The organism is Streptomyces sp. 8N616 (assembly GCF_052246385.1).
GTDB lineage: Bacteria > Actinomycetota > Actinomycetes > Streptomycetales > Streptomycetaceae > Streptomyces.
This window is the reverse complement of the sequence record NZ_JBQQBY010000014.1, coordinates 1-55,804: the sequence shown is the minus strand read 5'-3', so window position 1 is coordinate 55,804 and position 55,804 is coordinate 1. Positions and strand designations below refer to the sequence as shown.

Here is a 55,804-nt window from a genome sequence, read left to right as displayed (position 1 = left end):
CGACGGATGCCCGGCCCGAGGACGTACTGAAGATCGTGCGGCCGTGGGCTGACAGTGTGTGGGAGGTCGGCATCGCCTTCGGGACCGTCGGCTGCATGCGGCGGACCCGGAGTGGTGGCGAGGTGCGGGAGTACCAGATCGAGGTGACGACCTACCGGTCCGAGGCGTACGACCGGTCGTCGCGGAAGCCCGAGGTGTCCTACGGCGACTCGATCGAGGAGGACCTTGTCCGCCGGGACTTCACGGTCAACGCGATGGCGGTCGCGCTGCCGGAGAAGGAGTTCATCGACCCGCACGGCGGCCTGGAGGACCTCGCGTCCCGCGTACTGCGGACCCCGGGTGCCCCGGAGGACTCGTTCTCGGACGACCCGCTGCGGATGATGCGTGCCGCGCGGTTCGCCGCGCAGCTGGATTTCGAGGTCGCGCCCGAGGTCGTCAGGGCGATGACGGCGATGGCGGACCGTATCCAGATCGTCTCCGCGGAGCGGGTGCGTGATGAGTTCAACAAGCTCATCGTTTCCCCTCACCCCCGCAAGGGCCTGAAGCTGTTGGTCGGCACGGGGCTGGCGGACTACTTCCTGCCGGAGCTCCCGGCTCTGCGGCTGGAGCGTGACGAGCACCACCGCCACAAGGACGTCTATGAGCACTCGCTGACGGTGCTGGATCAGGCCATCGGGCTCGAGGAGGGCGAGCCGGACCTGGTGCTGCGGCTGGCCGCGCTGCTCCATGACATCGGCAAGCCGAAGACGCGGCGCTTCGAGAGCGACGGCCGGGTCTCCTTCCACCACCACGAGGTGGTCGGGGCGAAGATGACCAAGTCGCGGATGGCCAAGCTGAAGTACCCCAACGATGTCGTGAAGGACGTCTCGCGGCTTGTGGAGCTGCATCTGCGCTTCCATGGCTACGGGACGGGCGAGTGGACGGACGCCGCAGTGCGCCGGTACGTACGGGATGCGGGGCCGCTGCTGGACCGGCTGCACAAGCTGACCCGCTCGGACTGCACCACGCGGAACAAGCGGAAGGCGGCGGCGCTCTCGCGGGCGTACGACGGTCTCGAGGAGCGGATCGCGCGGCTGAAGGAGCAGGAGGAGCTGGACGCGATCCGGCCGGACCTCGACGGCAACGAGATCATGGAGATCCTCGGCGTGAAGCCCGGACCGGTGGTCGGCAAGGCGTACAAGCATCTGCTGGAGCTGCGGCTGGAGCACGGACCGATGCAGCGGGATGACGCTGTAGCGGCGCTCAAGGAATGGTGGGCCGCGCAGGTCTGACGCCGGGCGCCGCCTTGGGGGCCCATGTTTCACGTGAAACAAAGGTCCGCTTCACATGTCCCGCGGTGCCGGTCCGCGAGGAGCGCACTCCCGTTTCACGTGAAACATCGAGTCGCAGTGCGTGATGCGGAGGCCGCCCAGAGAGCGCTGTATCCGCTCAGGGGCTGTGTTTCACGTGAAACACAGCCCCTTCGTTAGGCCGAATGGGTTTGCCCGCCGCGACGACGGCTGCGTAGAGCAGAGCGATGAGCACGATCAGCGCCGTCGAGCGGCCGTCCGGCGGCAGCATGAGCGCTGCCACGCCGGCGGCGGCCACGAAGGTGACATTGAAGAGCATGTCGTAGAGCGAGAAGATCCGACCGCGGTAGGCGTCGTCGACGAATTCCTGGATGATGGTGTCGGTGGCGATCTTCGCGCCCTGGGTCGCCAGGCCCAGGAGGAAGGCGGCGACCAGTATCGGTGCGGGCTCGAAGGGCAGGCCCAGGCCGGGCTCGAGGACCGCGGACGCGGCCGAACAGGTGACGATCCATCGCAGCTGGACATCCGGAACCAGCCAGCTGACCCTGCCGAGCCGGTCGATCGCCCACGGCGTGACTACGGCCGCCGCGAAGAATCCCGCACCCGAGACGGCGACGGCGAGTCCGAGCAGGGCGAGACCCTCGGATTCGGTCTCGGACCAGGCGTACCGGCAGAGCATCAGGACCATCACGGTCAGCGCGCCGTAGCAGAAGCGCATCAGACTCATCGCGGCCAGGGCGCGTGCGGCCAGGTGCCGCTCTCTCAGGTGGATCAGGCCGAGGGCCAGCCCTTCGGCGGTGCCGGCCAGGGCGGCCCGCAGACGGGGCTGGACCAGTTCCGGATCCGGTCCGAGCAACTCGCGTCCCATCCGCAGCGCGGCGAGTCCCGCGCAGAGGTAGATCCCGGCGCCGAGCAGTACGGTCACGGCGTCGGAGTCCGAGCCGGCGAGGCGTAGGGCGAAGGCCAACCCGCCACCGGCCGTGGCGGCCAGCGTCCCGGCCGTCGGGGAGACGGAGTTGGCCATGACCAACCGGTCCCGGTCGACGACACGCGGCAGGGCGGCCGAGAGCCCCGCCAGGACGAAGCGGTTGACGGCGGTCACCGACAGGGCGGAGCCGTAGAAGAGCCAGTCCGGCACCTCTGCCACGATCAGCAGCGCGGTCCCGGAGGCGAGGACGGCCCGGAGCAGGTTGCCGTACAGCAGCACCTGGCGGCGCCGCCAGCGGTCGAGGAGGACGCCTGCGAAGGGTCCGATGAGGGAGTACGGGAGCAGCAGCACGGCCATGGCCGAGGCAATGGCGGCGGGCGTGGTCTGCCTCTCCGGCGAGAAGACGACGTACGTGGCGAGCGCGACCTGGTACACGCCGTCGGCAAGCTGAGAAAGGAGGCGGACGGCCAGCAGCCGCCGGAAGTCACGCAGCCCCAGTAGCACGCGCAGATCACGCACAACAGCCATGTCGCACAGCCTCACACAGCACACGGACCCCCGGGCGTATTGCCCGAGGGTCCGCGATCACGAGCCAGAAGCGGCGCGCCGGATTGCTCCTAGCGCTCGACCTCGCCCCGGATGAACTTCTCGACGTTCTCGCGCGCCTCGTCGTCGAAGTACTGCACCGGCGGCGACTTCATGAAGTACGAGGACGCCGAGAGGATCGGGCCGCCGATTCCGCGGTCCTTGGCGATCTTCGCGGCGCGCAGTGCGTCGATGATGACGCCGGCCGAGTTGGGGGAGTCCCAGACCTCGAGCTTGTACTCCAGGTTCAGCGGAACATCGCCGAACGCACGGCCCTCGAGACGGACGTACGCCCACTTCCGGTCGTCCAGCCAGGCCACGTAGTCGGACGGTCCGATGTGGACGTTCTTCTCGCCCAGCTCTCGGTCGGGGATCTGCGAGGTGACGGCCTGCGTTTTGGAGATCTTCTTGGACTCCAGGCGCTCGCGCTCGAGCATGTTCTTGAAGTCCATGTTGCCGCCGACGTTCAGCTGCATCGTGCGGTCCAGGATGACGCCCCGGTCCTCGAACAGCTTGGCCAGCACGCGGTGCGTGATCGTGGCGCCGACCTGCGACTTGATGTCGTCGCCGACGATCGGCACGCCCGCCTCGGTGAACTTGTCCGCCCACTCCTTGGTGCCGGCGATGAAGACCGGGAGGGCGTTGACGAACGCCACCTTGGCGTCGATCGCACACTGCGCGTAGAACTTGGCGGCTTCCTCGGAGCCGACCGGCAGGTAGCAGACCAGAACGTCGACCCGCTTGTCCTTGAGGACCTGGACGACGTCGACCGGGGCCTCATCGGACTCCTCGATGGTCTCGAGGTAGTACTTGCCCAGGCCGTCGAGCGTGTGGCCGCGCTGCACCGCGACGCCGGTGGACGGCACGTCGCAGATCTTGATCGTGTTGTTCTCGCTGGCGCCGATGGCGTCCGCGAGGTCGAGGCCGACCTTCTTCGCGTCGACATCGAAGGCGGCCACGAACTCGACGTCACGCACGTGGTAGTCGCCGAACTGCACGTGCATCAGACCGGGCACGCGGCTGTCCGGGTCGGCGTCCTTGTAGTACTCGACGCCCTGCACCAGCGAGGCGGCGCAGTTGCCCACGCCGACGATGGCTACGCGAACCGAACCCATTCCGGTTGCTCCCTGTGTGTACTCGACGAAGCCCTGCCGGATGCAGGACCTCACTTGGCGGTGTCGTCGGACGGATCCGGCCGGGAGCGACCCCGGTCCCGGGGCAGGCCGCCCGTGCTCCCTGACTGGTCCTGAGAATCGGAGGCGGATCGCCGCTGATCCCGCCCCGCCCGCTCGCTCTCGATCAGCTCGTTGAGCCAGCGAACCTCGCGCTCCACCGACTCCATGCCGTGTCGCTGGAGCTCGAGGGTGTAGTCGTCCAGCCGCTCGCGGGTACGGGCCAGGGACGCGCGCATCTTCTCAAGGCGCTCCTCCAGCCTGCTGCGGCGCCCTTCCAGCACCCGCACCCGTACGTCTCGCGACGTCTGGCCGAAGAAGGCGAAGCGGACGCCGAAGTGCTCGTCCTCCCACGCGTCGGGACCGGAATGGGCGAGCAGCTCCTCGAAGTGCTCTTTCCCCTCCGCCGTCAGCCGGTAGACGATCTTCGCCCTTCGGCCGGCCAGCGAGGCGGCGAGCGCGTCCTCCGGCGCGCTGCCCGGTTCCTCGATCAACCACCCCTGGCTGACCAGCGTCTTCAGGCAGGGGTAGAGGCTGCCGTAGCTGAACGCGCGGAAGACGCCCAGCGAGGTGTTGAGCCGCTTGCGCAGCTCATAGCCGTGCATGGGGGACTCGCGGAGCAGGCCGAGGACGGCGAACTCGAGGATGCCGGAGCGTCTGCTCATGCCCCGCCTCCCCTCGCTCGGCGGCCTCCTATGCCGCGCTGATGTATCGACTCGATACATCAAGACGATAGAACGGCCCTCCGGCTGCGACAAGAGGGGAAACCGTGAGCGGCGTCACATCACTGATTCGTAGGAATCAACTTGCCTGATTTGGGGTGAAGATGCGTGCTCAGTGAGTTTTGACCGTGCGTAGTCTGTGCGCCATGAAGGCCACCGGGAACCACGGAACACCGCGGAGCGTCCTCGTCCCTGGTGCAGTGCGGCCGCCCACCGGAACGTGTGGGTCCGTATGCCGGGGGGACCGGAAGTCATCTGTCGCTTTCAGGCGATAGCGCCTGCCCGAGGAGTAGCTGTTCCATGAGCGAGCACCGTCGCAAGCCACCACAGTCCCAGGGTGGTGGACGCGCCGCGGCCCGGCGCGGAGCGCAACCGCCGCCGTACGGTCGCCGAGCCGCGCCCCAGCGCACCGCCAACCGGTCCTCCGCGGGACCGATGGGCGAAGAGTCCTACGGCGGCCGCGCAGAGGCCCGTCGCGCCGCTCAGCGGGCGGCCGGTGGCGGCGGGCGCCGCCGTGCGGTCCCCAGTCACGAAGGTGGCTCCCGTGCGGCCGCGCGCCGTGCGGCCGCACGGGAGCCCCAGCAGAAGCGCTTCATCGACTACCCGCGTGCGGGGAAGGTGGGGCTGGGGCGCTGGGTGCCGTCGTGGAAGCTCATCGCCGGCTCGTGTTTCTTCTTCTTCGCGCTGATCCTGGGTGCCGCCGGCATAGCGCTGGCGTTTGTGGAGGTGCCGGACCAGAACAAGACCGCCGAGGCGGAGAGCAACGTTTTCTACTGGTCCGACGGCACGCAGATGGCCGCGACCGGTGGGGACGTGAACCGTCAGATCGTGCCGATCACTTCGATCCCCAAGTCGATGCAGAATGCGGTGATCTCCGCCGAGAACGCCACCTTCTATGACGACTCCGGCATTTCGCCCGTCGGCATCGCACGTGCGGTCTTCAATATGGCGAGGGGTGCCGAGACTCAGAGTGGTTCGACCATCACGCAGCAATACGTGAAGAACGCCATGCTGAGCCAGGAGCAGACGCTGACGCGCAAGGCCAAAGAGCTCTTCATTTCGATCAAGGTCGATTCGAAGCTCAGCAAGCAGGAGATTCTGGAGGGCTACCTCAATACGGCCTATTACGGCCGGGGCGCGTACGGCATCCAGGCAGCGGCCCAGGCGTACTACAACACGGACAGCGACAAGCTGACCGCAAGCCAGAGCGCCTTCCTCTCGTCTGTTCTGAAAGGTCCGAACTTCTACGACCCGGCCGGCGGCATCGGTGACAATGCCTCCAAGGAGCTCAACACCCAGCGAGCCAAGGAGCGTTGGGCCTGGACGCTCGGCCGCGAGGTTCAGACCGGCGCGATGAGCGCGGCCGAGCGCAGCAGGATTCTCGCAGACGGCTTCCCGACGCCGAAGGACCCGAAGCTGGCCAAGGGCCTGTCCGGCCAGACCGGCTACCTCGTCGAGACGGCACAGAAGTACGTACTCAAGCAGACCGATCTCAAGCCGGACGACCTGTCCAAGGGCGGCTACCAGATCCGCACGACCTTCGACAGGAAGAAGACCGAGGCGCTCGAGAAATCCGTCAACGCGTCTCGTAAGGTGTATCTCGACTCGAAGAAGCGTGAGAAGGACAAGTTCGTCCAGTTCGGTGGAGCGTCCGTCGATCCGAAGAGCGGCAAGATCGTCGCGCTCTACGGCGGCGAGGGATACGACCAGAACCACTTCAACAACAACGCGGACACCTCCGGCGTCCCGGTCGGCTCGACCTGGAAGCCGTACGTCCTGGCCGCGGCGATGGAGTACGGCACGTACAAGAGCGACGGTGAGGGAATCTCGCCGCAGAGCAAGTACAACGGCAATGACAAGGTGGTCATCAAGGACCGCAACGGGCAGCCCATCCCCGGGCCTGGCGGAGAGCCCTTCCGCCAGAAGAACGAGGGTGAGAAGCGCTGGGGCTACATCACTCTCGAAAAGGCGATGGAGCAGTCCATCAACTCGCCCTTCGCGCAGCTGGGCGTCGATGTCGGTCTGGGCAATGTGAAAGAGATCGCCATGGACACCGGCATCCTCGAGGAGACCATGGACCGGCTGAACGTGTCCTACTCCCTCGGCACCTCGACGCCGAGCGCCATCCGCATGGCCGACTCGTACGGCACCTTCGCCACCTCCGGCGTTCACGTCGAGCCGTACTCGGTCACCAAGGTGGAGAAGGAAGGGCAGGAGCTGGAGGGCTTCGAGCCGCCCAAGCCCAAGCAGGCCTTGGAGAACAATGTCGCGAACAATGTGACCAAGGTCCTGCAGAACGTCATCAAGAACGGCACTGCGCAAAAGGCGAGGGCGCTGAACCGCTTCGCTGCCGGCAAGACCGGTACCACCGACGAGAACAAGTCGGCGTGGTTCGTGGGTTACACCAAGCAGCTGTCGACCTCGATCGCCATGTTCCGTACCGATCCCGAGAGCAAGAAGCTGCTCTCCATGAACGGCACCGGTGGCTTCGACTCCATTCACGGTGGTGCCATTCCCACCGAGATCTGGACCGACTACATGAGGGCAGCGCTCAAGGACCAGCCGAACAAGCCCTTCCCCGCGGCGGAGCCCATCGGTGACAAGGTCGACCAGGACGGTGCCCCGTCGCCGACGCCGACCGCCCCGTCCCAGAGCCCTTCGGCGACCCCCTCCGTGACGCCGTCCAGGACGCCGGGGGGCGGCAAGCCGTCCACCTCGCCGAGCCCCTCGGACACCTGTGGTGTCTTCGACCCGCAGTGCCAGACCGGCGGGGGTACCAGCGACGGCGGCACGACTACCGGCTCCGATGGCGGTAGTACGGCGTCGAGCTCCCCGTCAGAGCCCGGCGGCGGGAACGGCAACGGAGGCAATGGGAACGGCGGGCTCTTCGGCGGCCCGACCAGCCGCGAGGAGTGACCGTCCACCTCCTGTGACGCCCGTCGTACGACACAGCCCCCGCCCGGTCCGACCGGGCGGGGGCTGAAGTCGTCCGGGCACGTGCGGCAGTATGTGGCCCATGACGAGCGTGCACGAGGACCGGCGCCTGGAACCCGTACGGCCCACTGCCGAAGATGACGTGGCCGCGGCCGGGAGTGAGCTGATCGGCGGGCCGGCCGGCCGTCGCGCGCTGCTCGGCGCCGGCTGGTGGACGCCGGTGCGGATCATCGCGCTCGTGGCGATCGTGATGTTCGCGCTGGGCATGGTGCAGAAGCTGCCCTGCTACAACGGCGGCTGGTTCTTCGGCGCCGGCAGCCAGTACACGCACGCGTGCTACTCGGACATCCCGCACCTCTACAGCGCGCGGGGCTTCGCCGACGGCCGGGTCCCTTACTTCGACCGGCTCCCCGGGGACATGGAGTACCTGGAGTACCCCGTCCTCACCGGCCTCTTCATGGAAGCCGCGTCCTGGCTCACCCCGCACGGCGGCGCCATCCAGGATCGCGAGCAGATCTACTGGCTGGTCAACGCGGGCATGCTCATGGTGTGCACCGCCGCGATCGCCGTCTTCGTGGCCCGTACGCACCGCAGGCGCCCGTGGGACGCGCTGCTCGTCGCCCTCGCCCCCGCCTTCGCGCTCACCGCCACCATCAACTGGGACTTGCTCGCAGTCGCCCTCACCGCCGCCGCGATGCTGATGTGGTCGCGCAGCCGGCCGCTCGTCGCGGGCGTCCTGATCGGCCTGGCGACGGCCGCCAAGCTCTATCCGGTGCTGCTGCTGGGACCGCTGCTCGTGCTGTGCCTGCGGGCCGGGCGCTGGCGTGCGTGGGGCGCGGCCGCGGGCGGGGCGGTCGCCGCGTGGCTGGTCGTGAACGTGCCGGTGATGGCGCTGGCGCCGGAGGGGTGGAAGAAGTTCTACACCTTCAGCCAGGAGCGACCGGTCGACTTCGGCTCGTTCTGGCTCATCATCTCGCAGCGCACCGGGAACCCGCTCGACAGCGCGAACGCGTGGGCCACGGCGCTCACCCTGCTGCTGTGCGCCGGTATCGGAGCTCTCGCGCTCTACGCCCCGCGCCGCCCGCGCTTCGCCCAGCTGGCCTTCCTGGTCGTCGCGGCCTTCATCCTCGTCAACAAGGTCTACTCGCCGCAGTACGTGCTGTGGCTGATCCCGCTCGCGGCGCTGGCGCGGCCGCGGTGGCGCGACTTCCTGATCTGGCAGGCCTGCGAGGTCGCGTACTTCACCGGTATCTGGATGTACCTCGCGTACACCTCGAGCGGTGACAAACACCATGGCTTGCCCCCCGAGGGCTACCAGCTCGCGATCCTGGCGCACCTGCTGGGGACGCTGTACCTCTGCGCCGTGGTGGTGCGGGACGCCCTGCTGCCGGAGCGGGACCCCGTACGGCGCGACGGCTCGGACGACCCGTCGGGCGGCGTGCTGGACGGGTCGCCCGATGTCTTCGTCCTCGGCCACCACCGGCAGGCCCGGCATGCGGCGCACTACGAGGGCACGTACGTGGAGTGGGGCGTCGCGCAGCGGGGCGGCTCGGCGTAGGGGGTTCCCTCAGGTCTCTCAGGTTCCTGACGTCAGCTGACGTCAGCTGACGTCAGCGGTCGACCACCCGGTCGACCTGCGTCGTGGTGTGCCTCAGGTGAGCCACCAGCTCCTCGCCCACCTTCGGTTCCGCGGCGTCGACCGGCACGAACAGGAGGGAGACCTGCATGTGCGGGGGCTCCGCGAACCAGCGCTGCTTGCCCGCCCAGACGAAGGGCGAGAGGTTGCGGTTGACCGTCGCGAGGCCGGCGCGGGCCACGCCCTTGGCGCGGGGCATCACGCCGTGCAGGGCCTTCGGGGCCTCCAGGCCGACGCCGTGGGACGTGCCGCCGGCCACGACGACCAGGTAGCCGTCGGCGGCCGCCTTCTGCTGGCGGTAGCCGAACCGGTCCCCCTTCACGACACGGGTGACGTCCAGGACGGCACCGCGGTACTCGGTGGCTTCGTGGTCGCCGAGCCATAGGCGGGTGCCGATCCGGGCCCGGAAGCGGGTCTGCGGGAACTGCTGCTGGAGGCGGGCGAGTTCCTCGGCCCTGAGGTGGCTGACGAACATGGTGTGCAGCGGCAGGCGGGCGGCGCGGAGGCGGTCCATCCAGGCGATGACCTCTTCGACCGCGTCGGAGCCGTCGGTGCGGTCCAGCGGCAGGTGGATGGCGAACCCTTCGAGCCGTACGTCCTCGATGGCCGCGTGCAGCATCGGCAGGTCCTGCTCGCTCACGCCGTGCCGCTTCATGCTGCTCATGACCTCGATGACGACGCGCGCCCCGACCAGGCCGTGGACGCCTTCGACGGAGGACACCGAGCGGATGACGCGGTCCGGCAGCGGGACGGGCTCCTCGCCGCGCCGGAAGGGTGTGAGGACGAGCACGTCGCCGCTGAAGTAGTCCTTCATTCGGGCGGCTTCGTACGTGGTCCCGACCGCGATGATGTCGGAGCCGAACCCGCTGACCTCCTCGGCCAGGCGCTCGTGGCCGAAGCCGTAGCCGTTGCCCTTGCAGACCGGGACGAGCCCGGGGAACTGCTGGATCACCTTCTGCTGATGCGCCCGCCAGCGTGCGGTGTCGACGTAGAGGGTGAGCGCCATGGCCGGTTCGGAACCTCTCTCGTGTCTGCGGTGTATAGGAGGTATGAAGCAGAGAACGTGGGGGACGGGGACGCCGGCGGCGGAGGTGCCGGGGGTGCCGGCAGTGGGGTCAGCGGCGGGACATGTAGATGTCGAGCGCCTTGTGCAGCAGCTTGTTGAGCGGGAAATCCCACTCACCAAGGTATTCGGCCGCCTGTCCGCCGGTGCCGACCTTGAACTGAATCAGACCGAAGAGATGATCCGTCTCGTCGAGGGAGTCGCTGATTCCGCGCAGGTCGTAGACGGTGGCGCCGAGCGCGTAGGCGTCGCGCAGCATGCGCCACTGCATCGCGTTCGAGGGCCGGACCTCGCGCTTGTGGTTGGCGGAGGCGCCGTAGGAGTACCAGACGTGGCCGCCCACGATCAGCATGGTGGCGGCGGCGACGGCCTCGCCCTCGTGCGTGGCGAAGTAGAGCCGCATCCGGTTGGGGTCCTCGGCGTTGAGGGCCTTCCACATGCGCTGGAAGTAGCCGAGGGGGCGTGGCCGGAAATGGTCGCGCTCTGCGGTGATCTCGTACAGCCGCTGCCATTCGGGGAGGTCGTCGTAGCCGCCCTGAACGACCTCGACGCCCGCCTTCTCCGCCTTCTTGATGTTGCGGCGCCACAGCTGGTTGAAGCTCTTGTGGACATCCTCGAGGGAGCGATTCTCCAGAGGCACCTGGAAGACGTACCGGGGCTGTACGTCGCCGAAGCCGGCGCCGCCGTCCTCGCCCTGCTGCCAGCCCATCCGGCGCAGCCGGTCGGCGACCTCGAAGGCGCGCGGCTCGATGAAAGTGGCCTCCACATCGCGCAGTCGCTTCACATCCGGGCTCTGGATACCCGACTTGACCGCCGCGGCGTCCCACCGCCGGATGACCACCGGCGGGCCCATCTTCACGGAGAAGGCACCCTGCTGCTTGAGGTGCGTCAGCATCGGCTGGAGCCAGTCCTCGAGGTTCGGCGAGAACCAGTTGATGACCGGGCCTTCGGGGAGATACGCCAGGTACCGCTTGATCTTGGGCAGCTGACGGTAGAGGACCAGGCCGGCACCGACGAGCTTGTCGGAGTTGTCGAACCAGCCGAGGCTTTCCGAGCGCCACTCCGCCTTGACGTCCGCCCATGCCGGAACCTGCATGTGGCTCGCCGTGGGCAGGCTCTGGATGTACGCCAGATGCTGCTCTCGGCTGATGGTCCTCAGGGTCAGGCTCATGCGGGGCGCTCCTCGGCAGGTGTGTCCCCAGGGTCGGGGCTCCGGCTCTCGCCGGGAAGCCTACTGCGCCAAGGACTGCGGCCTCCGGGGGACGGCTGCTCCGGTGGACGTCGCCCAGCACGGGCGTTGTCCCGTCCCCCGGGGCGACCCGGCCCGGGTCCTGCCTGGGGCCCGCTTGGCCCGGCTGGCCTGCCTTGCCCGCCGGGCCTGGTCGACCCGGCCGGCGCGGTCGGCCCGCTATCCGAGCACGCTGCCGAAGAGACCGCCGTGGGCCATGCCCAGGTAGAAGCCGACCGCGGCCGCGCCGAGGCCGATGATCAGGAGGAAGCGCTCACCCGTGGTTGCCGAGATCATCTGGCCCCATGCGCCGGAGACGACCCCGACCAGACCGGTCCAGGAACTGATCAGGTGGAGGTTGTCGAACTGGGCGGTGATGAACGCGACCGCCCCGAGCACCAGCGTCGCCACGACGATGCTGTTCTCGACGGGGTGGGGCTTGCCATCACTGTTCAGAACGGACGTCAGGGCGGAGAGTGGGCCGTGGTGTTGACGAACTGGCTGCGCCATAGGGCACCTCCTGGCGAAGGGCGGCGCACTGTAGCGCCGCACACACCCGATGTGTACAGATTGCGGCCATCGGAGGCCGGATTTCAACCGGAAGGCTCGGTGCAGGTACTCTGTACGGTCTGCACCGGTGTCTGCCCAGGTCGGCGACGGTCCCCCACGCGGGAAGGACCGCGCTGTCAGTGGCAGCCGATACCGTTGCTACGCATCACGACCCTCCTGCCACGGAAAGACCGTGGCCGCTGAGTCCAGAGGAGGTGGGTTCCACATGCGTCACTACGAGGTGATGGTCATCCTCGACCCCGATCTCGAGGAGCGCGCTGTCTCCCCGCTGATCGAGAACTTCCTGTCCGTCGTCCGCGAGGGCAACGGCAAGGTGGAGAAGGTCGACACCTGGGGCCGTCGTCGTCTCTCGTACGAGATCAACAAGAAGCCCGAGGGCATCTACTCGGTCATCGACCTGCAGGCCGAGCCTGCGGTCGTCAAGGAGCTCGACCGTCAGATGAACCTGAACGAGTCGGTCCTCCGGACCAAGGTCCTCCGCCCCGACACCCGCTGAGCCCGAGCGCTCAGCACTAGTCGGGTTCGAGTAGCAAGCAGCCAGCAGCACACCCGCCGAGAGGTTCACCCATGGCAGGCGAGACCGTCATCACGGTCGTCGGCAATCTCGTCGACGACCCCGAGCTGCGCTTCACCCCGTCCGGTGCGGCGGTCGCGAAGTTCCGCGTCGCGTCCACTCCCCGCACCTTCGACCGCCAGACCAACGAGTGGAAGGACGGCGAGAGCCTCTTCCTCACGTGCTCGGTGTGGCGCCAGGCGGCGGAGAACGTCGCCGAGTCCCTTACACGGGGCACCCGTGTGATCGTGCAGGGCCGCCTCAAGCAGCGGTCGTACGAGGACCGCGAGGGCGTCAAGCGCACGGTCTACGAGCTCGATGTCGACGAGGTCGGCGCCAGCCTGCGCAACGCCACGGCCAAGGTCACCAAGACCACCGGCCGGGGCGGGCAGGGCGGATTCGGCGGCGGTGGCGGTGGCGGCCAGGGTGGCGGCGGCTGGGGCGGTGGCCCCGGCGGCGGTCAGCAGGGCGGCGGGGCTCCCGCCGACGACCCCTGGGCGACCAGTGCACCGGCCGGCGGCCAGCAGGGCGGCGGCGGTGGCTGGGGCGGCGGCTCCGGCGGCTCCGGCGGCGGCTACTCGGACGAGCCGCCCTTCTAGACCGCGCCCGCGGTCCAGTGAGGGCGACCAGCACAAACTTCTTGATCACACTGGAGAGAGACAATGGCGAAGCCGCCTGCTCGCAAGCCCAAGAAGAAGGTTTGCGTGTTCTGCAAGGAGAAGATCTCCTACGTCGACTACAAGGACACGAACCTGCTGCGGAAGTTCATTTCCGACCGCGGCAAGATCCGTGCCCGCCGGGTCACCGGCAACTGCACCCAGCACCAGCGTGACGTCGCCACGGCCGTGAAGAACAGCCGTGAGATGGCGCTGCTGCCCTACACCTCGACGGTCCGCTAAGGGAGGATGACCGAAGCATGAAGATCATCCTCACCAACGAGGTCTCCGGCCTCGGCACCGCGGGCGACGTCGTGGACGTCAAGGACGGCTACGCTCGCAACTACCTGATCCCGCGCGGTTTCGCGATCCGCTGGACCAGGGGTGGCGAGAAGGACGTCGAGCAGATCCGCCGCGGTCGCAAGATCCGCGAGATCGCCACCATCGAGCAGGCCAACGAGGTCAAGGCCCGGCTCGAGGCCGTGAAGGTCCGCCTGGCCACCCGCTCGGGTGACGCCGGCCGCCTCTTCGGCTCCGTCACGCCGGCCGACATCGCCTCGGCGATCAAGGCCGCGGGCGGTCCCGAGGTGGACAAGCGCCGCATCGAGGTCGGCACGCCGATCAAGACCCTGGGCTCGCACCAGGTGTCCGTGCGCCTGCACGCCGACGTCGCCGCCAAGGTCGGCGTCGAGGTCGTCGCGGCGTAATCCGCTGCGCTCGGCAGAGCGGTAGAGCGAGCCGGAGGGCCGCACCCCACGGGGGTGCGGCCCTCCGGGCGTGAGGAGCTGGTCGCGCCCGAGGCGGGAGAGAGCTGGGCGCCCCTCCGGACGTGCGGAGTGGGCCTCAGACACCCCGGCCCGTCGTCTCCGCCTCAGGCGCGGACCGCGCCGGGGACGAGCCAGCGGCCCGAGCGGGTGCGGGCGGTGAGGGTGAGGAGGCGGATGACCATCATCAGGCCCATCACCCACCACAGGACCGTGAGGCCTCCGCCCAAGCTCGGTACGGCGAGCGCCAGCGGGGCGAACCCCGCCAGTGTCACGAGCATCGCCCACGCGAGGTACGGGCCGTCGCCTGCGCCCATGAGCACGCCGTCGAGGACGAACACCACGCCGGACACGGGCTGGGTGACCGCGACGACCAGCAGCGCGGGGAGCAGCAGATCGTGCACTGCGGGGTCGCTGGTGAAGATGGGCAGGATCAGCGGCCGGGAGACCGCTACCAGCAGGCCCAGGACGACGCCCGCCCAGATGCCCCATTGCACCATGCGGCGGCAGGCGGCCTTGGCGCCCGCCACGTCCTCGGCGCCCAGGTAGCGTCCGATGATGGCCTGTCCTGCGATGGCGATGGCGTCCAGCGCGAAGGCCAGCAGCGACCAGAGGGTGAGGATGACCTGGTGGGCGGCCACATCGGCGTCGCCGAGTCGGGCCGCGACCGCGGTGGCGATCATCAGGATGGCGCGCAGCGAGAGCGTACGGATCAGGAGCGGAGCTCCGGCCTGGGCGCAGGCCCGTATGCCGGCGGCGTCGGGGCGCAGTGAGGCGCCGTGGCGCCTGGCGCCGCGTACGACGACGGTGAGGTAGGCCGCGGCCATGGCGCACTGGGCGATGACCGTGCCCCAGGCGGAACCGGCGATGCCGAGCCCGGCGCCGTAGACGAGACCGGCGTTGAGGGCGGCGTTCGCGGTGAATCCGCCGATGGCGACGTACAGCGGGGTGCGGGTGTCCTGTAGTCCGCGCAGCACACCGGTGGCGGCGAGGACCACGAGCATCGCCGGTATGCCGAGGGCGCTGATGCGCAGATACGTCACGGCGTACGGCGCCGCGGTGCCGGAGGCGCCGAAGAGGTCGACGAGCGCCGGGGCGGTGGGCAGGGCCGCGGCGACGAGGGCGGCGCCGAGCAGGAGGGCGAGCCAGATCCCGTCCATGCCCTGCCGGATCGCGGCCCGGAGGTCGCCCGCGCCGACGCGGCGCGCGACTGCCGCCGTGGTGGCGTAGGCGAGGAAGACGAAGACGTTGACGGCGGTCAGCAGCAGGGCGGCGGCGATGCCGAGGCCGGCCAGCTGTGGGGTGCCGAGGTGGCCGACGATGGCGCTGTCGACCATGACGAAGAGCGGCTCCGCGACGAGGGCCCCGAAGGCGGGCAGGGCGAGGGAGATGATCTCGCGATCGTGGCGGCGGGCGCTGCGCTTCTCGGTCGCGGGAGCCTGGGTCATGGGCTCCAATGTAATCTTCCACAGGTAAGCGACACAACCGCACTCTGCTCCTTACTTCGCACAGCTTGTGATGATCTTGTGTGTGTCGTTTGTCGCGATCTTGAATCGCTTGGGGAAGTTTTTCTTCTGCACAGCCGGTGGACGGGAAAACCGCAGATCAGAGCCGTCGGCACGAGGTGATTGTGTGTTTGTCCACAGCGTCGTCCCCCGAGCTGTGCACAGGTTCGGTGAGCTTCTCCACAGGATGTGCTGCCTCGTCCACATGGCCTGTGGATAACCATCTTGGCTGACGGTGCGGACCGCCCTACCGTGGTGCGGCGCCCGCCTCCCGTTCTGGCCTCATCGTGCCTTCCGGGGCCTGCCCGGACCTCTTGAGTTGACGTGCCGTAACCGGAGCCGGGCTGCCTTGTTTGTCAGAGGCGTGCCGTAAGAAAGAGGGCACGGCGAGCCGGGTGTGCGCCGGGTCCGGAAGGGCCCGCGTCGCGGACGGGAGGAGGTGCAGGGGTGAGCCAGCAGGAGACGGAGGACCCCTGGGCGGCGGACGCCGGTCCGAGCGACCGCCTCCCCGCGTCCCGGTCCCGCCGCGGCGGCGACGAGCGGGGCCGGTTCGGCGACCGCCACGACCGCGGCCCGGACGGCTGGTCGGGGGGCGGCGCAGGCGGCGCGTCCGGCTTCGAGCGGGTGCCGCCGCAGGACCTCGACGCCGAGCAGTCGGTGCTCGGCGGCATGCTGCTCTCCAAGGACGCCATCGCCGATGTGGTGGAGGTCCTCAAGGGCCATGACTTCTACCGCCCGGCGCACGAGACCATCTATCAGGCGATCCTCGACCTCTATGCCAAGGGCGAGCCCGCCGACCCGATCACCGTCGCCGCCGAGCTGACCAAGCAGGGCGAGATCGGGCGCGTCGGCGGCGCTTCGTATCTGCACACGCTGGTCCAGTCGGTCCCGACGGCCGCCAACGCCGAGTACTACGCGGAGATCGTCCACGAGCGGGCGGTGCTGCGCCGGCTCGTCGAGGCGGGCACCCGCATCACGCAGATGGGGTACGCGGCGGACGGCGACGTCGACGAGATCGTCAACAGCGCGCAGGCCGAGATCTACGCGGTCACCGAGCAGCGGACCAGCGAGGACTACCTCCCGCTCGGCGAGATCATGGAGGGCGCGCTCGACGAGATCGAGGCCATCGGTTCGCGCAGTGGCCAGATGTCGGGCGTACCGACCGGCTTCACCGACCTCGATTCGCTGACGAACGGGCTGCATCCGGGCCAGATGATCGTCATCGCGGCCCGCCCCGCGATGGGCAAGTCGACTCTGGCCCTGGACTTCGCCCGGTCCTGCTCGATCAAGAGCAATCTGCCCAGCGTGATCTTTTCGCTCGAAATGGGGCGCAACGAGATCGCGATGCGGCTGCTGTCCGCCGAGGCGCGCGTGGCGCTGCACCACATGCGGTCCGGCAGCATGACCGACGAGGACTGGACGCGGCTCGCCCGCCGTATGCCGGACGTGTCCGCGGCGCCGCTCTACATCGACGATTCGCCGAACCTGTCGATGATGGAGATCCGCGCCAAGTGCCGCCGCCTGAAGCAGCGCAACGATCTGCAGCTGGTGGTCATCGACTACCTCCAGCTCATGCAGTCCGGCAACTCCCGGCGGCCCGAGAGCCGTCAGCAGGAGGTCTCGGACATGTCCCGTAACCTCAAGCTGCTCGCCAAGGAGCTCGAGGTCCCGGTCATCGCGCTGTCGCAGCTGAACCGTGGCCCTGAGCAGCGGACGGACAAGAAGCCGATGGTGTCGGACCTGCGCGAGTCGGGTTCCATCGAGCAGGACGCCGACATGGTGATCCTGCTGCACCGGGAGGACGCGTACGAGAAGGAGTCCCCGCGCGCGGGCGAGGCGGACCTGATCGTGGCGAAGCATCGCAACGGCCCGACCGCGACGATCACCGTGGCCTTCCAGGGCCACTACTCCCGCTTCGTGGACATGGCCCAGACCTGAGGCCGCGGCTGTAGGGTCTCAAATTTCGCGGCACAGTCTCAGCTGCGATGGCATAACGGTGGCACTTATGCCGCCGCCGTGAGACTCCCTGGTCGGAGCTTTCATTCCTTTCAGGTGACGGGATTTCTGGTCCGGCCTGTCGAGGGATGTGGCGCTGACACCGTGGCTTCGCGGGCGATTGCCTGTGGGCTGGGGGTGCGTGATGGACGACGCGGCTGTGACCGTGAGTTTTCGTCGTCGAAGCGGTGAGTGCGTCGAAGACCGGGCTTGGCGTACGGTTCCCGCCGAGCTCTGGGAGTCGGCTGCTCCGTGGCGGACATTCCGCTGGTAAAAGGGCCAGAGGCACTACTCCGGCATCTACTGGTCTGCGACGGTGTGCGACCACGTGATCTACGAGTCGCGCCTGGAATTGGCGAGGCTACTCTTCGCCGATTTCGATCCCGCCATGCGGTCCATCGTGGCTCAGCCCTTCCTGCTGAAAGCTGAAGTGGATGGGAAGCTCCGCAAGCACATCCCGGACTACCTGTTGATCACCGAGCATGGGCCGATGGTCGTGGGTTCAGCCGCTGCACAGATTGTCCAAGCCTGAGGTGGCCTTCACCTTCGACTGGACTCGGCGGGTGGTGGAGTCGCAGGGATGGCGCTACGAGGTGTGGTGCGAGCCGTTGGCGGCACAGCTGGAGAACATCCGTTTCCTGGCTGGCTATTGCAGGGACTGGCTGTTCAGCCTCGACCTTCTGACGAGCTCCTCGGCGCTGACCTCGATGGGGTCCTGTTGGGGCAGGTCCCGCGCCGTTTGCCTGGTCGTTCGGAGCCACATGTGCGGTCCGCGGTCCATCACCTGCTCTGGACAGGCCGCTTCGTCACCGATCTCGACCAACCGCTCAGCCCTTCAAGGGTGTTACGGACGGCGCCATGAGCAGGGCCGGGGCCCGGGTAGGAGTCGGTACGCGTCTCCGCTACGACGGGGAGACCATCGAGGTGGTGGAGATGGTCCCGACCACGGCGGGCAACGAAGTGGCCCTGAAGGATGGCGGTGCCGCAGCCGAGCCGGGCGACGGCCTTCCGGCTGTTGGCAGAACTGGAGAACCGCCACCCGCTGTTCCGGCTGAGCGAAGCGGAACCGGGACATCGCTGATCGTCCGGAGGGACCTTACGGGAAGCTGAGGCCGACGCGGCCAGGCGAGTACTTGCTCATGGACACCACGCGGCTGGACGTATTCGCGTTCGATCCGCTGACGCTTGAGTGGGTGCAGGCCGAGCTGACGGTCGCGATGGACTGGTACACCCGCTGCATCACCGGGATCCGCCTCACACCGGTGTCCGCCAAGGCGTTGATGTGAGCGCGGCGCTCTACCAGTCGTTTCGACCTCGGTCGGCGGGGCGGGACTGGCCGCGGCACGCGGACTGGCCAGAGCACGGCATCCCGCGCACAGTCCTGGTCGATGCCGAGGGGGCAACAGGGCCGGGGTTGGCCTCACCGCCGCTGGTCCCCGAGACCCTGGTGGTCGATCACGGCAAGGTCTATGTCTCTGAGCATCTGACCAGCGTCTGATCTGGGACTCGGCCCGCCGACAGATCGCAGCCCGGCCCCACTGACCTCTCGGCCCTGCGGCGGCTTCTTGGCATCATCACGACGAGGAAGCTGGCCCGTCGTCGGCCGGTCGCGGCCACCGTGATCATGGTCATCGCCATGCGCTTCTTCGCGGGTCCGGCCGTTCCTGTGCCCCGCCGGGACGTTCCTCAAGGGCTTGCAGTGGCAGCACTGCCGGTGTGGGCGGACGCCACGTGGAGCTCCGCCCATCGGGTCATCCTGTGGAGGTGGCGGGAAATGCCCTGTCGCATGGAAAGGGCCGTGATGATGCCGGTCCCGCGGCCGTGTTCCTCATGTTCCGCAGGGGGCGGGCTCTCGAGTGATCGGCGCGGTCGGGGCACCGGCCCAGCATCCGCGACCTCGATACGGAGGGCGTGACGGCCGCCGACCTCGGGCATCGACAACCGCAGTACTGCTGGGGGCAGTGCGTGGGCAATCGCGTTGGTGATCAGTTCCGAGATCACCAGGATGGCGTCGTCTGCTGTCTCCGTGGGCAGGGCCCAGTGGGACAGGACCGAGCGTGCGCGGTGGCGCACGGCGGAGACGGTCTCAGGGATGTGCGGCAGCGGGAGGATGTACTCGGTCCGCGGGTGCGGTGCCACGCTGGTGTCGGACGTGGTCATGGCCGGAGTGGTCATCCTCGACCACCTCCACTTGTCTCGGCTTCTCATATCGGAAGCGGCGGCTCGTTCGGTGCGGTGGCGCGTGGCCGGGTTATTCGGCGGTGGCGAGGATCTCGGCCAACGCCGTGACGGCCTGGTCTGCGTCGGGGCCTTCGGCGCGGACGGTCACGGTGCTTCCGGCGGTTGCGCCCAGGCCCATCACGGAGAGGACGCCGGTGGGGTTGACGGTGCGGCCGTCGTGTTCCAGCTGTATTGCGCTGGTGTACTCGGCTGCGGCGCGGGCGAGTTGGCCTGCGGGGCGGGCGTGCAGGTTGGCGGGCAGGATGACGGCGATTTCGTGGTTCACCGTGACTTCGTGGTTCACCGTGGTCGTGGTCGTGGCGCTGGACTCAGAGCTTGAGGACATTGCGGGCCTCCTTGGCGGCTTTGGCGACGGTGTTCAGGTCGGCGCCGGATGCGGCGGTGACGACGGCTGCGACGGCTCCTTCGACGAAGGGCGCATCGACGATCGTGACGTCGGTGCAGGGATGGTCTTCCAGGACGGTGCGGGCGGTCAGCACGGAGCTGCCGAGGTCGGGAAGGACGACGACGCCGGCTCCGCGGTCGGCGTGCCCGATCGCGGCGAGGACAAGGTCATAGCTGGTGCCGATCCGGCCGTCGTCGGTTCCTCCGGCGGTGGCGAGGGGGACTGTGTCGGAGCCGATCTGCTCCACCAGCAGGCGAAGGCCTGCGGCGAGCTCGGCGCTGTGGGACACGAGTACGATGCCGACAAGGTTGCTCATGAACAACCACGCTATATCTCAAAACACTGTTCATCAATACTGAACAAGGAGAATTCTCCGATGGTGCAGGCGGTGCATCGGGCGGTGCAGATCTTGCGGGAGCTCGCGTCCACTGGGCCCCGGCTGGGTGTGACCGAGCTGGCCGACCGCTTGGGCGTGGCCAAGCCCACCGTCCATGCGCTGCTGCGCACGCTGGAGCGCGAGGGTCTTGTGGTGCAGGACCGGGACAGCTCGAAGTACCAGCTCGGGCCGGACCTGGTGCAGTTGGGCAACGCCTACCTGGACACCCAGGAGCTGCGGACCCGCTCGCTGACCTGGGCGGACCAGCTCGCCACCCGGGCGAATGAGGCGGTGTGGGTGGCCGTGCCCACCGGCGATCACGTCCTGGTGGTGCACCACGCCTTCCGGCCGGAGGGGGCGGTGCAGATCCTCGAGGTGGGAGCCAGCATCCCGTGGAGCACCTGCGCCCTGGGCAAGGCCATCGTGGCGTCGCTTCCGGCCGCTGAGCGCGAGCGGCTGCTCGCGGGCGACCGGGCAGTGCTCACCGGCGCCAGCATCACCGACCCGGAGGAGCTGGCCGGCCAGCTGAAGGAGATTCTCCGTACGGGTTACGCGATCGAGGACCAGGAGTCCGCCATCGGGGACGCGGGCATCGCATCCCCGGTCTTCGACCGCTCAGGCGACGCGGTCGGCGCCATCGGCATCGTCGGCCCTGTTGAGCGCCTGCTCACCGAATCAGCACGTCAGGAGCTCGCGGTCGCGGTCCGGGAGACCGCCCGCAACCTCTCCCGGGACCTGGGTGCCCCTCGGGGGACCGCCCGCATCGCTGGCCCCTGACCTGCCCGCCCCGGACCCCACCAGCCTCGCGGGCACCTGACCTGCACACTCTGCATCCACTTGCAGCTCGGCGGCGGCGGCCGCCGTCCCCGCCACCTGCCCCTCCGCCCAGGCCCCTCGGCGCATCGCCGTGGGGCCTTCTCCGTGTCCGCGGTGCCCGATAGTCGCCGAACCTCTTGACAGGCGTGAAATGCGGGCTTAACTTCCCGGAACAACGTTCATCAATAGTGAACGACTTCCCGGATTTCGCTGGTTATCCGGTTCCCCTGAGCCGGCCGCCAGGTGCCCGACCCCTGACCACCTGGCGGCCACCTCCCTTCATAGCCCGCTCCACGCGGAGGAGGTGAGACGCCCAAGCTGCCGCTCGGCACTGGGCGCCATCATGGAAGAAAACACCTATCCACAGAAGCTTCTCGCCGAGATGTTGGGCACCGCGGTGCTGGTGTTCATCGGTGTCGGTTCGGTCCCCGCGACGCTCATCGTCGGAGGCGACGCCCCGTTCACCATGGCGCAGCTGGGAATGATCTCGCTGGCCTTCGCCACCGCCGTCATCGCCATGGTCTATGCGATCGGCCATATCTCCGGCTGCCAGATCAACCCGGCCATCACCCTGGCGCTGGCCGCCACGAAGCAGATGCCCTGGCGGGATGTCCCTGGTTACATCGCGGCGCAGGTGGCCGGGGCGGTGCTGGGAGCGCTTGCGATCGTCGGAGTGCTGGGGAAGAAGGCGGTCGACGTCGGCCTCGGTATCGCCGCCTACGGCACCGGTGTCGGCGCCGGGCAGGCCTTCTTCGCCGAGGCGGTGGGCACGTTCATCCTCGCGTTCGTCGTCTTCGGGGCCATCGACCGGCGCGCGGCCGGTGGATTTGCGGGCCTGGCCATCGGTCTGGGTGTGTTCGCGATCATCGTTCCGGTGGCGCCCGCCACTGGGGCGTCGATCAATCCGGCCAGGACGCTCGGCCCGATGCTCACCGGCGAGCTTTTCGGCGGCACGGTCCACTGGGACCAGCTGCCGGTCTACCTGGCCGCCGAGGTGATCGGCGCGGTCGCCGCCGGCGTCCTCTACACCGCTCTCAACGCCCACCGCAAAGCAGCCGCCGCAACCGCGGCCGGGAACCGGGGCGTTGAACCCGCCGCTGCCGAAGGAGTCCTGTCGTGAAGAAGCTCATCAACGCTCCCGAGGCGGTGCTGGACGAGGCCCTGGCCGGTATCGCCGCCGCCCACCGGGATCTGAAGGTCGACGCGGAGAACAAGGTGATCGCCCGCGCGGGCGGTACCCGCCCGGGCAAGGTGGCCCTCATATCCGGCGGCGGCTCCGGACACGAGCCCCTGCACGGCGGGTTCGTGGGACGCGGCATGCTGGACGCCGCCTGTCCCGGGGAGGTGTTCACCTCTCCCGTCCCCGGCCAGATGCTGGCCGCCGCACAGGCCGTCGACGGCGGCGCAGGCGTGCTGTTCATCGTGAAGAACTACACCGGCGACGTCCTCAACTTCCGGATGGCCGCAGAACTGGCCGCCGAGGAGGACATCGCGGTGGAGACCGTGCTGGTCGACGACGATGTCGCCGTCCAGGACTCCACCTGGACCGCGGGCCGCCGGGGCACCGGCGCCACCGTCTTCGTCGAGAAGATCGCCGGAGCCCTCGCCGAGCAGGGCGCCGACCTCACCGCGGTGGCGGAGATGGGCAAGCGGGTCAACGCCGCCTCCCGGTCCTTCGCCGTGGCGCTGACCGCCTGCACCACCCCCGCCTCCGGCAAGCCCGGCTTCGACCTGCCCGAGGACGAGATCGAGGTCGGCGTCGGCATCCACGGCGAACCCGGCCGCCGCAGGGAGAAGCTCCGCCCGGCCAAAGAGATCGTGGCCACCGCCCTGGACGCGATCCTGGCCGACCAGCCCCTCACCGCAGGGGACGAGACCATCGTCATGGTCAACGGCCTGGGCGGCACGCCGCTCATCGAGCTGTATGTGGTCTTCAACGAGGTCGCCGCCGCACTCGCGGACAAGGGCGTGGTCATCGCCCGCAATCTCGTGGGGAACTACGTGACCAGCCTGGACATGGCCGGTGTTTCCATCACCGTGTGCAAAGCCGATGCGGACATGCTCTCCCTGTGGGACGCACCCGTGAACACCCCGGCCCTGCGCTGGGGTACCTGAAACCGAGCCGGGGGCGGGGCCGCGCGATACGCGAGGGCCGGCCGGGCGGGAGCCTTCCCGCGCCAGCTCTCCCGGACCGCACCCCCGGATCCGCCCCCGCCCCCGGCTCACCCAACCGTGAACCCGCCACGCCCCGACCATGAACGGAGACTCCGTGGACATCGACCTCGCCCGCACGTGGGTGCAGGCCATTGCCGCCGCCGTGGACAAGCACAAGGACCACCTCACCCAGCTCGACTCGGCCATCGGCGACGCCGACCACGGCACCAACATGCACCGCGGCTTCTCCGCCGCCACCACGGCCCTTACCGGCGCGGAGTGGGACACCGTCGGAGCGGTGCTGGTCAAGACGGGCACCACTCTCATCTCCAGCGTCGGGGGCGCCTCCGGCCCGCTCTACGGCGGCGCCTTCCGCGCGATGGGCAAGGCCCTGGACACCCCCACCGCCGACACGCAGCAGTTCGCCACCGCACTCGCCGCCGGCCTGGAGAGCATCCAGAAGCTCGGCGCGGCCGCACCCGGCGACAAGACCATGATCGACGCCTACGCCCCCGCGCTGGCCGCCTTCCAGCAGCACGCCGGCGCCGGAGGCGACTTGGCCGCCGCGGCTTTGGCCGCCGCCGACGCTGCCGAGGAAGGTATGCGCGCGACCACCCCCCTACAGGCGCGCAAGGGCCGGGCTTCCTATCTCGGTGCCCGCAGCATCGGCCACCAGGACCCTGGCGCCACCTCCACCGCCCTGATCTTCCGCGAACTCGCCGAGGTGGTGGCTTCCCGATGATCCGCCGCACCTACGCCGGGCATACCGCCGCACCTGGCATAGCCCTGGGGTTCCTCCATCGCACCGACCGCCCGCCCACCAGAACCGCGCTCCCCCACCGCGCCAGTGGCGACCCCGCACAGCAGATCACCGACGCCTTCGACGCCGTCGCCGCCCGCCTGCTCGACCTGTCCACCTCGCTGCGTGAACAGGGCAAGGACGAAGAGGCCGACATCATGGAGGTCAACGGCTACATCGCGCAGGACCACGATCTGCGCGACCAGGCCATCAAACGAGCGAACGACGGTCAGCCGCTACCCGTCGCCGTCCGGCAGGCCATCGACACCTACGCCCGGACCATCGCCGCCCTGGACGATCCAACCCTGGCCGAACGCGCGGCAGACGTACGGCAAGTCGGCCGCCGCGTCCTGGCTCACCTGCACGGCGACACCGGCCCCGCACCCGACCAGCCCCTCATACTGGTCGCCCACGAGATCGGCGCGGCAGACCTGCTGGAACCCGGCCAGACGGTCACCGCCGCCGTCTCCGTCACCGGCGGCCCGAACTCCCACGCCGCGATCGTCGCCCGCTCACAGGGCATCCCCCTCCTCCTGGCCGTCGACCCGCAGCTGCTCGAGCTGCCGGACGGTCAGGAGATCCTGCTCGACACCGACCGGGCCACCGCGGTCGCCCACCCCGACGACGACGAACGCGCAACCGCGCTCCACGCCATGGACGCAGCCCGCACCCGCAGGCTCGCGCTCGCCGAAGAGCGCCACCTGCCCGCCCACACCCTCGACCACCACCCCATGGTGCTGCGGGCCAACGTGGCCACCCCGACCGACGCCCGCGCAGCCCTCGCGGCCAATGCCGAGGGTGTCGGCCTGCTCCGCACCGAACTGCCCTTCCTCAACCACCCTGCCTGGCCCACCCGCAACCAGCACGCGGCCACCCTCGTCCCCGTCTTGCGCGCGCTCACCGGGCAGGTCGTCACGGCTCGTACTCTCGACTTCGCCGACGACAAACTGCCGCCGTTCCTGTCCCGCCTCCAGGGCGCGCGGTTCGGCCGCGGCCTGCCCCTCATGCTGGCCCAACCCGACGCCTTCGCCGATCAGTTCCGCAGCCTGCTCAGCGCGGGAGCCGACACTGACCTGCGCATCATGATCCCCATGGTCGCGAGCATCGACGAATGGCGTGCCTGCCATCGCCTTCTCCAGGCCGCAGCCGACGAACTCGGGGTGGCGACACCGCCCCTGGGCATCATGGTGGAACTCCCCGAAGCCGTCGCCGCCGCCGACGACCTCGCCCGCGAAGCCGCCTTCCTCTCCATCGGCAGCAACGACCTCACCTGCCAGATCCTCGGCCTGGACCGGCGCGACCCCACCGCCACCCCCGCCATGGCGGCCCACCCCGCCGTCCTCAACGCAATCGCCCAAGTCGTCACCGCCGCCCACCGCCACCACCGCCACGTCTCCGTCTGCGGCGACGCCGCCGCACACCCCCTCGTCATCCCCCTGCTCATCGGCCTCGGCTGCGACACCCTCTCCGTAGCACCCGCCGCCCTCGACGAAGTACGCGCCCGCATCCGCCGCCTGCGCTATGACACCTGCGCCTCCCTGGCGGCCATCGCCCTCACCCGCGAAACCCCCGAAGAGGTCTGGCGACTCGTCGAGCAGTGCTGCCTGCCGTCACTGCCCTGACCTGAGCCGCGCACATGGCGCGATCAGTCGAGCGTGGGAATGTCCGACCGGACCGGCCCATCAAAGGACCTCTGTGACGCGCAAGGTGACGCCCTGACAAATCCCACTGGTCCACACCATTTGATGGATTTCTGCTGACGATCTTATCCAGTCGAGAAGGGGCCTGAACTGTGAAGAAGCTCATCAACTCGCCCGATGAGGTGCTTGCCGATGCTCTCGTCGGCGTGGCCGCCGCGCACCCCTCACTGACGGTCAACAGGTCCGACCGCTACATCGTCCGCGCGGGCGGGCCGACCGCTGGGAAGGTCGGCCTGGTGTCAGGTGGCGGGTCCGGACACGAGCCGCTGCACGGCGGGTTCGTCGGGTTCGGGATGCTGGATGCGGCCTGTCCTGGTGAGGTGTTCACATCTCCCGTGCCGGACCAGATCCTCGCCGCCACGCGGGCCGTTGACGGCGGGGCAGGGGTGCTGCACATCGTGAAGAACTACACCGGCGATGTGCTGAACTTCCAGATGGCCGCCGACTTGGCCGCCGACGACGGCGTGCGGGTGGAGGGCGTCGTGGTCAATGACGACGTCGCCGTGGAGAACAGTACGTGGACGGCGGGCCGACGGGGCACCGGGGCGACCGTGTTCCTGGAGAAGATCGTCGGTGCGGCTGCCGAGCTTGGCGCGGACCTGGCCTCGGCCGCGGCTTTGGGCCGGGAGGTCAACGACCGGTCCCGTTCGTTCGGGGTGGCGCTCACGCCGTGCACGGTGCCCGCGTCGGGCAAACCCGGTTTCGAGCTGGGCGAGGACGAGGTCGAGCTGGGCGTCGGCATCCACGGCGAGCCCGGTCGCGCCCGCGGCAGACTCGTCTCCGCCAAGGAGATCGTCGGTGTCGCGTTGGACGCCATTCACGCCGACATGCCGCTCTCAGGCGAAGTGCTCGTGATGGTCAACGGCCTGGGTGGCACCCCGCTGATTGAGCTGTACGTCGTGTATGCCGCGGTTGCCGAGTGGCTCGCCGGCCACGGCGTGTGGATCACCCGCAACCTGGTCGGCAATTACATCACCAGCCTGGAGATGGCCGGTTGCACGATCACGGTGTGCCGGCTCACGTCGCAGCTCACCTATCTGTGGGATGCCCCGGTCGAGACCCCCGCGCTGCGCTGGGGACGCTGAGCGGCCTCACACCGACGACAGACCCCATAAGAGAGAAGGACGACGATGGACGCGAGCATGTTCCGGGCGTGGATCCATGAGGCCGCCCGACTGGTGGCCGAGAACGCCGATCATCTGACCCGCCTCGACTCCGCTATCGGCGACGCCGACCACGGCATCAACATGCGCCGTGGTCTGCAGGCGGCGGTGGCAATGCTGGACGAAACCGACCCGTCCACCCCCGGTGCGGTGCTCGCCACCGTCGGCCGGGCATTGATCAGCAAGACCGGCGGGGCCTCGGGACCGCTGTACGGCACCGGGTTCCGGCGGGCCGCGGGGACGCTGGGCGAGGATCCCGACGTGTCTGCGGCACAACTCGGGGTGGCGTTGGCGGCTGCCCTCGCCGGCATCAAGCGGATCGGCGGCGCGCTCGAGGGCGACAAGACGATGATCGACGCCCTCAGCCCGGCCGTGACCGCCTACCAGGCCGTCATCGACACCGGCGGCGACCTGACCAACGCCACCCGCGCGGCGTCCGACGCCGCCGTGCGGGGCCTGAAGCACACCGTCGGCATGCAGGCCCGGAAGGGCCGCGCGAGCTATCTCGGCGCCCGCACTATCGGTCACAAGGACCCCGGCGCGGCGTCGACCGTGCTCATTCTGTCTGCCCTCGCGACCGTCAACGCGGCGAGCGGACGGAGGAGTGAGTGGCCGGGCGCAGGGGCGGCGTCATGAGGGTGGTATCCAGCCGGTGGGCCGGCACCGAGGTGGCTCCCGGCACGGCCGTCGTGACGGGTCGAGCGACCGCTACCTGCTGGTACCTGATCCTCGGCCGCGTACCCCCCGCTCGTACATGGCGATGAGGACGCGCCGCAGCGACTCGGGATCGGTCATGGTCTTGTCGGTCAGGCGCTGGGCCGGTGCGGACAGCAGCCTCTCCTGCACGTCCGGCTGGCCTACGGCACCGAGGGCGGCCTCGCCGCTGGCACGGCCGAACTCGCCGACGATGCCAGGCCGACGGGCACAGACGACGGACGGCTGGGCACCGGTACCGAGCGGATCGCCACAGCGACCGCCGCCGACGAAGTGGTTGCGATCTTGGACAGCTCCGAGACCGACGCGTAGTTGGCTGCCCCAGGCACCTGCCAGGGGACGCACGAGGCCATGGCCTCGTTCAGCGACGTCACAACAAGCGCACTCGCGCGATGAGAGCAGCGTTCGCGATGCGTGCACGCGCCCCTGAATCGCGCACGTTCAATGGCGGGAAGAAGGTGCGAGGGCAAGTGCAAACACAACCCGCGGTGCATCGCCACGGCACGGAACCGGTGCAGACGCCCCAGGCTAGAGGCAACGGTTCCGACAACGGCAGTACCGAGCCGGGCGATACCGAGCCGGGCCCCGCGCGTGCAGGTGCAGGGCGTCGCCCCAGCCGGGGCAGCAATCAGGCGGCATTCGCCCCGAGTAATTGGAGTGTGCGCACCCAGCTGCTGGCTGTGGTGCTCATCCCGATCATCACCGCGCTCGTACTCGGCGGTTTGCGGATCGGCTCGGCCGTGCAGAACGCACAGGACATCAACAACGTCCGTCAGCTCGTTCGTACCGTCGACAAGGGCACGGGGCTGTTGGAGGAGCTTGAGGACGAACGCGATCTCACCGCGCTCTACGCTGCGGCCGGGCGTACGGGCGACACGAGCCGGCTGGACACTCAGCGCTCCCAGGTCGACGCGGCGCTCGCCCGAGTCCGTGCCGAGGCCGCTCATGTCCACCGCGGGACGAATCCCGTCCTGGCCACCCGGCTCGCGGTGCTCGACGCCTTTGGCGGGAAGGTGGCGTCACTGCGCCATACAGCAGCCCACTCGAAAATGCGCTTGCTGTCCGTGGTCAACGCATACACGGCGTTGATCGCCGAGCTCACCGACGCCCTTGACCTTCTCACGCCGGACATCGCCCCCCAGACCCTTGCCGTGAGGGTCGGTGCGCTCGCGGCCTTCGCACAGGCCACGGAGGCAGCCTCCCGGCAACGCGCGCTGCTCGGCGGGGTGCTGACCCAGGGACACTTCGATTCGAACGAAGCCCAGGGCCTGACCCTCGCCAGCCGGCAGCAACAGGCGTTGATCGGCGAGTTCCGGTCCGGTGCGCCGCCGGCCCAGCGTCAGTTCTACGAGCGCACCGTCACCGGAAGGGACGTCAACAAGGTTGAGATGCTCCAGAAGAAGGTGCTGGCCCGGCAGGGCACCAGCCGCCTCCGCCTTGACGCCGGCGAGTGGTTCGACACCATGACGAGCAAGCTCGAGCTGATGCGTCTGGTCGAGAAGCGGCTCGTCGGATCGGTCGAAGACGAGAGCTCGCGCGAGCGGCGCCAGGCCGAGCGCTCAGTGTTCATCACCTCGCTCGTCGTGCTGTTGATCCTCCTGCTCACGTTCGGTGTGACGCACGTCGTCGTGCGGTCGATTGTGGGCCCGCTGCACACCCTGCGCGACTCCGCGCTCGATATCACCGAACGCCGCCTGCCTGAAGTGGTCCGGCTGCTGCGGGGCTCCAGCGACGCGCAACTGGAGGCCATCAAGTTCGAGCCCACGGGCATCAACTCGACCGACGAGATCGGCGGTGTCGCCCACGCTTTCGACGACGTCCATCGCGACTCGGTACGGCTGGCGTTCGAGCAAGCGCAGCTGCGAGGCCGCATCAACGCGATGTTCGTCAACCTCTCGCAGCGCAGCCAGAGCCTTGTGGAACGGCAGCTGGAGCTGATCGACCATCTGGAGAACGGCGAGCAGGACCCAGACCTGCTCGCCAGCCTCTTCAAGCTCGACCACCTGGCCACCCGCATGCGCCGCAATGGGGAGAACCTACTCGTCCTCGCGGGCGAGGAGGCGGGCCGCCGCTGGAGCGCCCCAGTCCGGCTCGTGGATGTCCTCCGGGCCGCCACCAGTGAGGTCGAGCAGTACCAGCGTGTGCAGCTACGCGGACTGGTAACCGCGGACGTCGACGGCCGGGCAGTGAACGACATCGTTCACCTCATCGCGGAGCTGCTGGAGAACGCGGCCACGTTCTCCTCGCCGGACACCGAGGTGCTCGTCACGAGCCAGCTGCTGTCCGGCGGCGGCGCGAGGGTCGAAATCCGGGACAGCGGCATCGGCATGACCGCAAAGGACGTTGAGGAGGCCAACGAGAGGCTCCTGAACCCGCCAGTCGTCGACGTGTCGGTGGCGCGGCGCATGGGCATGTTCGTCGTCGGCCAGCTCTCCGGCCGCCACGGCATCCGCGTCCAGCTCCGCAGGTCATCCCCCCGCGGCATCACAGCAGTGGTCATGCTGCCCCAGAAGTTGGTCCGGGAACACGGAGATCACATGGATCCTCCCGGACTGTCAGCCAGGTACAACTCGGAAGGGCGCCTCACGGGCTGGCGCAACTACGACGCGACCGAGCAACTCAACGACAGCGCGCTGGCCAAACGCGCGTACCGGACACGCCGTCACGGCGCCCGCTCCCATGTTCAGTGACAGTGCCGAGAAGTCCGGTGTGTGCCACCAGTTCCGCAGTCTGTTCAGCGCCGGAGCCGAGACCGACCTGCGCATCATGATCCCCATGGTCGCGAGCGTCGACGAACTGCGCTCCTGCCGACGGCTTCTCCCGGCCGCCGCCGGCGAAGCCGCCTTCCTCTCCATCGGCCTCGGCTGCGACATCCTCTCCATGGCCCCAGCCGCCCTGTCGCTGCCATGAAGCGCACGACATCAACGGATCCCGGAGGACACCCCGTATGCACCTTGAACGCCCCATCGCCTCGCCGATCTCGCCCTTCGGTCTGGGCCTGGCCGCCGTCGGCCGTCCCGGTTATATCAATCTGGGTCGTGACGTGGACCTGCCCGCAGACCGCTCGGCCACCGCTCTGCGCGCCCATGCCCACCGCCTGCTTGACGCGGCCTACGCCCGGGGCGTGCGGTACTTCGACACCGCCCGCTCCTACGGCCGGGCCGAGGAGTTCCTCGCCACTTGGCTGGAGGCCCGTCCCGATGCGCGGGATGTGGTGATCGGCAGCAAGTGGGGCTACACCTACACCGCCGACTGGTGCACGGACGTCGAGGTGCACGAGGTCAAGGACCACAGCACCGCGACGTACGACCGGCAGCTCGCGGAGACACGTGCGCTGCTGGGCACCCGGCTGGACCTCTACCAGATCCACTCGGTCACCCCGGACAGCCCGGCGCTGACCGACTCCGCACTGCACGACCGGCTGGGCCGGCTCGCCGCAGAGGGGGTGACCATCGGACTGTCCACCAGCGGCCCGGCCCAGGCAGAAGCCATCCGGGCCGCGCTGGAGATCACGGTGGACGGCGAACCGCTCTTCGGCAGCGTGCAGGCCACCTACAACCTCATGGAGCCGTCAGCCGGGCCGGCAATGGCCGAGGCGCACGCCACCGGGCGCACGGTGATCGTCAAGGAGGCCATGGCCAACGGCCGCCTGGCCGATCGGCACGCCACGGGGCCGGACACCGTCGTGCTGCGCGAGATCGCACAGGAGGCCGGCGTGCCGTGCGACGCCGTGGCTCTGGGCGTGGTCGCCGCGCGGCCCTGGGCGGACATCGTCCTCTCCGGCGCAGTCACGATCGAGCAACTCACCAGCAACCTCTTGGCGGCGGACCTGCGTCTCAATCCCGATCAGTTGGAACGGCTGGCCGGGCTGGCCGAGTCCGCCGAAGCCTACTGGGCGCACAGATCGCGGCTGGCCTGGGCGTGAGAGGTCCGGGCCGGGAACCCGCCCCCAGCCGTACGCTCACATCCCGAGAACTGCGCATCCGCACCGTGTGTGTCCAACCCGACCGTCCGGAGCGGCCCCCCGGGTCCAGCTGCCGAGGAACCGCGAGACGAAGTGAGACACACAGCTGCCGACAGCGGTGAGATACGCACAGAATTGCAGGTCATGCTGTCCGACGTGGAAACGAGACCCTGCACCAACTGTGAGATCTCACGAACCATGGCCCACTCTCACGATCTTGGCATCGGACGCGGCATCGGAACAGAGAAGGGAAGTCGTAGTTCAACGGAATGACGGCCGCCCGGTCATGGGCGACGACCATGAGGAAATGCCACGTTCCTGAGGCTGAGCCGTTGTGCCATCGCTGTGAGACACCGGAACAACCGCTGGTCAACGGGCACGGTCTGTCCCACGCGCGGCGAGACCCTACAACGCCTTCTCCGGTGGTTCTTCGGTGGTTCTCCGGCGCTCGCTGCCGCCGGCCGGTCCGGTCGGGCTCAGGCGAAGTCGGTGCCGCGGCTGACCGGTTCCCACGTGAGGAGCTCGTCGCGTACGCGGTCGGCGTGGGCCTTGAGCGCGTCGACGGCGTCGTTGCCGAGGGGGAGCCGCAGGGGTGGCTGCTCCGCGTTCAGGGCGGTGAGGATGGCCGCCGCGGCTTTGGCGGGGTTACCGGGCTGTGTGCCGTGCGAGGCGGAGAGGGTCGTACGGACCCGGCCGACGGTGTCGTCGTACGCCGCCAGGGCCGCGGATTCGGTCAGCGCGCTGCCGGCGAAACTGGTCCGGAAGGAGCCCGGTTCGACGATCAGCACCCTGATCCCGAAGGGCTCGACCTCCTGGGCCAGGGCCTCGGACAGCCCCTCCAGGGCGAACTTGGTCGCCGAGTAGGCGCCGACGCCGGCGAAGGAGTACTGACCGCCCATGCTGCTCATCTGGACGATTGCTCCCGAGCGCTGCTGCCGCATGTGCGGGAGGACCGCCCGGGTCAGTGCGGCGGGGCCGAAGAGGTGCACGTCCATGAGTGAGCGCAGTTCGCTGTCGGTGGTTTCCTCGACCGCGCCGACGTGTCCGCGCCCGGCGTTGTTGACCAGCACATCCACCCGCCCGTACCGGCGGACGACCTCCTCGACGACGGCGGAGATGCGCGCCGCATCCGTGACGTCCAGGGCGAGGGCCTCCACCCGCCCGGGGTGTGCGGTGGCCAGGTCGACGAGGGGCTCGGCCCTGCGGGCCGTCACGACGACCGTGTCGCCCGCCGCCAGCGCCGCTTCGGCCAGGGCGCGGCCGAAACCGGACGACGCACCCGTGATCAGCCAGACCCGCTGTTCTGTGCGTTCCGCTTGTTCCGTGTCTTCCGTGCCTTCCGTGCTCACTTCAGGACTCCCATCGGGCTGGACCGCACGGCACCACGGCGTGCCGGGCCGCCGTGTGATCCAGCGTCGTGGGCGGGCGGCCGGCAGGTTCCGTACATGCATGCATAACCGGTCGGCATGAGAGCCGACACCTGGCCGTCGCACTGCCGCAATGTGTCAGCATCACCGCCCCCAGGATTTCGGGTTCTGATGGCAGGTCAGTGCCAAGTCTGGAAGCCTCAGTACGCCTACCAAATAACAGACATGACTACCCATCGGTAACTTGCGACTTGCGCTGACCCCCGCCGATCGTGCAAAGATCCTTCCGTCACCCGGAGCGAGTGTGATTTCCGTACGGGAAGGCCCCCTCTTGTTTGCTTCGTTCGCCATGCCTGCAGCTGTGCGCCTGCCGCGCACGGCGATGGCTCGGCGTGCGCTGCTCGTGGTCCTCTTCCTCGGGGGCCTGATGGGGCTGGCCATCCTCTTCGGCGGCAGTGCGCACGCCGCGGAGTCCGAATCCGACGGCTCGTCGCGCGCCGGGCAGCTTCTCGAGCCCGCCGCCGAGATGCGGCAGCACGCCAGGGAGCACTTCTCCGAGTCGGAGGCCCGGGCCGACGAGCGCCGTCACGCGGACGACGCGGACGCGGACAAGGACGAGGACCAGTCCGCCGAGCAGCGGCAGGCCATGAAGGACGCCGTCGCCGAGACGGTCCGGCCGATCACCGACCGGACGGAGCAGCTCGCCCACCCCGTACGTGACCTCGTCGAGGACACCACGGACGCCGCCGGCCTTCCCGTGGAGCTGCCCGAGGGCCTCCAGGGCGGCGACCAGCAGCTGCCGGGCACTGGTCGGCACGGCCTTCCCGGTGGGCAGGCGTCCGGCAGCGACGGCGTCGCCGGAGCCGCCACCGCGGGCAGCCGTACCGACCTGGGCGACGCGTCCGCCGCCTCGGCGCACGACTGCGCGGGCTCGGCGGAGCAGGAGCAGCCCGGTGGTGCGGACGAGCACCGGAAGCAGCTCCCGGCGCAGCTCCCCACGCCCCCCGCCCCGAGCGGTTCGGCGTACCAGCACGCCGGAGACGGCAGCGGCCCCCGTGGCGGGGACGCGCACGCCGCCCCCGATTCCGGCGCCCCGCGCTTCGGCCTCGCGGTCGGCGCGATCCGCGCGGCGAGCACGACGCCGACGCGCGACCGATCCTCCGAAATTCTCGAATTCCCGGGCTAGGGCAGGCCGTTCCCCCGCCATTGGACCTGCCGCGCGGGGGCGGAACAGGTCTGCCCATACCCCGAAGCTCCTGAGTTCGAGTTCGAAGGAATCCCCCCATCATGCGTAAGAACTTCCGCCGTTCCATCCTCGTCGCCGCCACCGCGACCGGTATCTGGGCCCTGGGTACCGCCGCCGCCTCCGCGGCCGAGGTGCCCGACGCGCCGTCCACCGGCTCCGTCACCGACACCGTGAAGAGCACCACGTCCGGCGTGACCGACAAGGCCGGCTCCGTGAAGAGCAAGCTGCCGTCCGGTGACGCCGACACCGTCAAGGACAAGGTCCAGGGCACGGCCGGCAAGGTCACCGGCACCCTGAGCGGCGTGACCGGCAAGGCCCAGGACACGCTGGGCGACGCCAAGGGCGGCCTCGGCGACGCGCCCGACGCGAAGAAGGCTGCCAAGAAGGCCGCGAACAAGGTCGGCAAGGAGGCCCGCAAGGCCAAGGGCAAGCTGCCCTCCGCCCCGTCGGCTCCGTCCGCGCCCTCCGCCCCGTCGGCTCCGTCCGCGCCCGCGGTCCCGTCCGCCCTCTCCGGCAAGCTGCCTTCCGCGCCGGCCAAGCCCTCCGCCCCTAACACCGGCGAACTGCTCAGCGCTCTCGCCGCCGCTGGCGCGCGTCCCGAGCAGCCGGCCTCCGCCGCGCAGGGCGCCGTGGCCACGGCCCGTCCGGTCGCTGAGGAGGTCGCGACCGAGGTGCTGCCCCCCGTCGCCCGGAAGGTCGTCGTGAAGGTTCTCCCGGTGGCCGAGCAGGCCATCGGCGGTGTCGGTGTCGTCGCGGGCAACGCGAGCGGCCAGACGGCGCCGTTCGCGAAGGGTGTCGCCGCTGACGTGGCCCCGCTGGCGAAGGGTGTCGCGGCCGACGCGGCTCCGTTCGCGAAGGGTGTGGCGGCCGATGTAACCCCGTTCGCAAAGGGTGTCGCCGCCGACGTGCAGATGTTCGGGCAGGGTGTCGCGGCCGACGCGAAGCCGTTCGCGCAGGGTGTCGTGGCCGATGCGAAGCCCTTCGCCCAGGGCACTGCGGCTGACGTGAAGCCGTTCGCCCAGACCCTGGTTATCACCGTCGCCACCGACGCCCAGGGCGTTGCGGGCAACACCGTCACCGGCGTCAAGGGCCTGGCCCCCGCCGCCCCGGCCGGTCCGGTCGACCTGACCGACGCCGCCAACATCCCGGCCCTGCCCTCCTTCGGCGCTGTTCCGGCGGTTCCGGCCGCTCCGGCTGCGCCCTCCTTCGGCTGGTTCACCGCCTCCTGAGTTCCCGTTCCGTTCCTGATTCCGGCGGATCAGAGACGGCTGAGCTGTCAGATCGGAGACGTCCGAGCTGACAGATCGGGAAGAGCACTGACGTACGGGCGGCCCCCTTTGGGGAGGGGGCCGCCCGTCGGCATGTGGTCAGAGGGCAGGGCGCCCCGGTAGAAGTGACCCCCATGAGCGAGTCGTTCGAAGATCTGCTGCCCGCCACCCGCCGGGCCCTGTACCACCGGATCGCCACCGCACAGGCCGACGGCCGCGCCCCCTCCCTCGTAGGGGCGGTGGTACGGGAGGGGCGTACAGCCTGGACCGGGGCGCGCGGCTTCGTCGGCGGCCGGGAGCCGGACGGCGATACGCAGTACCGCATCGGCTCCATCACCAAGACCTTCACCGCCGTCCTGGTGCTCCGGCTGCGCGACGAGGGGCTGCTGGACCTCGCCGATCCGCTGGCGAAGCACCTCCCGGGCACCGGCACCAGCACCGGCACCAGCACCGGCACGCGCACCCGCACCCCCACGGGAACCGCCGCCGGCCGAGGCGTCGACGAGGTGACGATCGCTCAGCTGCTGGCGCACACCGCCGGACTCGCCGCCGAGGCGCCGGGCCCCTGGTGGGAGCGCACCCCCGGAACCCTGCGCTCTGCCCTCTCCGATGTCCTGGGCGAGCAGCCGCTGCGGCACCCCTCCGGCAGGGTCCACCACTATTCCAACCCCGGCTATACGGTGCTCGGTTCCCTTGTCGAGGAGCTGCGCGGCGAGCCCTGGGAAGTGGTGCTGCGCCGCGAGGTGCTCGAGCCACTGGGCATGACGCGCACGTCGGCGCAGCCCCTGACCCCGCACGCGCACGGCTGGGCGGTGCATCCGTGGGCGGACGTCCTGATGCCCGAACCGGCCGAGGACCTCGGGTTGATGGCGCCCGCCGGGCAGCTGTGGTCCACGGCCGCGGACCTCGGCCGCTGGGCGCGGTTCCTCGCCGAAGGCGACGAGCGGGTGCTGAGCGCCGGGACCGTGGCCGAGATGCGTACGCCCGCGGCGGCGCCCGGCAGCGACACCTGGGACGCGGGATACGGCCTCGGGCTGCAGCTCGTACGCCGGGACGGCCGGACACTCGTCGGGCACACCGGCTCCCTGCCCGGCTTCCTCGCCACCCTGTGGGTGAGCGTCGAGGACGGACTGGCCGGGATCGCGCTGGCCAACACCACATCGGGACCTCTGATGAGCGGGCTCGCCGCCGATCTCGTACGGATCACCGCCGAGCGCGAGCCCCGTATCCCCGCGCCCTGGCAGCCGCTGTCCGAGGCCGATCAGGAGCTGCTGGCGTTGACCGGCCCCTGGTACTGGGGGCCCGCGCCCTTCGTGCTGCGCCTTGCGGCCGACCGCGCGCTGGAGCTGGTACCCCTGTCGGGCGCGGGCCGAGCCTCCCGCTTCCGGGCCGAGGAGGACGGGACCTGGACCGGACTCGACGGCTATTACGCGGGCGAGACGCTCCGCGTCGTGCGCAGCTCGGACGGCCGGGGCAGGGATCACGGAGTGGGCGCGGTGACCCATCTCGACCTCGGGTCCTTCGTGTTCACGCGCGAGCCGTACGACGCCGCGGCGCCGGTGCCGGGCGGTGTCGACCCGAAGGGCTGGCGGCCCGCGCCCGCGCGGCCCTCGTCGTGATTCGGTGACGCTCTGTTTCACGTGAAACAGAGCGTTACGACGAGAGCTCCCGCTCCAGGGGTGTGCGGAAGCGGGGAGTGATCCGGGCCGGGGCCGTCCAGTCGGAGAGGCGGGCGGCCTCGTGCTCGACGGCCGCGGCCGCCTCGCGCCCCCGGTCGGTGAGCAGCCGCCAGACGATCTCGCCGTCGGGGCGCTGCGCCCAGCCGCCGACGACCTCGCCGTTCCACCACACCGTCGGCCCGGCGTTCCCGGCGCTGTCGAACAGCACCTTGCGGTGCTCGTCCGGCAGAAACCAGTCGCGGTTCCGCCATCCCATCGCAGTCGGGTCCAGGCCGGGGAGCAGAGCCGCCCATGGCTCGGTCTCCTGCGCGGGACCGGCATCGCCGGGCAGGACAACGCCGGCGCCCTCGTCCAACACGACCTCCTCGGCGCCGGCTGCGGCGAGCGCCGTCCGGGTCTCGCCGAGCGTCCAGCCGGTCCACCACTTGAGGTCAGTCTCGGTGGCGGGTCCGTACGAGGCGAGCCAGCGGCGGGCGAGCTCGGCTTTGGCCTCCCTGGCGGGGAGCGGCGGCAGCGGCTCGGCGAGGACCCAGCGGAACTGGCTCGAGGTCCAGGCCCCGCGCGGCCGCGACCGCCGGATCCGCCCGTCGGCCGCCAGACAGCGCAGTACGCGGGTGGCGATGCCCTGCACGGTCTCGTACGACTTGCCGGGGAAGACGGTGATCCGCTCGCGCAGAGCGGGTACGTCGGCGGAGAGTTCGCTGCCGGTGGCCTCGCCGCGGGCGGCGAGCGCGGCGAGCGTGGCCCGCTCGGCTTCGGCGAGCCACTGGGCGTCCAAGGGGGAGTTCCAGTCGGTGAGGTGCTTGATGAGGGTGGCGCGCTCCTTCGTGGCGATGGCCCGGGCGGTCGATGCGTCAACGACGGGGGCGAGGCCGGTGCTGACGACGAACATCGTGCGGCGCATGCACAGCAGCCGTACGAGCGTGACGTCCGCGTAGAGCGCGCGCTCCACCTCCGCGACCGAAGGGGTGGACAGCCGGGCGCCGGCGGAGAGGAAGACCGTCGCGGCATCGGTGGCGTGCAGGCCGACGACGGCGTCGGCCGCCTCCTCGGCGGTGGCGGCCCGGCGGGCGGGGGCGAGGCGGTGCCGGGCGCCGAGCCTGGCGCGGCGCTCCTCGGTGCCGATCCGCCGCGGCGTGCCGCTCATCGCGTACCTCCGTCGTCCTCGCCGCGCTCGCCCCTCGTGTGCCGCCTGTGCTCACGGTACGGGGACCGGCTGACAGACTCGGTCACAGCTTGAGCTTGAAGCCGATGTGGGAGCCGGTGAAGCCGAGGCGCTCGTAGAAGCGGTGGGCGTCGCCGCGGGTGGCGTCGGAGGTGAGCTGCACCAACTGGCAGTCCTGGCGGCGGGATTCCTCGACGGCCCACTCGATGAGCCGGGTTCCGAGGCCGTTGCCGCGCTCGTCGGCGTGGACGCGTACGGCCTCGATGACGGAGCGGGTGGAGCCGCGGTGGGACAGGCCCGGGATCAGGGTGAGCTGGAGCGTGCCGACGGGCCGTCCTTCGCGCTCCGCGACCACCAGCTTCTGGTTCGGGTCGGCGGCCAGCCGCTCGAATGCGTGGTGGTACGGGGCGAGGTCGCCGGGGGTCTCGCGCCGCGCGCCGAGCGGGTCGTCGGCCAGCATCGCCACGATGGCGGGTATGTCGCCCGGGACCGCCTGGCGGATCACGAGGTCGCTCATGCGGGCAGGTTACGCGGCTGCCTGACGGCTGCGTGACGGCTGCCGAACCTTCCTCGGCCCTACGCGGGTGTCGCCCCAACCGACGCGGACTCCGGCTCGGATACGGGCCGTTGCTCGGATACGGAGCGCTGCATACGGGCCGTCGCTCAGATACGGGCCCGCTGTTCGGATACGGGCTGCCGCTCCGATACGGACTGCTGCTCCTCCACGGGCTGTTCCTCCGGCGCGGGCTGCTGCGCCGGGACCGGTGCCGCCGGGCCGATCGCCTCGACGGCAGCGACGAGCGGCGCCAGCTCCGGCACCTTCGCCGTCTCGTCCAGCGCCTCGCGCAGCGCCGCGTCGTTCGTCGGGCGGGCCGCCTCGAGCAGCTTCCGGCCCTCGGCGGTCACGTCGGTGTAGATGCCGCGCCGGTCGGTAGGACAGAGGTAGCGGGACAGCAGGCCGCGGTCCTCGAGCCGGTTGACCAGGCGAGTGGTCGCGCTCTGGCTGAGGACCACCGTGTCGGCGAGCTGGTTCATCCGCAGGTGGCCGCCCTCGCCGTCATGCTGCCAGCTCAGCACGTCCAGTACGGAGAACTCGCGGACGCTGAGGTCGTGCGCGGCCTGCAGGGCGCGCTCGATGTGCGCCTCGATCCTGCCGTGCAGGAGGGAGAGGGCGCACCAGCCCTGCGCGAGGTACCGCTCGGGGGGTGTGGGCTCACGGCCCTTCGGCTCGGTCATCCGAGACCCTCCTTCACTTCCCACTTCCCGCTCCTGCCGGTGACCGCGCCTGTACGCGCTCCCGGCGCCGCCTGACCACCAGGATAGGCCACCGGCGAAATATACGGCGCTTGCCGTTATTCAGCGTATGCAATTATTGTCCCGGCGTCGTCATCGGAGCCCCGCTGATGACCGTCCTCGGCACGCGCGTGTCCGGGAAGCGGATGCTGATGCTGCTGATGGGCCTGTTCATCGCGGGCAACGCACTCTCGGCCATCGCCCCCGCCTTCGGCGCGATGCTGGCCGGACGGGTGCTGGCCCCCCTCGCCCACGGTGCGTTCTTCGGCATCGGCTCGGTGGTCGCAGCCGACCTGGTCGCCCCGCAGAAGAAGGCCGGTGCCATCGCGATGATGTTCACGGGACTGACCGTCGCCAATGTCGTCGGCGTGCCCATGGGAACCCTGCTCGGACAGAGCCTCGGCTGGCACGTGACCTTCGGAAACGTCGCCGTGTCGGCGTGATCGGCCTGGCCGGCATCGCCCGGCTCGTACCCGAGCAGCCCAGGCCCGAGGGCGCCAGGGTCCGCCACGAGCTGGCCGCCTTCCGGAACGTCCAGGTGCTGCTCGCCATGGCGATGACGGTCCTCGGCTTCGGCGGGTCTTCGCGGCCATCACCTACATCACGCCGATGATGACCGAGGCCGCCGGCTTCGCGGACACCTCCGTCACCTGGCTGCTCGTCCTCTTCGGGCTCGGCATGGTGGGCGGCAACCTGATCGGCGGAAAGTTCGCGGACCGGGCGCTGATGCCCATGCTGTACGTGACGCTGGGCGCGCTGGCCGTCGTGCCGGCGCTGTTCACCGTGGCCGCCAACAACAAGATCGCGGCGGCCGTCACCATCGCGCTGAGCGGCGCCCTCGGCTTCGCCACCGTTCCGCCGCAGCAGAAGCGGGTGCTGGACCAGGCGGCGGGCGCGCCGACCCTCGCCTCCGCCGTCAACATCGGCGCGTTCAACCTCGGCAACGCCCTGGCAGCCTGGCTCGGCGGAATGGTCATCGCGGGCGGGTTCGGTTACACCGCCCCGAACTGGGTGGGTGCGGTGCTCGCCGCCTCGGCGCTCGCGCTCGCGGTGCTGTCCGGCGTGCTGGAGCGCCGGACGGACGGGCGCGGCGGCCGCGTCGTGACGGGCGGGCTCGCGGCGTCGCCGCCCTCGGCAGACCGTGAGCCGAGGGCCGCGACCCGCCGCTGACCGGGCGCCGGACCTGCTCGTGAGTGCACCGGGAAGGTCCGGCCCAAGGGCCGCGAATTCCCGGGAACCCCGGGAGCCCCGGTGCGGGCGGACCCGGCTACTCGGCCCAGGGGAGACGGCGGCGTTCCGCGCTTCCCGGGGTCGAGGCCGTACCCCCTGCGGCCATCGCGACCAGCGCCTCCGCCGGCTCCCCCTTCGTACGGAACCGCCGTTCCGCGCCCGCCGGGACGATCACCGTCTTCCCCTCCCCGACCGTCTCCGTCCGGCCGCCGACGGTCACCGTGAGCGAGCCCGAGAGCAGGGTCCACACCTGCTCACGGTCGATCTCGTGCACCGGTCCCTCCGCACCCGCAGCCATGCGGACCCGCCAGGTGCTCAGCTCGGCGCTCCCCTGGCTGGGCGCGGCGAGGCCGGTCATGGCGGCGGCCGGGGTGCGGGTGGTCCGGGCCTCGCTCTCGCTGATGACGTACATCCGACGATCCCCTCGTGAGTCAAGTGGCTTTACTCAAGCCTCCCCCAGAGTAAAGCCACTTGACTCACGAGGTGTCAAGATTGCGGCGTGCGTCTACACGATCGACTCGCCGGTGCCGAGCTGACCTACCTCCTCGGCATGGCCTTCCAGTTGCTGCTCGGCGAGTTCAACGGCCGGCTGGCAGAGGCCGGATACGGCGATCTGCGGCCCGTGCACGGCATGGCCTTCCAGGTTCTGCGCGATGGGGGCGCCACCAGTTCCGAGCTGGCCGAGCGGCTCGGCGTGACCAAGCAGGCGGCGGGACAGATCGTCGACGACCTCGAACGGCGCGGCTACGTACGCCGCGAAGCGCATCCGGCGGGCGGCCGTCGGCGGCTCGTCGTCCTCACCGGCAAGGCCCACGAGCATCTGTCGGTCGCGGGCCGCACGCTGCACGCCCTGGAGGCCGAGCTCGCCGAGCGCGTGGGGGAGCGCGATCTCACCGCGCTGCGCACCGAACTCGCCCGCGTCATCACGGAGTTGACGGACGGGGGTGCGCTTCCGCCGCTCCGCCCGCTCTGGTGAGGGCGGTTCCCGATGGAAACCGACGGTGTGTCAGCCTTTGCTATCCGAGCGCCACCATCAGCGGTGCGAAGCGGCGGCGGTGGTCGCCGGGGAGGCTCGAAGCTCCGTGGACCATCAGGGTGTTGGCCGTGACGGGTGTGACGCCGCGAGTGTCCAGCCAGCTCTCGAGCGCCGCGTGACGGGTGTCCACGTCCATCCGGACCTCCCCCTCCGTACGGACGGCAAGGTCGGCGATCAGCCGCTGGGCCGTGCCGGTGTCCTCGGCGACGACCGGGCCGATCACCGTGTGGTGCACATTGCGCCAGGCCGTGGCGAAACCGGTGAGGCGGCCGCCCGGCCCCTCGGTGACGCGGACCTGTTCGACGAACGCGGGCAGCCGGGTGAGCAGGTGCATCCGGTCCGAGCCGAAGACCTCGGCGTCGAGCTCGAGGATGGCCGGGAGGTCCGCCGCCGTCGCGCGCCGGGTCGCTTCCGCCGCACTCGCGGGGACGGGTGCCTCGGGCCGGAAGCGTCCCGTACGCGTCGTCGAGCGGCTCACCGGTCTGAAGCCGAGCTGCTCGTACAGCGACCGGCCGGACTCGGTGGCGTAGATGAAGACCGGTGTTCCGGCCGCCTCCTCCAGCGCGTGGGTCACCAGGCGGCGGCCGAGACCGCGCCGCGCGTGCCGCTCGGCGACCAGCACCATGCTCACGCACGCCAGCTCGCGGCCGTAGCGGGTGAGGACGAAACAGCCGATCAGACCGTCGCCGTCCGGGTCGTCGATGCCATAGCCGGTGCCGGCGGTGAGCAGCAGCTGCCACTTGCGGTTCTCGCGCGACCAGCCCCGGTCGGCGGAGAGGTCGAGGCAGCGGGGGAGGTCGGCGGGGGACAGACGGCGGATCGGTGCGGTCGTCAGCAGCGTCATGAAGTCAGGCTGTCCGACGCGGTCTTCGTCCGTCGACCGGATTTGCCAACGCCAGAGGAACGTGCGGTGTCGCGTGCGCGACGGGCGCGCCGGGTCAGCCCCCAGGGCTTGAGGACCGAGATCGCCGTGACGAAGAGGTACGTCGCCGTGGCGACGGACGGTGCGATGACCAGGTCGGTGGCCACGGACCCGACCGGCTGACCGGACGCCACGGCGGCGGCTGCGTGGTCGATGCTCGAGCGCAGCGCGACGGTCGAGGCGATGGTCGCGGCGAGCGTGAGCCAGAACTTGGTGTAGACCCAGCGGTGCCGGGCCAGGCCCCAGGGAGTGCCCAGCGACAGCACCAGCCCGCTGAACAGCGACAGCAGGCTGACCGGGACGATCAGCCAGTCACCGAAGATCTTCATCGAGCGGTACGCGGCCTCGGTGGTGGCCGGGTCCGGTGTGCTCACGGCCGTGATGCCGAGGACGAGGAGGGCCGCGGTCAGGCCGAGCCAGCCGACGGACGCGCTGACATGGACGACGAGGAAGGCCCGGCGGGCCGGGCGAGGAAGCTGCTGCATGACTCCCACGCTCGCGCGGGCGACGCTCGACGTCGTCGCACAGCGGGAGTATCCGCGGGGCCTCCGCCCGTATGACGCGGACAGGTCTGTGCCGTGCGTGCGGTCATGCGTACGGGGCACGGGCGGTCGCAGCGGCCGCGGACGGTGCGCCTAGGCTCGCCGCATGGCGAGACTGCACCTGTTCGACCTGGACGGCACGCTGCTGTACGGATCGGCCGCGCCGGTCGAGATCTCCCGGCAGCTCGGCCTGGCCGGGGAGATCGCCGAGCTCGAGCGGGACTTCGCGTCCCGGAGGATCGATCCGCCGGAGTTCGCGCTCCGCGTCCGCGAGTTGTGGGCCGATCTCACCGAGGCGCATGTGACGGCCGCCTTCGAGGGGGCGCCGTGGCTTGCGGGCATCCGTGAGGTGTGGGCGGACATCCGGTCGGGCGGCGGCTATTGCGCGGTGATCTCGCTGTCCCCCGGCTTCTTCGTCGAGCGGCTGCTGGACTGGGGCGCGCACGCGGCGTACGGGTCGCGCTTTCCGGCGGTGCCCTTCCGCGAGCCGGTCGACCCCGCCGGCATTCTCTCCGCGGCCGCGAAAGTGACCATCGCGGACGAGCTGTGCCGGACGTTCGGAGTGAGCCGGGCGGATTGCGTGGCGTACGGCGACTCGATGTCGGACGCGGAGCTGTTCGGCGCGCTTCCGGTGTCGGTCGCGGTGAACGCGGATCACCACGTGAGCGGGCTTGCCTCGTATGCGTATACCGGGCGTGATCTCCGCGAGGCTTACGAACTGGTGCGTAACCGCAGGTAATTCATTACTCAACAGTTGCCAAGCGAATTCCTCGAAATGTGGGCGAGATCACGAGAAAACGCGGTGTATCCGTTAGTGCGCGAGATCGGGACTTGTGGTTTCAACCGGGCCCGGTATGGTCGAGTCCGGTTCGGCCGTGTAAGGCTGCCGACGAAGTCGTGGGGATGTGCCAGCTTAACGGGAACACGGCCGCCGTTACCCGGACTTCCGGCTATTTGTCCGAGGAAGGGACGGGAAGTGGCACGCTGCATGGCAGGGAAGTGCGGCCAATGTCACACCAGAGGGCGTTTGTCCGCTTCGTGTTGACTTGCTGGGGTTGGTGTGAGTCCTAAAGAATTCTGATCCGCAGCAGTGAATTACCGGCACATTCCGTCTTCGGAAGTGCGATGACAGGCCATGACCGACCGAATGACGACCGAAAGACGTTCGAGGCGAGGCAGACCATGGACGCTCCGACCACGACGCCGGCCGATAACGGTGGCTCCGGCGGGGACGGTGGGGACTGGGGCTGGTTCACCCCGACTGCGGGCCGGAAGCGCAGCGCTCCCGAAGGCGGGGACCGGGATCGGGATCAGAACCAGGACCAGGGGGACGACCGGATACCCAGCCGCCCGGTGAGCGCGATACGGCCGGTGGGCGGCCGCGGCTCAGAACGCCACCCGGCGCAGGAGCCGCCTGCGACGCGGGGCGGGGCCGCCGCGCGGGACGCCGGCGACGAACACCAGCGCACGACCGACCGGAGCCCCCGCCAGGGAGGCGCCCCGGAACCCGGCGACGCGCCCCCGTCCCCGTACTTCGCGCACCACCCCGGGCCCGCCCCCCAAGGGGGTTCGCCGTCCGCTGACTCCGGCTTCCCTCATGCCCCGGACGCCGGTGGGCCGGCTCCCGCCGAACCGCGCACCGCGCCCCCCTACTTCGGTGCAGGCCAGGACACCGCCGCCCCCACCGGGCCGCGCGAGCCCGGCCGCCCTGCCCCACCCGGCGACCAGCGGATCGCCCCCGCGTCCCCGTACTCGGGCGGCATGCCGGACTCCGGCACACTCGGCGTCGGCACGGGCGGCTCCGCGGCGCGGTCCGCGCGTCCGGACGGAGGGACCGGCCACGTCCCGGCGGCCCCGGCCGCGGAGGGATCGGGCGCCGGGTCCGCGTTCTTCGGTCCGGGGGCGGGAGCCCGCCCTGATGGTCCCGGAGCGCCGGGCCGGAGCGCCCCGGCCGCGAGTGGCCGTCCGGTGGCGGTGGACGATCGCCGGCCCACCGGTCCCGCGCCCGGGACGACGGGCCTGCCGACCGAGCACGCACCGGGGCCCGCCCGGGCCACCGACCCCGGCCACGGCGCGCCCGCCACCGCGCCCGGCGACCGCAGCGAGGCCGCCAGCAGCACCGCAGCCGGGGCCGCATCCGCCGCCCCCGCCGGAGGCGAGCCCGCCTCGCCCGACGCGATCCTCATCCGCCGCACCATGGCCGAGATCGAACCCATCGCCGACAAGGTCACCTCGTACTTCTACGCGATGCTCTTCGTCCGCCACCCCGACCTGCGGGCCCTCTTCCCCGCCGCCATGGACACCCAGCGGGATCGTCTCTTCAAGGCGCTGCTCACCGCTGCCAAGCACGTCGACGACGGCGAGACCCTCACCGCGTATCTCGCCAACCTCGGCCGCGGCCACCGGAAGTATGGCACCCAGCCCGAGCACTACCCGGCCGTCGGCGAGTGTCTCCTCGGGGCGCTCTCGCGGTACGCGCCCGAGAGCTGGGGCCCGGAGACCGAGGCCGCCTGGATCCGCGCGTACACCGCGATCTCGCAGATCATGATCGACGCGGCGGCCGCGGACGAACTCCGCGCCCCCGCCTGGTGGGACGCCGAGGTCGTCGCCCACGACCTGCGCACTTCCGACATAGCGGTCATCACCGTGCGCCCCGACCAGCCGTACCCCTTCCGCGCGGGCCAGTACGCGACCCTGGAGACCCCCTGGTGGCCGCGCGTCTGGCGGCACTACTCCTTCTCCTCCGCGCCCCGCCCCGACGGCCTGCTCTCCTTCCACGTCAAGGCGGTTCCGGCCGGCTGGGTGTCCAACGCCCTCGTCCACCGCGCCCGCCCGGGCGACATCATCCGCCTCGGCCCGCCCGGCGGCTCGATGACCGTGGACCACAACACCGACAACGGCCTGCTCTGCCTGGGCGGCGGCACCGGCATCGCGCCCATCAAGGCGCTCGTCGAGGATGTCGCCGAACACGGCCGCAAGCGGCCCGTCGACGTCTTCTACGGCGCCCGCAGCGACCACGACCTCTACGACATCGACACCATGCTGCGTCTCGAGCAGGCGCACTCCTGGCTCTCGGTCCGCCCGGTCGTCGCCGACGGCCCGACCCCGGCGGGCGGTCTGAGCGGCCCGCTCCCCGAGGCGGTCCGGCAGTACGGACCCTGGAACGCGTACGACGCGTACCTCTCCGGCCCGCCCGGCATGATCCGCAGCGGCGTCGACACCCTGGTCGGTATCGGCGTACCCTCCCACCGCATACGGCACGACTCCATCGAAGAACTGGTCGCGGCCGGGCCCGGCCAGGGCGCAGGCGTGTGAGAGGAAGAACGATGGCCCCCGAGCACAACGGCCCGCGGGATCGGCGGGAGCGACCGGGGCATGAGGCGGTGTCGGTGCGGTCGGCCGTGCGGCCGGGCAGCGACGGCGAGCACGTGCTCCAGGAGCGCATGGGCACCGCGGAGCGCGCCGACCGGTTCTACGACGAGCAGGTCCTCGACCGGCTGAACGACCGGATGCGGGAGTTCGTCCGCCGCCAGGAGATGTTCTTCCTCGCCACCGCCGACCGGCACGGCGAGTGCGACAGCACCTTCCGGGCCGGTCCGCCCGGGTTCCTCCAGGTCCTGGACGACAAGACCCTCGCGTACCCCGAGTACCGGGGCAACGGCGTCCTCGCCAGCCTCGGCAACATCGAGGAGAACCCGCACCTCGGCATCCTCATGGTCGACTTCGTCCGGGACCGGATCGGCCTGCACGTCAACGGGCGCGCGCGGATCGTCCCCGACGCCGACATGCGCGCTGCCCACGCCGGCCTGCCGGTCGACCCGGTGCCCGGCCGCCGCGCCCGGCTCTGGGTCGAGGTCACGGTCGAGGAGGCGTACATCCACTGCGCCAAGCACATCCCGCACCTGCAGAAGGTCCCGCCGCAGCAGCGTGGCCGCCGCGCCTGGGGCACGGACGACTTCAAGCGCAAGGGCGGCGACTTCTTCGGCGCGGCTGCCGGGTCGGCGGACCGGGCGCCGTACCAGCGCGAGCCGTCGGCGGCCGAGCACGGCGAGCGACCCGAGCAACGGGAGCAGGACGAGCTGCGCGACCACGGCGGGCGGCGCGGCCGGCGCGGGCGGCACGAGCGACCGCAGGGCGATGCGTTCCGCGAGGCGGCGGAGCAGGTCCTGGCGGATGCGCGGCAGCGGCGCGAAGCGGGCCCGGAGGAACAGCCCTTCACCGGCTGGTTCGCCTAGGACCGAAGCGCCCCGGCCCAGTTCCGGCGCACCCCCGGTCCGGTACGACCCAGTTCCGGTATGCCCCCGGTCCGCCTCGGCTCAGCCGAGGTCCGGGGCGTGCATGGCGCATACACCCTCGATGTTGCCGTCCAGGTAGTGCCGCAGGGACAGCGGTACGACCTCCACGGAGGCGATCCCCACCCGCGTGAAGGGGATGCGCACGATCTCGTACTCCCCGCTGGGCTCGTCCACCTCGGGCCCGTGCCGCCGCGAGGTGTCCATCGACTCGAGCCGGCAGACGAAGAAGTGCTGCACCTTCACCCCGGTCACGCCGCCGTCGCTGATGTGCTCGACGGTGTCGACGAAGACCGGCACGACATCGGTGATCTTCGCGCCGAGCTCCTCGTCCAACTCGCGGTGCAGTGCGTCGACGACGGTCGCGTCCTCCGGCTCGACGCCGCCGCCCGGCGTGATCCAGTACGGCGGGCGGCCCGGCTTGGTGCGCTTGATGAGGATCATCTCGTCGCCGTCGAGCAGGATGGCGCGAGCGGTGCGCTTGACCACGGGTCGAACGGTCATGGAGGAGATGTGGCCCGCGGCGGGCCGCCCGAAACCGTTCCGAGAGGAATCCGGAGGAAGTCGTTCCCCACGGCGCCGCGTCCCGCGCCCTCGCGCCGGCGGTCACCAGTCCACCGCGGCGCGCAGCAGCCACTCGTGCGCCCGCGCGAGGTGCCGCAGCGCGAGCGTCCCGGCCCGTACCGCCAGGAAGTACGTGCGCAGCGGCGGCACCGGCGGATCGAGGAGGGCGACGACCTCACCGGTGTCCAGCGCGTCCTCGCACAGGTACCGGGGCAGTACGGCGAGCCCCGCCCCCGCCGCCGCGCAGGTCAGCACCGCCCGCAGGTCGGGGGCGACGACCGTCGCCGGGGCGGCCGGTTTGGCGTCGAACACCGTGGCCCAGTAGCGGGAGACCAGCGGCAGGCTCTCGTGCACCTCCACCACCGGCAGCTGCTCCAGCGCCTCCGCGCCCCGCACCTGGCAACCGCCCGCGGCACCGATCCGCGCAGCCCACCGGGGCGAGGCGACCAGTACGTGCTCCTCGTCGCACAGCGGAGTCGAGGTGAGCAGGCCGCCGCGCGGACGGGCGGTGGCGATGACGAGATCGTGGTGCCCGGCCGCGAGCCCGTCGAGCGTCTCCTCCGCGCTCCCGAAGGAGGTCCGCAGCGCGAGCCCCTGGCCGATGAGCGGGGTGAGCGCGGGCAGCACGCGTAAGGCGGTGAACTCGGGCGGGCCCGCCAGGTGGAGCGTGCGCTCGGCGGTGCCCTCGCCGAGGCCCGCCTCGGTGATCTCCAGCAGCGCGTCGAGGTGCGGCGCGACCTTGTGGGCGAGCTCGTCCCCGATGGTGGTGGGGGTGACGCCCCGCGCCCTGCGGAGGAACAGCGGGCGCCCCAACTGCCGTTCCAGCGAACGTATCTGGCTGGTGACGGCCGGCTGGGAGAGGCCGAGGAGCGCGGCGGCGCGGGTGAAGGACCCTGCGCGGTGCACGGCGACGAACGTACGGAGCAGGGCCAGATCCATGCCCACCCCTCGTGCTCGACGGCGCCGTCTCAAACCGATGCCAACTATAAATTTGTCGATAGGTCTGTGTCGCTGGTGTGATTGGACACTGACGCAGAGTCAACTAGCCTTGATTTCACGGTTCGTTGCTCGCTGAACCGGGGCGGCTCGAGCCACGAGGGGGGAGGTTCGAGCCGCCCGACGACGCCTCCGCGGTGCTCCGCTGCGCCCCGCTCACTGCCCGGCAGCAGCCTCGTCCAGCGCACGCAACACGTCCGCCACCAGGTCCTCCGCGTCCTCGACGCCCACCGAGAAGCGGATGAACCCCTCCGGCACCGCGTCCCCGCCCCACCGCCCGCGCCGCTCGGCCGTGGACCGTACGCCGCCGAAACTCGTCGCGTCGTCCGCCAGCCGCAGCGCGGCCAGAAATCGCTCCGCGCGCTCCCGGTCCGGCAGCGTGAACGACACCACGCAGCCGAACCTGCCGCCCCGCATCTGCCGCGCCGCCACCGTGTGCGCGGGGTCGTCCGGCAGCCCGGGGTGGCGCAGCCCGGTCACCTCGGGGCGGCCGCGCAGCGCCCCGGCGAGGGCCAGGGCGTTCGCCGCCTGCCGGTCGACCCTGAGCTGCAGCGTGGCCAGTGAGCGGTGCGCGAGCCAGGCCTCCATCGGGCCGGGAATCGCACCCGCCGTCCTGCGCCACAGCCGTACGTCCGCCGCGAGCTCGCGGTCGCGGCAGCTGACGTAGCCGAGGAGCAGATCGCCGTGGCCGGTCAGAGCCTTGGTGCCGCTGGCCACCGAGAAGTCCGCGCCGAGCTCGAGCGGGCGCTGGCCGAGCGGAGTCGCGAGCGTGTTGTCGACGGCGACCAGGGCGCCCGCCTCATGGGCGGCGTCCGCGAGCCGCCGGATGTCGCACACATCCAGGCCGGGGTTGGACGGCGACTCGATCCACAGCAGCTTCGCGCCGTCCAGGTGCTTGATCTGCGCGTCGCCTGCGGTCGGCGCCGTGCGCACCTCGACCCCGTACGCCTCGAGCCGCTCGCGCACCAGCGGCAGCGCCTGGTAACCGTCGTCCGGGAGCACCACGGCATCGCCGGTCCGCGCCTGGGACAGCAGCACGGCGGAGACCGCGCCCATGCCGGAGGGGAAGACGGAAGTCTGCACGTCGTCCGCGCCCGGCGCCTCCAGCTCGCCGATGGCCCGCTCGAGCCCGGTCCAGGTGGGGTTGGAGTCGCGGCCGTAGGTGTACGGGCCGACGGGCTCGCCCGGCAGGTGGTAGTGCGCGGCGAAGACCGGGCCCGGCATGGCCGGCTCGTACGCCGCGGGCTCCGGCAGCCCGGCCCGTACGACGCGGGTTCCGTCACCGGTCATGTGCGGCCTCCTGGCTGTCTTCGAGCGTGGTGCGCACCGCGTCGAGCAGGGCTTCCGCGGCGGGCTCGATCAGGGCGAGGCAGTGCTCGAAGCCGTCCGCGTCGCCGTCATAGGGATCGGGGACGTCCGGGACGTCGCCCGTGCTGCGGACGTAGGAGAGGAGCAGCCGCACCTTCGCGGCGTCCTCCGGGGCGGGGGCGAGCCGCCGCAGCTCCCGGACATGGCCACGGTCCAGGGCGATGACCAGGTCGCGCTCCGCGAACCACTCCGCCCGGAACTGCCGTGCGATGTGTTCCGCCTCGTAGTCGTTCGCGGCCAGGACGGCGACGGCCCGCGTGTCCGCGCTCTCGCCCGCGAACCAGCCGCCGATGCCGGCGCTGTCCACCTCGACCCGCCCGTCGAGCCCGGCCTCCGCCACGCGCGCGCGGAAGACGGCCGCGGCCATGGGCGAGCGGCAGATGTTCCCGGTGCACACGAAGCACACCCGGTACGGGGGACGGGACGACGAGCTCATGGGCCCATCATCCGTCACCCGTGGTCAGTCCTTGTCGTCGGGCAGCGCCACGTGCAGCGCCCAGGACACGATCGAGACGATCAGTCCGCCGAGCACGGCCGTCCAGAAGCCGTCCACGTGGAAGGAGAGATCGAACTCGCCAGCGAGCCAGGAGGTGAGCAGCAGCATCAGCGCGTTGACCACCAGCGTGATCAGACCGAGCGTGAGGATGAAGAGCGGCAGGGTCAGCAGCTTGACCACCGGCTTCACCACGAAGTTCACCAGGCCGAAAAGCAGCGCGACGAGTATGAGCGTGAGGACCTTGCGGCCGGTGTTCTCGCCCGTGAGCGTGATGTCCTGGAGCAGCCAGATGGCCACGGCCAGGGCTCCCGCATTGGCGATCGTCTTGACTACGAAGTGCTTCATGGTGAGATCGTCGCAGAACTGATCGGCTGAGCTTAAGGGTGGGGACGGGAATGAAAGCGTTCCGGCTGGATGAACTCGAGGCGGAGCGCGCCGCCAACGAGGGGGCGTATCTGCAGTTCCTGCGCGAACGGAACATGTCGGTCGGGCTGTACGCGCTGGAGGCCGGGACCGTCGACCCGCAGCAGCCGCACCGGCAGGACGAGGTCTACTTCGTGGTCAGCGGCCGCGCCTCGATCACGGTCGGGACGGAGACCACGCAGGTCGCGCGGGGCAGCGTGGTGTACGTGCCCGCCGGCGTGCCCCACAAGTTCCACCACATCAGCGAGGACCTGAGGGTCCTGGTCGTCTTCTCTCCCCCGGAAAGCTGACCCGGGCTCCGCGCATCCCTAGGGGACCGCTCAGGGAAGGACGGGGGCCGCGGGCCGTCCGTACGGCACCCTGCCGCGCCTAGCATCGAAGACACCCGCCTCCCGGAAAGACCGGGAGCGACAAGCGGAAGCAGGGACGAACGTGGCTGTCAAGGAGATCTTCGCGGGCCTGCCGTGGTGGGTGAAGTGGGTCGCGGTGCCATTGCTCGCGATCATCGTCTTCGGCGGCCTGATCATGAGCGTGGTCGGCTTCGTCATCGGGCTGCTTTTCAAGCTTCTGGTGTTCGTCGCCCTCGTCGCCGGACTGATCTACGTGGTCCGGAAGTTCACTTCCTCCTCCTCCCGCGGCGACTGGTAGCCCGGGGGCGGACACCCGCCCCCGGCACCGGCCGGTCCGCCGAGACGACCAGCGCGGCCAGGCCCGTGGTCACCGGTACCGACGCGACCAGACCGATGCTGCCGACCAGGGTCCGTACGATCTCCTCCGCGACGACCTCGCTGTTGGCGACGGTGCCCACGTCGCTGCGCGCGATCGAGAAGAGCAGCAGCAGCGGCAGCGCCGCACCCGCGTACGCGAGAACGAGCGTGTTGACCACCGAGGCGATGTGGTCCCGGCCGATCCGCAGGCCCGCACGGTAGAGCTGACGGGCCGTCATCGTCTCGTCGGCCTGTTTGAGTTCCCACACCACAGAGGTCTGGGTGACCGTCACATCGTCCAGCACACCCAGCGACCCGATGACGACCCCCGCGAGCAGCAGACCGCTCAGATCGATCTCCGGATAGAGGCCGTGGATCAGCCCGGTCTCGTCCGAGGTGTTGCCCGTCAGCTCCGCCCAGCCGATGAACAGCGAGCCCAGCAGCCCGATCAGCAGCAGCGAGATCAGCGTGCCGAGGGCTGCCACGGACGTACGGGCGCTGAGACCGTGACACATATACAGCGAGATCAGCATGATGGCGCTGCTCCCGACCACCGCCACGATCAGCGGATTCGAGCCGTGCAGGATCGCCGGGAGGATGAAGAACGACAGCACGGCGAAGCTCACGGCGAGCGCGATCAGCGCCATCAGCCCGCGCAAGCGGCCGACGACCACCACGGCCAGGGCGAAGATCGCCGAGAGCAGCGTCATGGGGAACCCGCGGTCCACGTCGGTGACCGAGTACTGCAGCTCGCGCGGGGCGTCCGGGGCGTACGCCACCACGACGCCCTGCCCGGCGTCCAGCTGCCGGGGCGCGTCGGGCTGGATGACCTCCTCGAAGGTCCGGCCCTTGTCCTTCCCCGACGTCACCTCGATCGTGGCCCGCTTACAGGTGCCGCCGGCCTGCTCCTGGCCCTCGCCCGGCGCCGGCCGGCCCGAGCCGTCGGCGGACGGCTGCTGCGGCTGCACGTTCACGTCCGCGCAGTTCACCTCCTCCACCTTCACGACCCTGCCGGACTCGGTCTGCCGGTCGAAGCCGACTCCGGTCCGCTCGTGCTCCGGGACACCGCCGGGCCAGAGCACGACCAGACCGACGACGACGGCCGCGGCGAACGGGATCAGCACTGCGGCGATGACCTTGCGGAGATGGACCGATACGGGCGCGGCGGCCCCGTGGCTGTGGGTGTGCGGGAGGGGCTCGTGGCGGTGCTCGGGGCGGGGCTCGGGCGTAGGGGTCACCGCCCGATCATCGCAAAACGGTATGGGGCACGGGCCCGGCAGGCCGGATCCGTCCCGGCTCCGCTCTGCCGGACCCCCTTTTCACGCCCCCGAACGACCCGTTACCGTGGTGGCGTTTTGCACACGCGGGAGCTCGGAGCACCGGGCTGAGAGGGCGCTGACCTCCGTACGGGACATCTGGCCAAGGCCGGTGACCCGGCTGCGGAAGCCGCTGCGTCGACCGCCGAACCTGTTACCGGGTAATGCCGGCGTAGGGAGTAGGTCTCATGACCCTTCAGGATGCACACACGCCTGCCACCAGCGAGTCGGGCGAAAGCTCGCGCGAGGTCGGCTGGCACAAGGACTACGTGACCGGCTCGCGCCCCGACCTGAGGGTCCCGGTGCGGCGAGTGCACCTCACCAACGGGCAGGACGTCACGCTCTACGACACCTCCGGCCCGTACACCGACCCCACCGTCGAGACCGACGTCCGCCGCGGCCTCGCCCCGGTCCGCGAGAACTGGATCATCGCGCGCGGCGACACCGAGGAGTACGCCGGGCGCCAGGTGCGTCCGGAGGACGACGGCATCAAGCACACCGCGCCGCGTGGGGGCCTGCTCCGGAGCGGAGCGACTGATCTGCGCGGTCTGGACGCGGTCTTCCCCGGTCGGCCGCGCCAGCCGCGGCGCGGGCGCGACGGGGCCGCCGTCACCCAGCTCGCGTACGCCCGCCGCGGTGAGATCACGGCGGAGATGGAGTACGTCGCGCTCCGCGAGAACGTCTCGCCCGAAGTCGTCCGCGAGGAGATCGCGGCGGGCCGCGCGGTGCTGCCCGCGAACGTCAACCACCCCGAGACCGAGCCGATGATCATCGGCAAGCGGTTCCTGGTGAAGGTCAACGCCAACATCGGCAACTCCGCGGTCACGTCCTCGATCGAGGAGGAGGTGGAGAAGATGACCTGGGCGACCCGCTGGGGCGCCGACACGGTCATGGACCTCTCCACCGGACGCAACATCCACACCACCCGCGAGTGGGTGCTGCGCAACTCCCCCGTCCCCATCGGCACCGTGCCCCTCTACCAGGCACTCGAAAAGGTCGACGGCAGGGCCGAGGAGCTGACCTGGGACATCTACAAGGACACCGTCATCGAACAGGCCGAGCAGGGCGTCGACTACATGACGGTCCACGCGGGCGTGCTGCTGCGCTACGTGCCCCTGACGGCCCGTCGCAAGACCGGCATCGTCTCGCGCGGCGGCTCGATCATGGCGGCGTGGTGCCTGGCCCACCACAAGGAGTCGTTCCTCTACGACAACTTCGAGGAGCTCTGCGACATCCTCGCCACCTACGACGTCACGTTCTCCCTGGGCGACGGTCTGCGTCCGGGCTCGATCGCGGACGCCAACGACGAGGCGCAGTTCGCGGAGCTGCGCACGCTCGGCGAGCTGAACCGGATCGCCAAGTCCCACGGCGTCCAGACGATGATCGAGGGCCCGGGCCACGTCCCGATGCACAAGATCAAGGAGAACGTCGACCTCCAGCAGGAGATCTGCGAGGAGGCCCCCTTCTACACACTGGGGCCGCTGGCGACGGATGTCGCGCCCGCGTACGACCACATCACCTCCGGCATCGGCGCGGCGATGATCGCCTGGTGGGGCACGGCGATGCTCTGCTACGTCACGCCGAAGGAGCACCTGGGCCTGCCGGACCGTGACGACGTGAAGACGGGGGTCATCACGTACAAGATCGCGGCGCATGCGGCGGATCTGGCGAAGGGCCACCCGGGCGCGCAGGAGTGGGACGACGCCCTCTCCGACGCGCGCTTCGAGTTCCGCTGGGAGGACCAGTTCAACCTGGCCCTCGACCCGGACACGGCCCGCTCCTTCCACGACGAGACCCTTCCGGCCGAGCCCGCGAAGACCGCGCACTTCTGCTCGATGTGCGGTCCGAAGTTCTGCAGCATGAAAATCAGCAGAAGCATCACAGAGCAGTTCGCCCCCGACGTGGCCGGACCGGCTACGGATGAGGAGATCGAGGCGGGAATGCTGGAGAAGTCCAAGGAGTTCGCGGAGACGGGCAACCGC

The 55,804-nt window shown here is 70.2% G+C and carries 52 protein-coding genes and 3 pseudogenes (1 of these 55 cut by a window edge); 31 read left to right on the top strand and 24 right to left on the bottom strand.

The features are described from left to right. A protein-coding gene (locus ACTWQC_RS14820; RefSeq protein WP_443316128.1) for a CCA tRNA nucleotidyltransferase crosses the window boundary here: on the top strand, positions 1–1,271 show its 3' portion. Its footprint begins 229 nt before the window's first position; the window shows 1,271 of its 1,500 coding nt (coding positions 230–1,500); its start codon lies off the left edge, out of view; it ends in the stop codon at positions 1,269–1,271. A 157-nt stretch (positions 1,272–1,428) separates the two neighbouring features. Here ACTWQC_RS14820 and ACTWQC_RS14815 read toward each other — a convergent pair whose 3' ends face one another. From ACTWQC_RS14815 to ACTWQC_RS14805, 3 genes are all read right to left on the bottom strand, one after another. Then, complete coding sequence (locus ACTWQC_RS14815) at positions 1,429–2,745, bottom strand: MFS transporter (RefSeq protein ID WP_443316127.1); 1,317 nt, start codon at positions 2,743–2,745, stop codon at positions 1,429–1,431. A gap of 89 nt (positions 2,746–2,834) precedes the next feature. After that, positions 2,835–3,917 (bottom strand): inositol-3-phosphate synthase, encoded by a 1,083-nt coding sequence (locus tag ACTWQC_RS14810; RefSeq protein ID WP_443316126.1) that lies wholly within the window; start codon positions 3,915–3,917, stop codon positions 2,835–2,837. Positions 3,918–3,967: 50 nt separating this feature from the next. Next, on the bottom strand, positions 3,968–4,639 hold the full coding sequence (locus tag ACTWQC_RS14805) for a helix-turn-helix transcriptional regulator (protein WP_443316125.1): 672 nt from the start codon (positions 4,637–4,639) through the stop codon (positions 3,968–3,970). 357 nt (positions 4,640–4,996) lie between these two features. Here ACTWQC_RS14805 and ACTWQC_RS14800 point away from each other — a divergent pair, with 357 nt between their 5' ends. Both ACTWQC_RS14800 and ACTWQC_RS14795 read left to right on the top strand, forming a co-directional pair. Beyond that, positions 4,997–7,612 (top strand): transglycosylase domain-containing protein, encoded by a 2,616-nt coding sequence (locus ACTWQC_RS14800; protein WP_443316124.1) that lies wholly within the window; start codon positions 4,997–4,999, stop codon positions 7,610–7,612. A 100-nt stretch (positions 7,613–7,712) separates the two neighbouring features. Continuing rightward, the gene (locus ACTWQC_RS14795; RefSeq protein WP_443316123.1) at positions 7,713–9,188 is read left to right on the top strand and encodes a glycosyltransferase family 87 protein; all 1,476 of its coding nucleotides are present in this window, start codon (positions 7,713–7,715) and stop codon (positions 9,186–9,188) included. Positions 9,189–9,240: 52 nt separating this feature from the next. Here ACTWQC_RS14795 and ACTWQC_RS14790 read toward each other — a convergent pair whose 3' ends face one another. The 3 genes from ACTWQC_RS14790 to ACTWQC_RS14780 form a co-directional block, all read right to left on the bottom strand. Beyond that, positions 9,241–10,272, bottom strand: coding sequence for an alanine racemase (locus ACTWQC_RS14790; RefSeq protein WP_443316122.1), 1,032 nt, complete (start codon positions 10,270–10,272; stop codon positions 9,241–9,243). Between the two features lie 109 nt (positions 10,273–10,381). Continuing rightward, positions 10,382–11,500, bottom strand: a complete 1,119-nt coding sequence (locus ACTWQC_RS14785) for a lipid II:glycine glycyltransferase FemX (protein WP_443316121.1) — start codon at positions 11,498–11,500, stop codon at positions 10,382–10,384. 237 nt (positions 11,501–11,737) lie between these two features. Further along, entirely contained in the window at positions 11,738–12,067 is a 330-nt protein-coding gene (locus tag ACTWQC_RS14780; protein WP_443316120.1) for a hypothetical protein, read from the bottom strand. A 265-nt stretch (positions 12,068–12,332) separates the two neighbouring features. Here ACTWQC_RS14780 and rpsF point away from each other — a divergent pair, with 265 nt between their 5' ends. The 4 genes from rpsF to rplI all read left to right on the top strand — a co-directional run bounded on the left by rpsF (position 12,333) and on the right by rplI (position 14,043). Further along, a complete protein-coding gene (gene rpsF / locus ACTWQC_RS14775) occupies positions 12,333–12,623 on the top strand; it encodes a 30S ribosomal protein S6 (protein ID WP_443316119.1) in 291 nt (96 codons plus the stop codon). A 71-nt stretch (positions 12,624–12,694) separates the two neighbouring features. Then, entirely contained in the window at positions 12,695–13,279 is a 585-nt protein-coding gene (locus tag ACTWQC_RS14770) for a single-stranded DNA-binding protein (protein ID WP_443316118.1), read from the top strand. 63 nt (positions 13,280–13,342) lie between these two features. Then, positions 13,343–13,579 (top strand): 30S ribosomal protein S18, encoded by a 237-nt coding sequence (gene rpsR, locus ACTWQC_RS14765; RefSeq protein ID WP_055472526.1) that lies wholly within the window; start codon positions 13,343–13,345, stop codon positions 13,577–13,579. Between the two features lie 17 nt (positions 13,580–13,596). Then, positions 13,597–14,043 (top strand): 50S ribosomal protein L9, encoded by a 447-nt coding sequence (rplI, locus tag ACTWQC_RS14760; protein ID WP_443316117.1) that lies wholly within the window; start codon positions 13,597–13,599, stop codon positions 14,041–14,043. Between the two features lie 164 nt (positions 14,044–14,207). On the opposite strand, the gene ACTWQC_RS14755 is transcribed toward rplI, so the two are convergent. Then, positions 14,208–15,548 (bottom strand): MATE family efflux transporter, encoded by a 1,341-nt coding sequence (locus ACTWQC_RS14755; RefSeq protein WP_443316116.1) that lies wholly within the window; start codon positions 15,546–15,548, stop codon positions 14,208–14,210. A 504-nt stretch (positions 15,549–16,052) separates the two neighbouring features. Between ACTWQC_RS14755 and dnaB the strand changes: the two genes are divergently transcribed. The 3 genes and pseudogenes from dnaB to ACTWQC_RS14740 all read left to right on the top strand — a co-directional run. Beyond that, complete coding sequence (gene dnaB / locus ACTWQC_RS14750) at positions 16,053–17,543, top strand: replicative DNA helicase (protein WP_443316115.1); 1,491 nt, start codon at positions 16,053–16,055, stop codon at positions 17,541–17,543. 385 nt (positions 17,544–17,928) lie between these two features. After that, positions 17,929–18,132 carry a hypothetical protein gene (locus ACTWQC_RS14745; protein WP_443316114.1) on the top strand — a complete coding sequence of 68 codons (204 nt, stop codon included), beginning with the start codon at positions 17,929–17,931 and terminating at the stop codon, positions 18,130–18,132. Positions 18,133–18,579: 447 nt separating this feature from the next. After that, positions 18,580–19,095: pseudogene (locus tag ACTWQC_RS14740) on the top strand (transposase); the annotation flags it as partial. Between the two features lie 191 nt (positions 19,096–19,286). On the opposite strand, the gene ACTWQC_RS14735 reads toward ACTWQC_RS14740, so the two are convergent. The 3 genes from ACTWQC_RS14735 to dhaM all read right to left on the bottom strand — a co-directional run bounded on the left by ACTWQC_RS14735 (position 19,287) and on the right by dhaM (position 20,542). After that, a complete protein-coding gene (locus tag ACTWQC_RS14735; RefSeq protein ID WP_443316113.1) occupies positions 19,287–19,775 on the bottom strand; it encodes an ATP-binding protein in 489 nt (162 codons plus the stop codon). 76 nt (positions 19,776–19,851) lie between these two features. Further along, positions 19,852–20,166 (bottom strand): HPr family phosphocarrier protein, encoded by a 315-nt coding sequence (locus ACTWQC_RS14730; RefSeq protein ID WP_443316112.1) that lies wholly within the window; start codon positions 20,164–20,166, stop codon positions 19,852–19,854. Beyond that, positions 20,150–20,542 (bottom strand): dihydroxyacetone kinase phosphoryl donor subunit DhaM, encoded by a 393-nt coding sequence (gene dhaM, locus ACTWQC_RS14725; protein WP_443316111.1) that lies wholly within the window; start codon positions 20,540–20,542, stop codon positions 20,150–20,152. The genes ACTWQC_RS14730 and dhaM overlap by 17 nt, the downstream gene beginning before the upstream one ends. Positions 20,543–20,602: 60 nt before the next feature. Here dhaM and ACTWQC_RS14720 point away from each other — a divergent pair, with 60 nt between their 5' ends. From ACTWQC_RS14720 to dhaL (ACTWQC_RS14690), 7 genes are all read left to right on the top strand, one after another. Beyond that, a complete protein-coding gene (locus tag ACTWQC_RS14720; protein ID WP_443316110.1) occupies positions 20,603–21,379 on the top strand; it encodes an IclR family transcriptional regulator in 777 nt (258 codons plus the stop codon). Positions 21,380–21,761: 382 nt separating this feature from the next. Then, positions 21,762–22,538, top strand: a complete 777-nt coding sequence (locus ACTWQC_RS14715) for an MIP/aquaporin family protein (RefSeq protein WP_443316109.1) — start codon at positions 21,762–21,764, stop codon at positions 22,536–22,538. Next, entirely contained in the window at positions 22,535–23,533 is a 999-nt protein-coding gene (gene dhaK / locus ACTWQC_RS14710) for a dihydroxyacetone kinase subunit DhaK (protein WP_443316108.1), read from the top strand. The genes ACTWQC_RS14715 and dhaK (ACTWQC_RS14710) overlap by 4 nt, the downstream gene beginning before the upstream one ends. A 139-nt stretch (positions 23,534–23,672) precedes the next feature. After that, on the top strand, positions 23,673–24,314 hold the full coding sequence (dhaL, locus tag ACTWQC_RS14705) for a dihydroxyacetone kinase subunit DhaL (protein ID WP_443316107.1): 642 nt from the start codon (positions 23,673–23,675) through the stop codon (positions 24,312–24,314). Next, positions 24,311–25,993: a phosphoenolpyruvate--protein phosphotransferase gene (locus ACTWQC_RS14700; RefSeq protein ID WP_443316106.1), complete on the top strand. Its 1,683-nt coding sequence runs from the start codon at positions 24,311–24,313 to the stop codon at positions 25,991–25,993. Before dhaL (ACTWQC_RS14705) ends, ACTWQC_RS14700 begins: the two co-directional genes overlap by 4 nt. A 170-nt stretch (positions 25,994–26,163) precedes the next feature. Further along, on the top strand, positions 26,164–27,156 hold the full coding sequence (gene dhaK / locus ACTWQC_RS14695) for a dihydroxyacetone kinase subunit DhaK (protein ID WP_443316105.1): 993 nt from the start codon (positions 26,164–26,166) through the stop codon (positions 27,154–27,156). A gap of 45 nt (positions 27,157–27,201) precedes the next feature. After that, positions 27,202–27,870, top strand: coding sequence for a dihydroxyacetone kinase subunit DhaL (dhaL, locus tag ACTWQC_RS14690; protein ID WP_443316104.1), 669 nt, complete (start codon positions 27,202–27,204; stop codon positions 27,868–27,870). A 72-nt stretch (positions 27,871–27,942) separates the two neighbouring features. Here dhaL (ACTWQC_RS14690) and ACTWQC_RS14685 read toward each other — a convergent pair whose 3' ends face one another. Beyond that, positions 27,943–28,293 (bottom strand): hypothetical protein, encoded by a 351-nt coding sequence (locus tag ACTWQC_RS14685; RefSeq protein WP_443316103.1) that lies wholly within the window; start codon positions 28,291–28,293, stop codon positions 27,943–27,945. Between the two features lie 65 nt (positions 28,294–28,358). Here ACTWQC_RS14685 and ACTWQC_RS14680 point away from each other — a divergent pair, with 65 nt between their 5' ends. The 3 genes from ACTWQC_RS14680 to ACTWQC_RS14670 are packed head-to-tail and all read left to right on the top strand — an operon-like array spanning position 28,359 to position 31,873. Next, positions 28,359–30,638 carry a sensor histidine kinase gene (locus ACTWQC_RS14680; protein WP_443316102.1) on the top strand — a complete coding sequence of 760 codons (2,280 nt, stop codon included), beginning with the start codon at positions 28,359–28,361 and terminating at the stop codon, positions 30,636–30,638. Next, positions 30,628–30,858 carry a putative PEP-binding protein gene (locus tag ACTWQC_RS14675; RefSeq protein WP_443316101.1) on the top strand — a complete coding sequence of 77 codons (231 nt, stop codon included), beginning with the start codon at positions 30,628–30,630 and terminating at the stop codon, positions 30,856–30,858. Before ACTWQC_RS14680 ends, ACTWQC_RS14675 begins: the two co-directional genes overlap by 11 nt. 37 nt (positions 30,859–30,895) lie before the next feature. Then, positions 30,896–31,873, top strand: coding sequence for an aldo/keto reductase (locus tag ACTWQC_RS14670; RefSeq protein ID WP_443316100.1), 978 nt, complete (start codon positions 30,896–30,898; stop codon positions 31,871–31,873). Between the two features lie 515 nt (positions 31,874–32,388). Here ACTWQC_RS14670 and ACTWQC_RS14665 read toward each other — a convergent pair. Beyond that, positions 32,389–33,261: an oxidoreductase gene (locus ACTWQC_RS14665; RefSeq protein ID WP_443316099.1), complete on the bottom strand. Its 873-nt coding sequence runs from the start codon at positions 33,259–33,261 to the stop codon at positions 32,389–32,391. Between the two features lie 367 nt (positions 33,262–33,628). Here ACTWQC_RS14665 and ACTWQC_RS14660 point away from each other — a divergent pair, with 367 nt between their 5' ends. The 3 genes from ACTWQC_RS14660 (at position 33,629) to ACTWQC_RS14650 (ending at position 37,412) form a co-directional block, all read left to right on the top strand. After that, positions 33,629–34,465 (top strand): hypothetical protein, encoded by an 837-nt coding sequence (locus ACTWQC_RS14660; RefSeq protein WP_443316098.1) that lies wholly within the window; start codon positions 33,629–33,631, stop codon positions 34,463–34,465. Between the two features lie 101 nt (positions 34,466–34,566). Then, on the top strand, positions 34,567–35,754 hold the full coding sequence (locus tag ACTWQC_RS14655; protein WP_443316097.1) for a hypothetical protein: 1,188 nt from the start codon (positions 34,567–34,569) through the stop codon (positions 35,752–35,754). A 173-nt stretch (positions 35,755–35,927) separates the two neighbouring features. Next, positions 35,928–37,412 (top strand): serine hydrolase domain-containing protein, encoded by a 1,485-nt coding sequence (locus tag ACTWQC_RS14650; protein WP_443316096.1) that lies wholly within the window; start codon positions 35,928–35,930, stop codon positions 37,410–37,412. A 34-nt stretch (positions 37,413–37,446) separates the two neighbouring features. On the opposite strand, the gene ACTWQC_RS14645 is transcribed toward ACTWQC_RS14650, so the two are convergent. From ACTWQC_RS14645 to ACTWQC_RS14635, 3 genes and pseudogenes are all read right to left on the bottom strand, one after another. Beyond that, positions 37,447–38,619, bottom strand: a complete 1,173-nt coding sequence (locus ACTWQC_RS14645) for a winged helix DNA-binding domain-containing protein (RefSeq protein ID WP_443316095.1) — start codon at positions 38,617–38,619, stop codon at positions 37,447–37,449. An 82-nt stretch (positions 38,620–38,701) separates the two neighbouring features. Continuing rightward, on the bottom strand, positions 38,702–39,154 hold the full coding sequence (locus ACTWQC_RS14640) for a GNAT family N-acetyltransferase (protein ID WP_443316094.1): 453 nt from the start codon (positions 39,152–39,154) through the stop codon (positions 38,702–38,704). 248 nt (positions 39,155–39,402) lie between these two features. Further along, positions 39,403–39,873 (bottom strand): annotated as a pseudogene (locus ACTWQC_RS14635) (MarR family winged helix-turn-helix transcriptional regulator); the annotation flags it as partial. A gap of 125 nt (positions 39,874–39,998) precedes the next feature. Here ACTWQC_RS14635 and ACTWQC_RS14630 point away from each other — a divergent pair. Then, positions 39,999–41,100 (top strand): annotated as a pseudogene (locus tag ACTWQC_RS14630) (MFS transporter); the annotation flags it as partial. A 97-nt stretch (positions 41,101–41,197) separates the two neighbouring features. Here ACTWQC_RS14630 and ACTWQC_RS14625 read toward each other — a convergent pair. Further along, positions 41,198–41,572, bottom strand: a complete 375-nt coding sequence (locus ACTWQC_RS14625; protein WP_443316093.1) for a cupin domain-containing protein — start codon at positions 41,570–41,572, stop codon at positions 41,198–41,200. 138 nt (positions 41,573–41,710) lie between these two features. Between ACTWQC_RS14625 and ACTWQC_RS14620 the strand changes: the two genes are divergently transcribed. Then, entirely contained in the window at positions 41,711–42,136 is a 426-nt protein-coding gene (locus tag ACTWQC_RS14620; protein ID WP_443316235.1) for a MarR family winged helix-turn-helix transcriptional regulator, read from the top strand. Between the two features lie 40 nt (positions 42,137–42,176). Here the strand turns inward: ACTWQC_RS14620 and ACTWQC_RS14615 are convergent, their stop codons facing one another. Then, a complete protein-coding gene (locus tag ACTWQC_RS14615) occupies positions 42,177–43,040 on the bottom strand; it encodes a GNAT family N-acetyltransferase (protein WP_443316092.1) in 864 nt (287 codons plus the stop codon). After that, positions 43,037–43,603: a DUF2269 domain-containing protein gene (locus ACTWQC_RS14610; protein WP_443316091.1), complete on the bottom strand. Its 567-nt coding sequence runs from the start codon at positions 43,601–43,603 to the stop codon at positions 43,037–43,039. Before ACTWQC_RS14610 ends, ACTWQC_RS14615 begins: the two co-directional genes overlap by 4 nt. A gap of 163 nt (positions 43,604–43,766) precedes the next feature. On the opposite strand from ACTWQC_RS14610, the gene ACTWQC_RS14605 reads away from it, so the two are divergent. From ACTWQC_RS14605 to ACTWQC_RS14595, 3 genes are all read left to right on the top strand, one after another. Next, on the top strand, positions 43,767–44,399 hold the full coding sequence (locus ACTWQC_RS14605; protein WP_443316090.1) for an HAD family hydrolase: 633 nt from the start codon (positions 43,767–43,769) through the stop codon (positions 44,397–44,399). A 443-nt stretch (positions 44,400–44,842) separates the two neighbouring features. Further along, the gene (locus ACTWQC_RS14600) at positions 44,843–46,975 is read left to right on the top strand and encodes a globin domain-containing protein (protein ID WP_443316089.1); all 2,133 of its coding nucleotides are present in this window, start codon (positions 44,843–44,845) and stop codon (positions 46,973–46,975) included. Between the two features lie 128 nt (positions 46,976–47,103). Further along, complete coding sequence (locus ACTWQC_RS14595) at positions 47,104–47,895, top strand: pyridoxamine 5'-phosphate oxidase family protein (RefSeq protein ID WP_443316234.1); 792 nt, start codon at positions 47,104–47,106, stop codon at positions 47,893–47,895. An 81-nt stretch (positions 47,896–47,976) separates the two neighbouring features. On the opposite strand, the gene ACTWQC_RS14590 is transcribed toward ACTWQC_RS14595, so the two are convergent. The 5 genes from ACTWQC_RS14590 to ACTWQC_RS14570 form a co-directional block, all read right to left on the bottom strand. Beyond that, positions 47,977–48,456 (bottom strand): NUDIX domain-containing protein, encoded by a 480-nt coding sequence (locus tag ACTWQC_RS14590; RefSeq protein ID WP_443316088.1) that lies wholly within the window; start codon positions 48,454–48,456, stop codon positions 47,977–47,979. A 102-nt stretch (positions 48,457–48,558) separates the two neighbouring features. Continuing rightward, positions 48,559–49,455 (bottom strand): LysR family transcriptional regulator, encoded by an 897-nt coding sequence (locus tag ACTWQC_RS14585; protein ID WP_443316087.1) that lies wholly within the window; start codon positions 49,453–49,455, stop codon positions 48,559–48,561. Positions 49,456–49,668: 213 nt separating this feature from the next. After that, entirely contained in the window at positions 49,669–50,802 is a 1,134-nt protein-coding gene (locus ACTWQC_RS14580) for a cystathionine gamma-lyase (RefSeq protein ID WP_443316086.1), read from the bottom strand. Further along, positions 50,792–51,316: a low molecular weight protein-tyrosine-phosphatase gene (locus tag ACTWQC_RS14575; protein WP_443316085.1), complete on the bottom strand. Its 525-nt coding sequence runs from the start codon at positions 51,314–51,316 to the stop codon at positions 50,792–50,794. The genes ACTWQC_RS14580 and ACTWQC_RS14575 overlap by 11 nt, the downstream gene beginning before the upstream one ends. Positions 51,317–51,340: 24 nt before the next feature. Next, the gene (locus tag ACTWQC_RS14570) at positions 51,341–51,721 is read right to left on the bottom strand and encodes a phage holin family protein (protein ID WP_443316084.1); all 381 of its coding nucleotides are present in this window, start codon (positions 51,719–51,721) and stop codon (positions 51,341–51,343) included. 50 nt (positions 51,722–51,771) lie between these two features. Here ACTWQC_RS14570 and ACTWQC_RS14565 point away from each other — a divergent pair, with 50 nt between their 5' ends. Both ACTWQC_RS14565 and ACTWQC_RS14560 read left to right on the top strand, forming a co-directional pair. Next, entirely contained in the window at positions 51,772–52,089 is a 318-nt protein-coding gene (locus tag ACTWQC_RS14565) for a cupin domain-containing protein (protein WP_443316083.1), read from the top strand. Positions 52,090–52,231: 142 nt separating this feature from the next. After that, complete coding sequence (locus ACTWQC_RS14560) at positions 52,232–52,447, top strand: DUF5326 family protein (RefSeq protein WP_443316082.1); 216 nt, start codon at positions 52,232–52,234, stop codon at positions 52,445–52,447. Here ACTWQC_RS14560 and ACTWQC_RS14555 read toward each other — a convergent pair. Beyond that, positions 52,416–53,744 carry a YibE/F family protein gene (locus tag ACTWQC_RS14555; RefSeq protein WP_443316081.1) on the bottom strand — a complete coding sequence of 443 codons (1,329 nt, stop codon included), beginning with the start codon at positions 53,742–53,744 and terminating at the stop codon, positions 52,416–52,418. The two genes, ACTWQC_RS14560 and ACTWQC_RS14555, sit on opposite strands and share 32 nt — an antisense overlap. Positions 53,745–54,010: 266 nt before the next feature. On the opposite strand from ACTWQC_RS14555, the gene thiC reads away from it, so the two are divergent. After that, on the top strand, positions 54,011–55,804 hold a 1,794-nt coding region (thiC, locus tag ACTWQC_RS14550), incomplete at its 3' end, for a phosphomethylpyrimidine synthase ThiC (RefSeq protein ID WP_443316080.1).

Bases quoted from the DNA above. Each gene is read 5' to 3' on its own strand.
- ACTWQC_RS14815 (WP_443316127.1), bottom strand. From the start codon at position 2,745: ATGGCTGTTGTGCGTGATCTGCGCGTGCTACTGGGGCTGCGTGACTTC.
- ACTWQC_RS14810 (WP_443316126.1), bottom strand. From the start codon at position 3,917: ATGGGTTCGGTTCGCGTAGCCATCGTCGGCGTGGGCAACTGCGCCGCC.
- ACTWQC_RS14805 (WP_443316125.1), bottom strand. From the start codon at position 4,639: ATGAGCAGACGCTCCGGCATCCTCGAGTTCGCCGTCCTCGGCCTGCTC.
- ACTWQC_RS14800 (WP_443316124.1), top strand. From the start codon at position 4,997: ATGAGCGAGCACCGTCGCAAGCCACCACAGTCCCAGGGTGGTGGACGC.
- ACTWQC_RS14795 (WP_443316123.1), top strand. From the start codon at position 7,713: ATGACGAGCGTGCACGAGGACCGGCGCCTGGAACCCGTACGGCCCACT.
- ACTWQC_RS14790 (WP_443316122.1), bottom strand. From the start codon at position 10,272: ATGGCGCTCACCCTCTACGTCGACACCGCACGCTGGCGGGCGCATCAG.
- ACTWQC_RS14785 (WP_443316121.1), bottom strand. From the start codon at position 11,500: ATGAGCCTGACCCTGAGGACCATCAGCCGAGAGCAGCATCTGGCGTAC.
- ACTWQC_RS14780 (WP_443316120.1), bottom strand. From the start codon at position 12,067: ATGGCGCAGCCAGTTCGTCAACACCACGGCCCACTCTCCGCCCTGACG.
- rpsF (WP_443316119.1), top strand. From the start codon at position 12,333: ATGCGTCACTACGAGGTGATGGTCATCCTCGACCCCGATCTCGAGGAG.
- ACTWQC_RS14770 (WP_443316118.1), top strand. From the start codon at position 12,695: ATGGCAGGCGAGACCGTCATCACGGTCGTCGGCAATCTCGTCGACGAC.
- rpsR (WP_055472526.1), top strand. From the start codon at position 13,343: ATGGCGAAGCCGCCTGCTCGCAAGCCCAAGAAGAAGGTTTGCGTGTTC.
- rplI (WP_443316117.1), top strand. From the start codon at position 13,597: ATGAAGATCATCCTCACCAACGAGGTCTCCGGCCTCGGCACCGCGGGC.
- ACTWQC_RS14755 (WP_443316116.1), bottom strand. From the start codon at position 15,548: ATGACCCAGGCTCCCGCGACCGAGAAGCGCAGCGCCCGCCGCCACGAT.
- ACTWQC_RS14735 (WP_443316113.1), bottom strand. From the start codon at position 19,775: ATGACCACTCCGGCCATGACCACGTCCGACACCAGCGTGGCACCGCAC.
- ACTWQC_RS14730 (WP_443316112.1), bottom strand. From the start codon at position 20,166: ATGTCCTCAAGCTCTGAGTCCAGCGCCACGACCACGACCACGGTGAAC.
- dhaM (WP_443316111.1), bottom strand. From the start codon at position 20,542: ATGAGCAACCTTGTCGGCATCGTACTCGTGTCCCACAGCGCCGAGCTC.
- ACTWQC_RS14720 (WP_443316110.1), top strand. From the start codon at position 20,603: ATGGTGCAGGCGGTGCATCGGGCGGTGCAGATCTTGCGGGAGCTCGCG.
- ACTWQC_RS14715 (WP_443316109.1), top strand. From the start codon at position 21,762: ATGGAAGAAAACACCTATCCACAGAAGCTTCTCGCCGAGATGTTGGGC.
- dhaL (WP_443316107.1), top strand. From the start codon at position 23,673: ATGAACGGAGACTCCGTGGACATCGACCTCGCCCGCACGTGGGTGCAG.
- ACTWQC_RS14700 (WP_443316106.1), top strand. From the start codon at position 24,311: ATGATCCGCCGCACCTACGCCGGGCATACCGCCGCACCTGGCATAGCC.
- dhaL (WP_443316104.1), top strand. From the start codon at position 27,202: ATGGACGCGAGCATGTTCCGGGCGTGGATCCATGAGGCCGCCCGACTG.
- ACTWQC_RS14680 (WP_443316102.1), top strand. From the start codon at position 28,359: ATGCGTGCACGCGCCCCTGAATCGCGCACGTTCAATGGCGGGAAGAAG.
- ACTWQC_RS14675 (WP_443316101.1), top strand. From the start codon at position 30,628: ATGTTCAGTGACAGTGCCGAGAAGTCCGGTGTGTGCCACCAGTTCCGC.
- ACTWQC_RS14670 (WP_443316100.1), top strand. From the start codon at position 30,896: ATGCACCTTGAACGCCCCATCGCCTCGCCGATCTCGCCCTTCGGTCTG.
- ACTWQC_RS14660 (WP_443316098.1), top strand. From the start codon at position 33,629: ATGCCTGCAGCTGTGCGCCTGCCGCGCACGGCGATGGCTCGGCGTGCG.
- ACTWQC_RS14655 (WP_443316097.1), top strand. From the start codon at position 34,567: ATGCGTAAGAACTTCCGCCGTTCCATCCTCGTCGCCGCCACCGCGACC.
- ACTWQC_RS14650 (WP_443316096.1), top strand. From the start codon at position 35,928: ATGAGCGAGTCGTTCGAAGATCTGCTGCCCGCCACCCGCCGGGCCCTG.
- ACTWQC_RS14645 (WP_443316095.1), bottom strand. From the start codon at position 38,619: ATGAGCGGCACGCCGCGGCGGATCGGCACCGAGGAGCGCCGCGCCAGG.
- ACTWQC_RS14640 (WP_443316094.1), bottom strand. From the start codon at position 39,154: ATGAGCGACCTCGTGATCCGCCAGGCGGTCCCGGGCGACATACCCGCC.
- ACTWQC_RS14625 (WP_443316093.1), bottom strand. From the start codon at position 41,572: ATGTACGTCATCAGCGAGAGCGAGGCCCGGACCACCCGCACCCCGGCC.
- ACTWQC_RS14620 (WP_443316235.1), top strand. From the start codon at position 41,711: ATGGCCTTCCAGTTGCTGCTCGGCGAGTTCAACGGCCGGCTGGCAGAG.
- ACTWQC_RS14615 (WP_443316092.1), bottom strand. From the start codon at position 43,040: ATGACGCTGCTGACGACCGCACCGATCCGCCGTCTGTCCCCCGCCGAC.
- ACTWQC_RS14610 (WP_443316091.1), bottom strand. From the start codon at position 43,603: ATGCAGCAGCTTCCTCGCCCGGCCCGCCGGGCCTTCCTCGTCGTCCAT.
- ACTWQC_RS14605 (WP_443316090.1), top strand. From the start codon at position 43,767: ATGGCGAGACTGCACCTGTTCGACCTGGACGGCACGCTGCTGTACGGA.
- ACTWQC_RS14600 (WP_443316089.1), top strand. From the start codon at position 44,843: ATGGACGCTCCGACCACGACGCCGGCCGATAACGGTGGCTCCGGCGGG.
- ACTWQC_RS14595 (WP_443316234.1), top strand. From the start codon at position 47,104: ATGGGCACCGCGGAGCGCGCCGACCGGTTCTACGACGAGCAGGTCCTC.
- ACTWQC_RS14590 (WP_443316088.1), bottom strand. From the start codon at position 48,456: ATGACCGTTCGACCCGTGGTCAAGCGCACCGCTCGCGCCATCCTGCTC.
- ACTWQC_RS14585 (WP_443316087.1), bottom strand. From the start codon at position 49,455: ATGGATCTGGCCCTGCTCCGTACGTTCGTCGCCGTGCACCGCGCAGGG.
- ACTWQC_RS14580 (WP_443316086.1), bottom strand. From the start codon at position 50,802: ATGACCGGTGACGGAACCCGCGTCGTACGGGCCGGGCTGCCGGAGCCC.
- ACTWQC_RS14575 (WP_443316085.1), bottom strand. From the start codon at position 51,316: ATGAGCTCGTCGTCCCGTCCCCCGTACCGGGTGTGCTTCGTGTGCACC.
- ACTWQC_RS14570 (WP_443316084.1), bottom strand. From the start codon at position 51,721: ATGAAGCACTTCGTAGTCAAGACGATCGCCAATGCGGGAGCCCTGGCC.
- ACTWQC_RS14565 (WP_443316083.1), top strand. From the start codon at position 51,772: ATGAAAGCGTTCCGGCTGGATGAACTCGAGGCGGAGCGCGCCGCCAAC.